45 protein-coding genes and 1 pseudogene are annotated in these 41,022 nt (G+C 43.7%); 27 read left to right on the forward strand and 19 right to left on the reverse strand.

Translation table 11 applies throughout. The features are described from left to right. Positions 1 to 186, reverse strand: a pseudogene (locus RID53_RS09465) (hypothetical protein); the annotation flags it as partial. A gap of 430 nt (positions 187 to 616) precedes the next feature. Further along, entirely contained in the window at positions 617 to 925 is a 309-nt protein-coding gene (locus RID53_RS09470) for an IS630 transposase-related protein (RefSeq protein WP_446387868.1), read from the reverse strand. Between the two features lie 18 nt (positions 926 to 943). On the opposite strand from RID53_RS09470, the gene RID53_RS09475 reads away from it, so the two are divergent. The 6 genes from RID53_RS09475 to RID53_RS09500 all read left to right on the forward strand — a co-directional run bounded on the left by RID53_RS09475 (position 944) and on the right by RID53_RS09500 (position 6,026). Continuing rightward, complete coding sequence (locus tag RID53_RS09475) at positions 944 to 1,387, forward strand: 3'-5' exonuclease (RefSeq protein ID WP_446387869.1); 444 nt, start codon at positions 944 to 946, stop codon at positions 1,385 to 1,387. A gap of 110 nt (positions 1,388 to 1,497) precedes the next feature. Continuing rightward, positions 1,498 to 1,785 carry a type II toxin-antitoxin system Phd/YefM family antitoxin gene (locus tag RID53_RS09480; RefSeq protein ID WP_446387870.1) on the forward strand — a complete coding sequence of 96 codons (288 nt, stop codon included), beginning with the start codon at positions 1,498 to 1,500 and terminating at the stop codon, positions 1,783 to 1,785. Between the two features lie 79 nt (positions 1,786 to 1,864). After that, a complete protein-coding gene (locus RID53_RS09485) occupies positions 1,865 to 2,122 on the forward strand; it encodes a Txe/YoeB family addiction module toxin (RefSeq protein WP_446387910.1) in 258 nt (85 codons plus the stop codon). A 157-nt stretch (positions 2,123 to 2,279) separates the two neighbouring features. After that, entirely contained in the window at positions 2,280 to 4,322 is a 2,043-nt protein-coding gene (locus RID53_RS09490) for a sensor histidine kinase (protein WP_446387871.1), read from the forward strand. 5 nt (positions 4,323 to 4,327) lie between these two features. Beyond that, on the forward strand, positions 4,328 to 5,026 hold the full coding sequence (locus RID53_RS09495; RefSeq protein ID WP_446387872.1) for a hypothetical protein: 699 nt from the start codon (positions 4,328 to 4,330) through the stop codon (positions 5,024 to 5,026). Further along, complete coding sequence (locus RID53_RS09500; RefSeq protein WP_446387873.1) at positions 5,004 to 6,026, forward strand: ComEC/Rec2 family competence protein; 1,023 nt, start codon at positions 5,004 to 5,006, stop codon at positions 6,024 to 6,026. Before RID53_RS09495 ends, RID53_RS09500 begins: the two co-directional genes overlap by 23 nt. Positions 6,027 to 6,104: 78 nt before the next feature. Here the strand turns inward: RID53_RS09500 and RID53_RS09505 are convergent, their stop codons facing one another. Both RID53_RS09505 and RID53_RS09510 read right to left on the reverse strand, forming a co-directional pair. After that, entirely contained in the window at positions 6,105 to 6,443 is a 339-nt protein-coding gene (locus RID53_RS09505; protein WP_446387874.1) for an element excision factor XisI family protein, read from the reverse strand. Beyond that, positions 6,431 to 6,847 (reverse strand): XisH family protein, encoded by a 417-nt coding sequence (locus RID53_RS09510; protein WP_446387875.1) that lies wholly within the window; start codon positions 6,845 to 6,847, stop codon positions 6,431 to 6,433. The genes RID53_RS09505 and RID53_RS09510 overlap by 13 nt, the downstream gene beginning before the upstream one ends. A 229-nt stretch (positions 6,848 to 7,076) precedes the next feature. Between RID53_RS09510 and RID53_RS09515 the strand changes: the two genes are divergently transcribed. The 7 genes from RID53_RS09515 (at position 7,077) to RID53_RS09545 (ending at position 13,173) form a co-directional block, all read left to right on the forward strand. Next, positions 7,077 to 7,247, forward strand: coding sequence for a hypothetical protein (locus tag RID53_RS09515; RefSeq protein ID WP_446353212.1), 171 nt, complete (start codon positions 7,077 to 7,079; stop codon positions 7,245 to 7,247). 72 nt (positions 7,248 to 7,319) lie between these two features. Next, positions 7,320 to 8,723 carry a 3-isopropylmalate dehydratase large subunit gene (leuC, locus tag RID53_RS09520; protein ID WP_446387876.1) on the forward strand — a complete coding sequence of 468 codons (1,404 nt, stop codon included), beginning with the start codon at positions 7,320 to 7,322 and terminating at the stop codon, positions 8,721 to 8,723. A gap of 485 nt (positions 8,724 to 9,208) precedes the next feature. Then, positions 9,209 to 9,586, forward strand: coding sequence for a hypothetical protein (locus RID53_RS09525; protein WP_446387877.1), 378 nt, complete (start codon positions 9,209 to 9,211; stop codon positions 9,584 to 9,586). Positions 9,587 to 9,757: 171 nt separating this feature from the next. Continuing rightward, the gene (locus RID53_RS09530; RefSeq protein WP_446387878.1) at positions 9,758 to 10,894 is read left to right on the forward strand and encodes an AAA family ATPase; all 1,137 of its coding nucleotides are present in this window, start codon (positions 9,758 to 9,760) and stop codon (positions 10,892 to 10,894) included. Next, entirely contained in the window at positions 10,884 to 11,471 is a 588-nt protein-coding gene (locus tag RID53_RS09535) for a hypothetical protein (RefSeq protein WP_446387879.1), read from the forward strand. Before RID53_RS09530 ends, RID53_RS09535 begins: the two co-directional genes overlap by 11 nt. 355 nt (positions 11,472 to 11,826) lie before the next feature. Continuing rightward, positions 11,827 to 12,429 (forward strand): 3-isopropylmalate dehydratase small subunit, encoded by a 603-nt coding sequence (gene leuD, locus RID53_RS09540; RefSeq protein ID WP_446387880.1) that lies wholly within the window; start codon positions 11,827 to 11,829, stop codon positions 12,427 to 12,429. A gap of 75 nt (positions 12,430 to 12,504) precedes the next feature. Next, on the forward strand, positions 12,505 to 13,173 hold the full coding sequence (locus RID53_RS09545) for a hypothetical protein (protein WP_446387881.1): 669 nt from the start codon (positions 12,505 to 12,507) through the stop codon (positions 13,171 to 13,173). A gap of 87 nt (positions 13,174 to 13,260) precedes the next feature. On the opposite strand, the gene RID53_RS09550 is transcribed toward RID53_RS09545, so the two are convergent. The 5 genes from RID53_RS09550 to RID53_RS09570 all read right to left on the reverse strand — a co-directional run bounded on the left by RID53_RS09550 (position 13,261) and on the right by RID53_RS09570 (position 19,577). Further along, a complete protein-coding gene (locus RID53_RS09550) occupies positions 13,261 to 13,614 on the reverse strand; it encodes a hypothetical protein (RefSeq protein WP_446387882.1) in 354 nt (117 codons plus the stop codon). Positions 13,615 to 13,742: 128 nt separating this feature from the next. Next, entirely contained in the window at positions 13,743 to 15,023 is a 1,281-nt protein-coding gene (locus RID53_RS09555) for a S41 family peptidase (protein WP_446387883.1), read from the reverse strand. Between the two features lie 103 nt (positions 15,024 to 15,126). Further along, positions 15,127 to 15,372: a hypothetical protein gene (locus tag RID53_RS09560; RefSeq protein WP_446387884.1), complete on the reverse strand. Its 246-nt coding sequence runs from the start codon at positions 15,370 to 15,372 to the stop codon at positions 15,127 to 15,129. A 364-nt stretch (positions 15,373 to 15,736) separates the two neighbouring features. Next, positions 15,737 to 18,529 (reverse strand): pentapeptide repeat-containing protein, encoded by a 2,793-nt coding sequence (locus RID53_RS09565; protein WP_446387885.1) that lies wholly within the window; start codon positions 18,527 to 18,529, stop codon positions 15,737 to 15,739. Between the two features lie 154 nt (positions 18,530 to 18,683). Next, a complete protein-coding gene (locus RID53_RS09570; RefSeq protein ID WP_446387886.1) occupies positions 18,684 to 19,577 on the reverse strand; it encodes a D-alanyl-D-alanine carboxypeptidase in 894 nt (297 codons plus the stop codon). A gap of 235 nt (positions 19,578 to 19,812) precedes the next feature. Here RID53_RS09570 and RID53_RS09575 point away from each other — a divergent pair, with 235 nt between their 5' ends. From RID53_RS09575 to RID53_RS09590, 4 genes are all read left to right on the forward strand, one after another. Continuing rightward, positions 19,813 to 20,016 carry a hypothetical protein gene (locus RID53_RS09575; protein WP_446387887.1) on the forward strand — a complete coding sequence of 68 codons (204 nt, stop codon included), beginning with the start codon at positions 19,813 to 19,815 and terminating at the stop codon, positions 20,014 to 20,016. Between the two features lie 165 nt (positions 20,017 to 20,181). Beyond that, positions 20,182 to 20,499: a DsrH/TusB family sulfur metabolism protein gene (locus RID53_RS09580; protein ID WP_446387888.1), complete on the forward strand. Its 318-nt coding sequence runs from the start codon at positions 20,182 to 20,184 to the stop codon at positions 20,497 to 20,499. 20 nt (positions 20,500 to 20,519) lie between these two features. Further along, on the forward strand, positions 20,520 to 20,930 hold the full coding sequence (locus RID53_RS09585; protein WP_446387889.1) for a DsrE/DsrF/TusD sulfur relay family protein: 411 nt from the start codon (positions 20,520 to 20,522) through the stop codon (positions 20,928 to 20,930). Positions 20,931 to 20,950: 20 nt separating this feature from the next. Next, entirely contained in the window at positions 20,951 to 21,331 is a 381-nt protein-coding gene (locus RID53_RS09590) for a hypothetical protein (RefSeq protein ID WP_446387890.1), read from the forward strand. A 211-nt stretch (positions 21,332 to 21,542) separates the two neighbouring features. Here RID53_RS09590 and RID53_RS09595 read toward each other — a convergent pair whose 3' ends face one another. The 3 genes from RID53_RS09595 to RID53_RS09605 all read right to left on the reverse strand — a co-directional run bounded on the left by RID53_RS09595 (position 21,543) and on the right by RID53_RS09605 (position 23,295). Beyond that, complete coding sequence (locus RID53_RS09595; RefSeq protein WP_446387891.1) at positions 21,543 to 21,665, reverse strand: hypothetical protein; 123 nt, start codon at positions 21,663 to 21,665, stop codon at positions 21,543 to 21,545. A gap of 76 nt (positions 21,666 to 21,741) precedes the next feature. After that, positions 21,742 to 22,782 carry an ATP-binding protein gene (locus tag RID53_RS09600; protein ID WP_446387892.1) on the reverse strand — a complete coding sequence of 347 codons (1,041 nt, stop codon included), beginning with the start codon at positions 22,780 to 22,782 and terminating at the stop codon, positions 21,742 to 21,744. Positions 22,783 to 22,977: 195 nt separating this feature from the next. Then, complete coding sequence (locus RID53_RS09605; protein WP_044209540.1) at positions 22,978 to 23,295, reverse strand: DUF3155 domain-containing protein; 318 nt, start codon at positions 23,293 to 23,295, stop codon at positions 22,978 to 22,980. Positions 23,296 to 23,421: 126 nt separating this feature from the next. Here RID53_RS09605 and RID53_RS09610 point away from each other — a divergent pair, with 126 nt between their 5' ends. Then, a complete protein-coding gene (locus tag RID53_RS09610; protein WP_446387893.1) occupies positions 23,422 to 23,652 on the forward strand; it encodes a hypothetical protein in 231 nt (76 codons plus the stop codon). Between the two features lie 92 nt (positions 23,653 to 23,744). Beyond that, a complete protein-coding gene (locus RID53_RS09615) occupies positions 23,745 to 25,175 on the forward strand; it encodes a GAF domain-containing sensor histidine kinase (protein ID WP_446387894.1) in 1,431 nt (476 codons plus the stop codon). A 109-nt stretch (positions 25,176 to 25,284) separates the two neighbouring features. On the opposite strand, the gene RID53_RS09620 is transcribed toward RID53_RS09615, so the two are convergent. Further along, the gene (locus tag RID53_RS09620; RefSeq protein ID WP_446387895.1) at positions 25,285 to 26,529 is read right to left on the reverse strand and encodes an S-layer homology domain-containing protein; all 1,245 of its coding nucleotides are present in this window, start codon (positions 26,527 to 26,529) and stop codon (positions 25,285 to 25,287) included. 417 nt (positions 26,530 to 26,946) lie between these two features. Next, positions 26,947 to 27,369, reverse strand: a complete 423-nt coding sequence (locus tag RID53_RS09625) for a tellurite resistance TerB family protein (protein ID WP_446387896.1) — start codon at positions 27,367 to 27,369, stop codon at positions 26,947 to 26,949. 54 nt (positions 27,370 to 27,423) lie between these two features. On the opposite strand from RID53_RS09625, the gene RID53_RS09630 reads away from it, so the two are divergent. Next, positions 27,424 to 27,639, forward strand: coding sequence for a hypothetical protein (locus RID53_RS09630; RefSeq protein ID WP_446387897.1), 216 nt, complete (start codon positions 27,424 to 27,426; stop codon positions 27,637 to 27,639). A gap of 81 nt (positions 27,640 to 27,720) precedes the next feature. Here RID53_RS09630 and RID53_RS09635 read toward each other — a convergent pair whose 3' ends face one another. Both RID53_RS09635 and RID53_RS09640 read right to left on the reverse strand, forming a co-directional pair. Further along, positions 27,721 to 29,067, reverse strand: coding sequence for a 16S rRNA (cytosine(967)-C(5))-methyltransferase (locus RID53_RS09635; protein ID WP_446387898.1), 1,347 nt, complete (start codon positions 29,065 to 29,067; stop codon positions 27,721 to 27,723). A gap of 70 nt (positions 29,068 to 29,137) precedes the next feature. Continuing rightward, complete coding sequence (locus RID53_RS09640; protein ID WP_446387899.1) at positions 29,138 to 30,430, reverse strand: protein kinase domain-containing protein; 1,293 nt, start codon at positions 30,428 to 30,430, stop codon at positions 29,138 to 29,140. Between the two features lie 195 nt (positions 30,431 to 30,625). On the opposite strand from RID53_RS09640, the gene RID53_RS09645 reads away from it, so the two are divergent. Then, positions 30,626 to 31,888: an RNA-guided endonuclease InsQ/TnpB family protein gene (locus RID53_RS09645; RefSeq protein WP_446387900.1), complete on the forward strand. Its 1,263-nt coding sequence runs from the start codon at positions 30,626 to 30,628 to the stop codon at positions 31,886 to 31,888. A gap of 88 nt (positions 31,889 to 31,976) precedes the next feature. Here the strand turns inward: RID53_RS09645 and RID53_RS09650 are convergent, their stop codons facing one another. Together RID53_RS09650 and RID53_RS09655 are read right to left on the reverse strand one after the other, a co-directional pair. After that, on the reverse strand, positions 31,977 to 32,840 hold the full coding sequence (locus RID53_RS09650) for a DUF4388 domain-containing protein (protein ID WP_446387901.1): 864 nt from the start codon (positions 32,838 to 32,840) through the stop codon (positions 31,977 to 31,979). A gap of 155 nt (positions 32,841 to 32,995) precedes the next feature. Continuing rightward, positions 32,996 to 33,355, reverse strand: coding sequence for a response regulator transcription factor (locus RID53_RS09655; RefSeq protein WP_446387902.1), 360 nt, complete (start codon positions 33,353 to 33,355; stop codon positions 32,996 to 32,998). A 726-nt stretch (positions 33,356 to 34,081) separates the two neighbouring features. Here RID53_RS09655 and RID53_RS09660 point away from each other — a divergent pair. The 5 genes from RID53_RS09660 (at position 34,082) to RID53_RS09680 (ending at position 39,166) form a co-directional block, all read left to right on the forward strand. Continuing rightward, positions 34,082 to 35,455: an AAA-like domain-containing protein gene (locus tag RID53_RS09660; protein ID WP_446387903.1), complete on the forward strand. Its 1,374-nt coding sequence runs from the start codon at positions 34,082 to 34,084 to the stop codon at positions 35,453 to 35,455. A 155-nt stretch (positions 35,456 to 35,610) separates the two neighbouring features. After that, positions 35,611 to 36,330, forward strand: a complete 720-nt coding sequence (locus RID53_RS09665) for a PEP-CTERM sorting domain-containing protein (protein WP_446387904.1) — start codon at positions 35,611 to 35,613, stop codon at positions 36,328 to 36,330. Between the two features lie 409 nt (positions 36,331 to 36,739). Further along, positions 36,740 to 37,381: a PEP-CTERM sorting domain-containing protein gene (locus RID53_RS09670; RefSeq protein WP_446387905.1), complete on the forward strand. Its 642-nt coding sequence runs from the start codon at positions 36,740 to 36,742 to the stop codon at positions 37,379 to 37,381. A 323-nt stretch (positions 37,382 to 37,704) separates the two neighbouring features. Further along, entirely contained in the window at positions 37,705 to 38,388 is a 684-nt protein-coding gene (locus RID53_RS09675; protein ID WP_446387906.1) for a PEP-CTERM sorting domain-containing protein, read from the forward strand. A 58-nt stretch (positions 38,389 to 38,446) separates the two neighbouring features. Further along, positions 38,447 to 39,166 carry a PEP-CTERM sorting domain-containing protein gene (locus tag RID53_RS09680; RefSeq protein WP_446387907.1) on the forward strand — a complete coding sequence of 240 codons (720 nt, stop codon included), beginning with the start codon at positions 38,447 to 38,449 and terminating at the stop codon, positions 39,164 to 39,166. Positions 39,167 to 39,175: 9 nt separating this feature from the next. On the opposite strand, the gene RID53_RS09685 is transcribed toward RID53_RS09680, so the two are convergent. Next, positions 39,176 to 39,301: a hypothetical protein gene (locus RID53_RS09685; RefSeq protein WP_446387908.1), complete on the reverse strand. Its 126-nt coding sequence runs from the start codon at positions 39,299 to 39,301 to the stop codon at positions 39,176 to 39,178. A gap of 549 nt (positions 39,302 to 39,850) precedes the next feature. Between RID53_RS09685 and RID53_RS09690 the strand changes: the two genes are divergently transcribed. Then, positions 39,851 to 40,843 (forward strand): GGDEF domain-containing protein, encoded by a 993-nt coding sequence (locus RID53_RS09690; protein ID WP_446387909.1) that lies wholly within the window; start codon positions 39,851 to 39,853, stop codon positions 40,841 to 40,843. Positions 40,844 to 41,022 lie beyond the last annotated feature (179 nt).

Raw genomic sequence — 41,022 nt, forward strand, 5'->3', positions numbered from 1 at the left:
TCTATATTGATGAGATTGATGTATTTTATCAGTTGATTTGTGGCAATAAGGACAGGTGGCTTTATTGGATTTATTCGCTAATTCAATTAAGATTTCATTTTCGGTTATAAACCAATAGTTAGTGGCTTTAAAACCCTCAAACTTGATAAGTTTTGTAACGAAAAATAAAAGGGAGTTAGATGGCATAGTATTAATCTTTGATTTTTGCTGTTCATTTTCAGAATACTTTATATCATAAAAGCTGACCTCAAATCAATGTACAGCAGGAACTCAAAGCAACTTTGAGTGTAAAAATATTTCAATTATTTGTTTTTCTTTACAGGTAATTTATCATAATTACTCTAGAAGAGCCAAAATTACCGTCACATAAAGCGCCGATAATACTTAGTCTATCTTGGCGTTTCCCGGGTCGCATACTATATAATCTTTCCCCTTTTTGGCTCCATCATTATGGATAGCTTTCATTATTGTTGATTCCGCTTTCATCTATGTATATTACCTGTTTTAGTCTATATTTGGCTAGTTTTTGTTTAAACTCGCATCTGGCGTCTTCACATCTCTCCTGATAGCCATAAGTTTTTTTTTACGAGTGTAGCCAATTTTCTTGAATCCTCTACTAATTGTATGATGGCTGACATTCCCCCACAGTTGAGCTAATTCTTTTTGAGTTTTGTCCGGGTTGGCTTTTCTCTAATTCTTTAAACTTATTCCAGTCTTTTATCACACATTTTTGAGCGGGTGGTTGGCTTTTTAAGGGAGCGGTAGAACCCGTTTTATCCCGCTGTTCTTTCCATCTATAAAGAGTTGGGCGACTAATCTTAAATGCCCGACTCACTTGACTGACTGACACACCATTCCCTATCAGCTCCAATGCACGTATTCGTATTTTTTGACTATAAGCGATCGCCATGGCTAGTAGATCCACTCTCTTGGTTGTACATTCTTGATTATAACTTGTAACTACACCAGCGCGAAGCGCTATACCATCAAGCTTATTTACCCCGAATATCAGCAAGGGAACAGATACGAAGAGTTACGTGAAAAAATTATTGATCAACTGCTTCGGAGTTGCGAAATAGTTCAAGGCAGGGACTGGGATGCAGTGCTAGGCGATTTTGAAGGTTATGACTCAGTGCCAATTATGACTATCCATAAAAGTAAGGGCTTAGAGCATCATACTGTAATTTTTGTTGGGCTGGACGACGATGCATGGTGGAGTTTTCCGAATCAACCTGAAGAATCTCGTTGTGCTTTCTTCGTAGCGTTATCGCGTGCAAAGCAACGTATTATTTTCACTTACTGTAAGCAACGTAGTCAAGGGAGGAATAAAATCTCTTCTCTCTATGATATTCTGAATAAGGCTGGAGTGAAAAATGAGCAAATTTAACCTGAATGGCACTAACTTAAATGATTTCAGTGGGAGAGTCACGCTAAGATCACATCAGAGACAGTTTAACTGTACCTAACTTATTAAACCAATAGACCAACTATAAGACAATGCAAAGCCAGATAACCTACACCCAAGCGTGTAGTAATTTTGACAAAATTTATGAAGAGGCTATTGCCAGCCGCGAAGCCGTCATTGTTACTCGTGATGGTTCTGAGAGTGTCGCGATTATTCCGATCAACGAACTGAACCGCATCATAGAAACAGCTTATTTATTTCAGTCACCAGAGAATGCAGCGCGTCTGCTTGCGGCGATACAACGTGCCAAGGCGCGGACTTTTCCGCCTCGCAGTATAGACGATTTACGTCAGGAGTTTGGACTTGGCGAAGAAGCGTAAAACGTCTCAATCGGAGTATCCAGAATCTGAACCTCCCCAGTCTGAACCCGCTCAGGAAGAGAGATTAGAACGTGATCTTGTGTTCGACTCCCAATTTCTGGAAGATCTGGCTTACTGGGTACAGACAAATAGAAAAATTGCACTCCGGCTTTTATCGTTAGTAGAACAGATAAGCCGTTATCCCTTTACAGGAACAGGAAAACCTGAACGATTGAAGTATCAGGATGCTAATATCTGGTCGCGCCGTTTAACTCAAGCTGATCGCATCGTTTATATGGTGAGTGATGACCGCATTGATTTTCTCCAAGCTCGATACCACTATAGCGATCGCGGATAATTGAGATAAGAGAACTCTCGCCAGCGATGACACCTTGTTATAGAGCGTTTTCTTTCCTCGATATGAATACATAGGAGAACTAAGGCTGCTAGACAAATTTCATGATTTACAATACGAGGTACAGAGCGATTGGTTTTCAAATCACAGCGATACGATCATGCATTTTAAGTTTTCACCCAATATCCTGAATAGATTAGGTGAAGAACTGATTCCTAATCCTGACCAAGGAATTATCGAATTGGTGAAGAATTCTTATGATGCTGATGCGACCCAATGTACAGTAGAGCTTATCAATACTGACACCACAGGTGGTTCCATCCTGATTTCAGATAACGGTATTGGTATGGATCTCGCGGCTATTAGTGAGGGATGGTTTGTATTAGGTCGGTCAAAAAAAGCTGCCCGCGAACCTACTGCTCTGGGACGTTTACCTGTTGGTGATAAAGGATTAGGTCGGTTAGCTGCGTTGAGACAAGGGTCGAAAGTACACTTAAAAACCCGACCTAAAAATGAACCTGAAGTTGAGTATTCTCTGACTATTAATTGGCAAGATTTTGAGCAAGCATCTGTTGTGGAAGACATTTCCTTCAATGTCCAAAAAGATATGACTAACTCGCCACAAGGAACTGAAATTTTCATTCAGGATTTAAGTATAAAGTTTGGTCGGCGAGAGGTAAAAAGATTAGCAAGAGAACTTTTATTCTTGGCAGATCCATTTGATAGTCGTGTCTCTTTCCGCCCTAGGCTGATTGCTCCAGAATTTGCTGATCTTGAAAAACAAGTCAATGAGTCTTATTTGAAGGATGCTGAATATCATTTGAAGTCGTCAGTTAATGGAAATGGAGTTGTAGAAGCCTCCGTATTAGACTGGAAAGAAAACTTGCTATTTCAGGCAAAGGATAGTGATATTTCTCAAGAAAACTACAAAACAGTACCCGCAAAATTTGAGTTATGGGTATTTTTACTAAATCCTCAAAATTTCTCTGCAAAAACAGCTTCTTTCGGACAGGTTAGAGAATGGCTATCAGAAGTTGGTAATGTTCATTTATACCACAGGGGTTTGCGGGTGAAACCCTATGGCGACCAAGGAGATGATTGGCTGAAATTAAATTATGCACGAGCAAGAAACCCAGAAGTACGTCCCTCGACCAGTACTGTTATTGGTCGGATAATTGTCAATGATCCTGATGATCGGTTGATCCAAAAGACCGATAGACTAGGTTTTATAGAAAATGAAGCTTTTATTGAGCTAAAGCGCTTTGCCATTGATGTATTGAACTGGATGGCAAAAGAGAGGCTTAAACAAACTGAAAATAAACGACAAATAGTCAAACAAGAATCGAGTCGGGATGTCATTTCTGCTAAAAGAAATATTGAAAGTGTTATTGAAAAAGCGGTGCCACAGCAATCCCGTGACACAGTACGCAAGGTAATTCAACGGTACGAAGAGGTAAAAGAGCGTGAAACAAAAGCACTACGGGAAGATCTTCAACTCTATCGAAGTCTGGCGACAGCCGGAACAACAGCAGCCGTTTTTGCTCATGAGTCTGGTAAACCTGTCACGTTAATCGAGAAAGTCGCTAAACGAATAGAAAAAAAAGGTCAAGAACTACCAGGAGAGATATATTTCAAATCTTTTGCAAAACCAGTAGAGATCCTTCATAAAGTCAGCAAGTCGTTACTGAGTTTTTCCAGGTTTCCTTTGCATTTATTAAAGCGAGAAAAGCGTAAAACGGGTCGTGTTGAGGTTAGCCTTGTCATTGATGATATACTTGAACTATTTTCTCCTTTTCTTAAAGACAGCAAAATAGAGGTAGTAAAAAGTAGTATTAATAATCAGTATTTTATTCTCGGAAGTACGGCTCTCTTAGAAGCGATTATTACGAATATTTTGACTAATACCATTAATGCTTTTAATGTAGAAGGTTCACGTACAGAAGGACGCCAGGTAAGGATCGTTACTGAAATTATCGAAAGTTACGTGCAGATCAAAATTTTAGATAATGGTTTAGGAATTAGAGATATAAACTTAAATGACATTTGGTTACCGGGTCAAACAACTAAACCAGGTGGGACAGGATTGGGACTAACTATAGTTAAAGATTCAGTGACTGACTTGGGAGGAAAAGTGCAGGCAATTGCTCAGGGAGAATTAGGTGGAGCAGAATTTATCATAGAACTACCACTTGTTGGAGGTTAGCTGTTATGACAGTTATTCAATCTAATCAGAAAATAGCGATAGTTGATGATGAAGCAGAATTAGCAGAAGCAACTGGCTGGGAAGTAGAGGACGCTGGGTATGAACCTTTTTTAGTCGTCACGGGTCATTTTACAAACGTCAATGATTTAGCCTCAGTTATTTTAGAAAATACTCAAGGTGCTATTTGTGATAATCGCTTGACTAATTCTGGACTGGCTAATTTTTCGGGTGCTGAATTAGTTGCCACCTTGTATGATCTGAAATTTCCATCATTACTGATATCTCAGTTTGTGGAAATTGACACTTCTTTTTCCATTAGAAAATGGAGACAAAAAATTCCTGTCTTGTTAAGTCGAGACAAAGCAAATGCGTCAAGTATCAGCAAAGGAATTGAAGCTTGTCAACAAGAACTTGCTGGTCATCTGCCAATTACCAGAAAACCTTCTAGAACATTAGTAAGAATTGCCAACGTTGACCAAGCATCTAATGAACCTGTGGTTGATGCCTTTGTTATTGGTTGGAATCCCCATAAAGCCGTCCGTTTTCCAGCTTCACTGATTCCTGATGCTATTCGAGCTGATGCCCTAAGAAAAGGTGTCCGTCTATTTGCTCACGTTAATATTGGAGCGGATAATGCCGATGATTTATACTTCGATAAATTTGAGTTAGCACCTGAGCCAGATGACGATGATGGACTTGCCTGAACTTATTATTGTAGATGTTGGTCACGGTAATTGTTCTGTTCTCCGAGATACAGAAGGTGTGGTTGTTATTGACTGTCCCTATGGCAATACATTAAGAGAAATTATTGAGTATAGATCGATTCAATTCATTTCCCATATTTTAATTTCTCATGCAGATGCAGACCATATTGCAGGTATTGTTAATCTGCTATTAGATGAGAATCTCAAGATACATAATATTCACTTAAATCCTGATGCCATTAAAAAGAGTGAAATTTGGCAGGATCTACGAATTGCTTTAAAAGATGCCAGAAAACGTTTTGGAACGGTAGTTTCAACGGAATTAACTACAACCAAGTCAGGAACGTTAAATATTGGTCAAGTAGATATACAAATTCTGGCTCCAACACCTGAATTGATCCTCGGTGGTGCTGGGGGAAGAGATTTACAAGGGAGGCGATTGACTTCCAACTCCATATCTGTTGTGATTGGCATAGTCCATAATTCTCACCGAGTCGCCATATTAGCGGCAGATATTGACAAAATAGGATTGGAAAATCTGCTACAGGACGAACCTGATATCAGCGCGGATATACTTGTCTTTCCTCATCATGGCGGAAAACCGGGTGGCGCAGATGGTAAAGCATTTGCTCAAGAGTTATGTGATTTTACAAAGCCTAAGTTGATAATCTTTTCAATTGATCGCAATCGTTTCAATAATCCTCGTGAAGAAATCATAGAGGGGATAAGCGTATCGGTTCCAGAGGCTCATATTTTGTGTACTCAGCTATCCAAACAATGTGCTGAAAATCTGCCCAGTTCTGAACCTATCCATTTAAGTCGTCTTCCGGCTAAAGGATGGTTTAAAAACAGTTGTTGTGGAGGAACTGTCTCAGTTAATATAAAGGGTGGGGAAACAACTTATACTAAAATTGATTTGCACAAAGCATTTATTGACGATCAAGTGCCTACCCCAATATGTCGGAAGTTTCAGCCAAGATCTTTGTCCGATTCTAGGTAGGGCTTGCTGCAACAATTAGAACCCCTTAAAAATAAAGGTTTAGACGAAGATTATGGCAGCTTATGGGGGAACGTCAGGTTAACCTGAGGCAAAATCTGTATATTTTCGTACATTAGGTGCGTGATAAGCCAAGACAATCTCTTGCTTCGGCACTCCTTTTTCAACTAACTGATCGGCGATCGCGTCTTCTGTGCCATCATGTTGCACCCAAATTTTGCCATCAATGATATCAACATGGATGGCACAACCGTAGATTCGAGTGTTGTTATTTTTCCAGCCTAAATTGACAAGCTGATAGTGATCGCATTCTCGATCGAAAACAGTTTGACTTTTGATCGGATCATTGGGAGAACGCAACTTCGCCCTTGCCCTCAGCAAATCCTGAATTAGTTGACGATACCAATCTAATTTATCCATTGAGCGATCGCCTCCTTGTCAATATCATAAATGATTAAAGGGATTTGGTTGCGCTGAATCACAGTTTGAATGAATGGATACTTGAAAAGCCGTTTATAAATCTCTAATGGAACGGCTAAATATAATCGTCTATCAGCCTCTTCTTCTTCCAAGGCAATACGATAGTTAATAAATTGCCCAATGGCAATGTGGAATTCTGAGATTGTCGAAGTTGCCAGGAACGTTTTAATTTCAACAGCAATTTTTTCGCCATCTTTGGTTGCCGCAATTAACCGCTCTGCACCTAAATCTATATAGAAATCCACAAACCCTAAATCGATGCGATAGGGGTCATGAGTGATTGTCCAGCCCTCATGCTCAAGGGCAGTTCTAACAAGCTGATGAAAGGCATCTTTTGCCGGCATTGTAAACCTTAGTCAGTTAGTAGTGACGTGGCACACCTTATTTGATGAATTACAATTATATCCAGAAACCGTAGGGGCGCAGGTTGTGCGCGTTCAATGGTCACATCTATCCCACAATTTTAGCTGTGTCAGGTCAGTAGAATTTGTTCGGCAAAGCCACAATTCACTATCTTAGCCCTCGCTGGTGCGTTACGCTGTCGTTGATGGGGCGTAGACTGACCTAAGAGGAATGGCACTGACTGGTATGCTGGTGGGCAATGCCCACCCTACGGTAGCTCAAGGGTTTTGGTGTTCCCAAAATGCTTATTTCAGTGCTATTCGACCTAAGAGCGATCGCACATCCTCCAGGAACCATGCGATCGCTCTTTTAATGGTCAGATTCATGCTACAGTCGCGATAAAATAGAAGGCTCCAGCATCTATCCCCATAGATGACTGGTGATTATCTTTAATCCTATAACGACCTTTTGCAGATGAGCGAGAGAACACTATTCGATAAAGTTTGGGACTACCACACCGTCGGTACTTTGCCTTCGGGTCAAACTCAACTCTTTATTGGTTTACACTTAATCCACGAAGTCACCAGTCCCCAAGCCTTTGGGATGCTGGGGGAAAGGGGATTGCAGGTGCTGTATCCCGATCGCACGGTGGCGACTGTGGATCATATCGTTCCCACCGAAAATCAGGCGCGTCCTTTTGCGGATGTTTTAGCCGAAGAGATGATGCAGGTGTTGGAGCAAAGTTGTAAGGATTATGGGATTCGCTTCTATAATATTGGATCGGGGAATCAGGGGATTGTCCATGTGATTGCTCCAGAACAGGGATTAACTCAACCCGGAATGACGATCGCCTGCGGGGATTCCCATACTTCGACTCATGGTGCGTTTGGTGCGATCGCGTTTGGGATTGGTACCTCTCAAGTCCGGGATGTCCTCGCCTCGCAAACCCTCGCCCTGTCTAAACTTAAGGTTCGCAAAATTGAAGTTAACGGGAAACTTCCTCCCGGTGTTTACGCCAAGGATGTGATTCTGCACATCATCCGTACTCTAGGCGTCAAAGGTGGCGTTGGCTACGCTTATGAGTATGCTGGCACAACCTTTGAGCAGATGACGATGGAAGAACGGATGACGGTGTGTAATATGTCCATTGAAGGCGGCGCCCGATGTGGTTATATTAATCCCGATCCGGTGACGTATGAGTATCTCAAAGGGCGAGATTTTGCGCCGAAAGGGGAAGACTGGGATAAAGCGGTGGAATGGTGGAACAGTATGCGTTCCGATGCCGATGCCGTTTATGATGATATCGTCACCTTTGATGCGGCTGAGATTGCGCCAACGGTGACGTGGGGAATTACACCGGGACAGGGAATTGCCGTAAATGAAGCGATTCCCATACCCGATAGCTTACCCGAATCAGAACGTGCGATCGCCGAAGAAGCCTATCGGTATATGCAGCTTATCCCTGGTGCGCCGATTCAGGGGACAAAAGTGGATGTTTGTTTTATCGGAAGCTGCACCAATGGACGATTAACGGATTTACGAGAAGCTGCTCAATTTGCCAAAGGAAAGCGAGTTGCACAAGGGGTGAAGGCGTTTGTTGTTCCGGGTTCAGAACGAGTCAAAAAAGACGCCGAAGCCGAAGGATTGGATAAAATCTTTGTGGAAGCGGGGTTTGAGTGGCGCGAACCGGGCTGTTCGATGTGTTTGGCGATGAATCCGGATAAGTTACAAGGGGATCAGATTAGTGCATCCTCCTCAAACCGTAATTTTAAAGGGCGTCAGGGTTCAGCTACGGGACGCACGCTGTTAATGAGTCCAGCGATGGTGGTAGCGGCGGCGGTTAACGGGAAGGTTTCTGACGTTAGACAATTATTGTGAGTAGCCATAAAGCCAGCCAGCCAGCCAGCCAAGAACTAAAGTTCTGGCTAAAAGCTAAAACCCGTTAAAACGGGTTCAAAGATTTATGGCGTGACCTAGCTAAAATGGTGGAATAGGTTGTAGGTTGGGTTGAGGAACGAAACCCAACAAAAGATAAGGCTAAAGTTCTCTTACTACAAGCCGAATCTAATTCATCAAATAAGGTGGGTCATGCCACTAGTAAGCTTTAGGTTCCGGAAATTTCTTTCCTGGCTTCTACGTTGGTGCTCTTCGGCTTAAGTCAATTTTATGTAGGGTGGGCAAGTATTATAACGCGGGAAACGCTTATATTAGAGTTAGTGAATCTTGCCCACCGAGCGAGTCATTTGGGGTGTATTACCAATTTTGCCAGATCTCAGTTAAAACGGGTTGAAATTAAAGTATAGTGAACCGTTTGAGCCGGAAATTGCGTTCCAGGCTGATGTTACAGCAACGGAGGGAATACTATGAATATCAGAGCGATCGCGCTTGCTACCATTCTCGGTCTATCTGCGCCTACAATTACCGAGTTTATCATTAAAACACCTGTCGTCGCCCAAGCGAGGGTTCCTCTGGGGACTTTCCAAGGGGGTGAATGGTCGCTCACCATTAACTATAGCAACAACGCCCTGACGTATTACGGGACTAATCAACGAACTGGCGATAACCTAATCCTCAGAGGTGCAAAAGTGCGGGGAAATCCTCAACGCCGCCTTTATATCTGGCAAAACGGGGATTATCAGTATCAAGTCGCATGGCGTCCCAATGATCCAAGAATTATTCGTCTCCAGGTATTCAATCCCGCAGGACAAGAAATTCTTAATCGCCTTCTCTATGAGAATTAGGGATGAACGGCAGTAGCTGATAATATTAGGTAGGTTGGGTTAAGGCATACACCCCAACCTAATTCATCGGTTGATTATATATTATCAAATGGTAAATAAATTTAACCGATTACATAGGATTTATGACTCTCAACTGTATGGTAAAATCACGACTAAACTAGGATATGTTTTATGTTGACTAGAATTTACATTGATAACTTTAGATGTCTTGTCAACTTTGAGGTAAAACTTGAGAACAATATCAGTCTGCTTTTAGGCGGTAACGGATCGGGTAAAACCACTGTATTTAATGTAATTGAAAAACTCCAAAAATTCATAATCGGCAATATAAAGGTTTCAGACCTTTTTCCAAGTTCAGATTTAACCCGATGGGAGACTCGTTCAATTCAGAAATTTGAACTGGAAATTAAGGGAAATGGCGGCATCTATAACTACTCCCTAGAAATTGAACATCAAGGAGATTATTTTCCCTCAAGAATGCGTCATGAGTCTTTAAGCTTTGATGGACAACCACTCTCAACGTTTAGTATTCAGATCGAGCAAGGTAAGCCTGTCGGTCAAGCAACTATCTATAATGATGATCCAACTCGACAAGGCGCATTTCTTCCATTTGTTGATTGGTCACGTTCTGTAGTAGGTTTTGTGTATGAAAGGCAGGAAAATAAAAAACTGACTTGGTTTAAAAAACGGATATCTAATTTTTTTATTGTACACATCAATCCCTTGTCTATGGGTGAAGAGAGTCGTCAGGAAGATACCCATCCAGCATGGGACATGTCAAATTATGCAGCTTGGTATAGTTATCTGTCTGGCGAGCAAGGTAAGATTTTTAATCTGACCATAAAACTAAGAGAAATTATTGATGGATTCGATGCGTTTAGAAATAAGCCCATTGGAGATGCAAAAATCTTATCATTATCTTTCCCATCGTTAAGTGAAGAACCTTACAAGCTGAGCGAAATATCTGACGGTCAACGAGTTCTGATTGCCCTCTATACCTTAATATATTGTGCGCCGGATGAAGATTATACCTTGTGTATTGATGAACCGGAAAATTATCTCGCCTTACCGGAAATACAGCCTTGGCTGAATACACTTTTTGATCAATGTTCAGGTGCAGATAGTCACGGACAAGCCATTTTAATCTCCCATCACCCTGCACTCATTAACTATTTGGCTAGTAGTTCTGGTTATTGGTTTGAGAGAGCCAATGAAGGAATTATACGTCTACAGTCCATTACCGACCAACAAGATACAGGATTATCACTGGCTAAACTAATCGAACTGGGATGGATTTATGACGAGTAAAGACCATAAACCAGAAGTCGTTATTTTATGCGAAGATATTGCTCACGAACGATTCATCAGACAGTATCTTATCTGTTGTGGATTCGAGGAGCGCAAAATCAAAAATTTTCCTAATCTCAAAGGAAGGAAAGTCAACAATAATAATGACTTCGTTATCAAGCATTATGCACCTCTGGTTAAAAGCTACAGACGCAAAAATTTTCAAAATCGTGCCATAGTCGTGATGATTGATGCCGATACGAATAGCATAAATGACATATTACGCTCTTTGCATATAGCATTAGACGAGCCGGAAGGCAAGTTAAATCGAGACCCAAGATTACCTAACGAGAAAATTGCCATTTTTGTACCAGCCAGAAATATTGAAACCTGGTTTTATTATATTAGTATTGAACGCAATTGCGATGAAACGACAGATTATAAGAATTCTCCCGCAATTAGAAAATGGGATAGCATCGATTTAGCTAAAGCCTCGGCAACAAAATTATCAAGGGAAATCTGTCCTCAAGGACTTGATAGTAATGCCCTGTCTTCCTTACATCATGCCTGTGATGAGTTGAGAAGACTTCTCGATTAGTAACCTGACACAAGTCTATGGGGAATTCTTATTGAATCAACGATAAACGAATAGATGTCTGTCTAAACAGTTATCCTTTCTTTCTACCTTACCATCTTACTTCTTTCCTTCTGCAATCTGCCATCTTGACTATATCTGAGCCAACAAATTTTGCATATAATACCAAATCTGGGTTAGCTAACCCCGTTATAACCCAGTCCGCGCAGGCGGACTCCCCTTCGGGAAGGCTTCGCCTATGTTTGTGTAGCAGCGATTTCAATCGCCTCCTCTTGGTGGATTTGGTATAACCTATCAACCAAACTCACCCTTAGCCAAAATAGAGATATATTTTTTATAGAAAAAAAGGAGTGAATCCATGAGTCAAGTGAAAACCGTCTCAGGACGAAGTGTTCCCGTTGTGGGTAATGATATTGATACTGACAGAATTATCCCCGCTCGCTATTTGCGCTGTGTTACCTTTGAAGGATTAGGAGACAAAGCTTTTGCCGATGACCGCGCCCAGGCGAAAGGACAACATCCGTTTGACCGTCCCCAGTATCAAGGGGCAAACATTTTAGTGGTTAACGGCAACTTCGGCTGTGGTTCTTCGCGGGAACATGCGCCCCAAGCCCTGCAAAAATGGGGGATACAAGCCATTGTCGGTGAAAGTTTTGCGGAAATCTTCTTTGGTAACTGTTTGGCAATGGGGGTTCCCTGTGTTACGGCTGAACCGGAAACGGTGAAGCAGTTACAGAGAATCCTGGAAGAGAATCCGCAAGCGCCGATAGCGGTAGATTTAGAAGCCATGGACGTTCGCTGTGGTGACTTCCAAGCCTCTGTGTCAATGCCTGAAGGAGTACGGCAAACTTTGATTACAGGAACGTGGGATAGTTGCGGACAATTGGTGAAGCAAGTTGACCAAGTTCGGGAGACAGCGGCGAAGTTGCCTTATCTGAAGTGGGAAACCGCGACAGTATAGGATAGGCAACGTCTCATCTGGATTAAGATAGTAGGGTGGGTATTACCCACCCCAAAACTCATAAAATTTGAATATATGAAATTGGATCAACTATTTCTTAATGAGGCATTTTCTAACTATGTAGTTTTTCTTGCTGGAATATTTATTGGTATAGTAGGATGGGCAATTGTTAATTATTTATCTCGCAAAAAGCCTCAAATAATAGGAGTTAATAAAGTTACTGAATCATCACTTTTAGAAATAGATCGGCAAATTGAAAAGGATATAAAGGTAGAATATAGAGGTAAATCTATCAATTCTTTATATCAAACTTCCTTTCATATTTTTAATAGAGGGGATGTCACAATTGATAATATTAATTTACAGATATATATCGAAGATACAAATTTAAGTAATAATGTTATTTATTATTGGGTGGCTGATCAATGTGATAAACAATTAAAAAATGCTTCTTCTTTGTTAAAAGATGGAATAGAAATAAAAATAGATTTTCTCAACCCATTGAAGCTTTATAAAGAAAAAATTATAGTCAATATTTATTCTTCACAACCTTTAAAAACTAAAGATGCTAGAGGAAGAGGAAAAGGATGGGGAGTTGAATATTTTGATCAAATTAAATACAGAGAAGAACTTGATGCAAACCTATATTTATCAAGCTCAGGAAGTTGGGTAAATCTGATCAAAGGAATTTCAGGGTTCTTATTTATAGTTATCGAAGGTCAGGGGAAAACTTCAAGGAAATAAACTTGCTTATGGCATAGTCTATTTCCTAGATTGTTGGGTGGGATTGTTGGGTGGGATTGTTGGGTGGGTATTACCCACGCCACCTCTTTAAGCCGCTTTTTTGAGCGAATTATTAAGCAGCACATTACCGCTAACATCAACACTCAAGTCTTTTCCTGGCACGTATCCTTTCTGCACCCACTGTTTATAAAGGGTAAATGAAGTAATTCTATGAATTTCCTGCATTATATCCGCAGGAATCAGGTTTTCAACCGCCCAAATAATGGAGTCTGGTTCAAACCACATCACACGTTCAATACTGACAACTAACACCGCCGCAATATATTCAAGAGTCAGTTTGGTCGTTAAATCGGCAATTAGGGCTGACCCAATTTGGCTGTTGCGAGTCATGATTGCTCTCGCCATCCGGTCAGTTTCTCGGTCGAATTCCAAAGAGTTCATGCTGGGCTTTTGCGTTTTCTGCCTAGGATTTACGGGTCTGGAGTCTCCACCAGAACGTTATTGTTTCGCTAAGTATACCCAAAGGTAGATGTCAGTTGGTATAAATTGTGTCTAAAAATAACATAATTTCACTCTTGAACGGCTTCTAGCGCCACCTCTAGCGCCCGTTCTTTTTGCGGATCAGCGCCTTGGGCGTATTCTGGGGAGAAGGGAACCAGGATATCGGGTGTTACGCCTTTTCCTTCTAGTCGTTCGTCTCCATTCACGTAGACATCAGCGACGGCGACATAAAGCAAGCTACCATCGGACATGAGAAATGGACGCCCCGCCACCACAGCGCCAGGGGTTGGCGTACCGACAACGGGTCCGATTTTGAATTGCTGGAAACCATACGCCAGAATTTCTTTAGCGCTGCGGCTTCCTTCATTTACCAGCATGACGACGGGTTTATTCCAGCCTGCGTAGTGAGTATATTTTGTACCATCCCGGAAAATCGTGGTTAAGCTTAAGTTTGGAGCGGTGTAGATGTTCAGGGCGGTGAGTGGTGAACCTCCCCATCCATCTCTTAAGTCTACGACTAGAGTGTCTGCTTGTTTGAGACGACCATAGATGAGTTCTTCCTCAAGCTGTTCTTGATAGTCATCACTGGCGTAAGACCAGATATGAATATAGCCGATTTTTTTACCTTGTTGTTCAATTATCTCCGTGCTGGCGTCCATAGCGTCGAGATACATGGTGGTTGTATCCAGCAATTTAGGGGTGACGGTGATTTCTTGCTGACTGTTGGGATTTGGCGATCGCTGAATTACCATTTTGACAGGAGTACCAGCTTGATCGGCAAAGGATTCAATGGGTTGGAAGGGGCGATTATCTACACTCAGAATGCGATCGCCTACTTTTAATCCGGCTTCAGTGGCTGGACTTCCTTCGAGAATGGCGCTGATAAAGGTTTGGTTGTCGATCGTTTTGGTGACGATACCAATGCCAGTATATTCTAGTTTGCCAGTGGGAAAAAAGGGTTTGAGTTGTTGGCGTAAGTCGCGGTTTCTGGGTGCAAAGATTCCTAAGACTTGGTAGTAGGCGGGTTGGTTGGGGATGTAGAGGTGGGTGTGAGAGGTGTTGAGTTGGGATAGCATTTGATTGATTAGGGTGGCGGCGGCTTCCCTGGATTGGGTTTGGCGGATTTGGGGTTCATAGTCGTCTTTGATGGTTTGCCAGTTAACGCCGTTAAAGTTGGGATCGTAAAAGTTATCGTTGACGGTTTGCCAGACTTGGTTAAAGAGTTCAGTTTGGGGGTTGGTTGGTGTGGAATGGAGGGGGAAGTTGAGCCAGCTAAGTAGGATTAGACAGAGGCTAATTAGGGTGGCGATAATTAGGCGGTGATTTCGAGGAATGGGAAATAGTTTCATAGTGGAAGAGTGGGAGATATAAGCCTAGAACTAAAGTTCTGGCTTAAAGCTTAAACCCGTTAAAACGGGTTCACAGATTTATCCAGTAAGTTCGATCCTTACTTTAGCTTGAAGATGATAACTTTATTGGCTGGCGTCCAAGTTGGCGTAAATATTGGGGTGAGAAGTTCTCGCGATCGCGCTTTGTTTCTAGGGTTGTTTTGGCTAAGGTGGAATTGTGGTGATCAGGCGTGATTTCGGGTTTAGGGTTGAGAGGTGGAAAGGTTGGCTTTTTTAACGCAGAGGAACGCAGAGGGAAAGCGCAGAGGAACGCAGAGGGGTTGGCGGTGAGGAAAGTTTCTGATATCAATGTAGGGGCGGGTTTTATGGTTATCGTCTTTTTTTACCCGGATGTTAGTAAACCCGCCCTTTTACAAGGTGTTATTGAGTCAAAGTAGTAGTTGGGCGGAGTGGTTACAGTATCAAATTGGTGAGTTGTTCAGGGCTAAGATTTATCGCTGTCTTCAGTTTGCACTTTAAGTGAAGCTTTTTATATCCGGCTCTCTTAGACTGGTTATGGCAAATTAGCAATTTAAATGAGCTTAAACCCTTAAATAGCAAAGGATATAACAAAATAAAAAGCCTGTTTTATTAAAATTGCTTTTTTGCATCTCCATGATTCTTGCTTAGCAAGGATTATAGAGATTATTTTGTAGTAATTTATCATAGCTAGTCTAGAAGAGCCTTATATCCTTACCCTCAAGAATTGTTCCTTGAAGATTGGCTTGTTCAAGATTTGCCCCGCCAAGATTAGCCCCTTCAAGATTTGCCTCCACAAGATTAGCCCCTTCAAGATTCGCTATTTCAAAATCCGCTTCCCTAAGATTGGCTCCCCTCAGATCCGCCATTTCGAGACTCGCACCAAAAAGATTTGTCCCCCTAAGATTGGCTCCTTTAAGATTGGCTAACCTAAGTTGTGTCCCGAAACACTGTGCCTCCACAAGATTTGCCCCGCCAAGATTTGCCCCATTAAGATTTGCATCCACAAGATCTGCCTCCACAAGATTTGCCTTCACAAGATTTGCCTCCACAAGATTTGCCTCCACAAGATCTGCCCCACTAAGATTTGTCCCCCTGAAATTTGCCCTGTAAAAATTGCGAAATGAGAGAAAACATTTTTTCAAATTCAGAAAACTTAAACATTCTGAGGTAAGTATGTTTTTCTTTCCTATCTTATTCACTTGCAACCTTGATATCCATGTTCCAAACGCTTCAGGAGAATGCCAATTAATCTCTGAAATTTCCTTAGTCACCCTCGCACAAGCATTTAAGACAGCCAATAACGCTTCCTCTGCATTTCGCGCCTGTCGCATTTCTTCCTGAAAATTCGGTCGAGGATTTAAACCCTCCATCGGCATTCCCTGACGCAGCATAAACTCAATCAAGCGACATAATGTTTTCTGCCAATCGCGAACCTCTGATAAATCCTGTAAACGCATTTCATCACAGACGAATTGGAACAGGTATTCATCCATGGCTGATAAACCGCAGAGAGTCGCCCAAGTTATTAATGCCTCTCGTTCATCACAACCTTTGCGAAAATTACGCTTACGTTCTTCTAAATCTTCATGGATAAGCCGAACTCCCTCAATAATACGTTTTCCTGTCAGATATTCCCCAAAGCTTTTATGGGTAAACTCAAAGGTTTTCTCGCTATTCCGGATCTCTCCACTTTCGCGAAAGTAAAAAGCAGTCAGCAAACGAGTGATACTGGCTCTTGAGTCTTCTTGTAAGGTGGCTTGAAAGCGATCTAAAATTTGCCTGAGTCCACTATTATCGCAATGATCCTCAATTTCTTTGACACTGGTTGTCCTACCATCTCCATGCCAGCAAGCCAAGGCAATTTCCTCTAAAATACCGATAAATTCTTCTTTTGTTATCTCTTCAATCGCACGATGTTGTCTATTCGTGCCTTCATACCCTCGCTCGTAAACAGCATCCAGCAAATCAGCATAGATTTCATTCAGATTCGTATCTTTTGAGAATCGCAGCTTATCCCGTTCAAAGCTTAATGCTACTAAATAATTTAATAATGGTTGTGCTGTAATTTCAACCAAATTATCCTTGTCTAATTCTGGCGGTAAACCATCATAATGCTTGCCTTTTGCCTGACCATAAGATTGCCACCAAACCTGGCGTTGATCTTCCTCAAGCAAATTTTGATCATCAATATATTTTTGGCGATCGCTTTCTTTCTCGGTCACAAAATAGGGCAGAATATAGAGAAGTTGATGCGGTTTGCGAAACTTGCTGCGGTTCGCCTGTACCACAACTTCTCGTCCCGTAATCAAAACCTGTACGCGAAGATGCTGATAATTAAATCGGTCAACTTCGCGCCGGACTTCTTCGACAAACTCTTTAGCCGTTTGTTCGGCAATTTTACCCTGCATCGATAGCTCATCTAAGCCATCAAAGATAATCAGTAATCGCGATTCTCCATTTTCTCTGTCCAAGGGATTGTGAGACAAGAATCCTTCAATCTGGACAAACTCCCCTACCGCTTTTACTAAATCATCTGCTAATTTAAATAAGTGGAGGGGAATAAACAGAATTGGAATTTCTCCCTTTTCCGCTTGTTGTGCGGCAAAGATTTTAGCAAAGGATGACTTACCACTTCCGGGTTGTCCACTGATTAAGCGAATCGCATCATCTGCTTCAGCATTCTGTAACCAGGTTTCTAGTTCACTATTGAGATCTACGATAACTCGCTCATAGTCTTTACTCTCACTAATCCCTCGTTCTAATTTTCGCTCTGATTGTCCCGCCACCTCTTGCTCATAGTACGCCCGTAATGGCACATAAACTTGTTTGAGGCTAAATGCTTCCCAAAATATCGGTTCATCTACCCGCTTTTGCAGCCGTGCGCGATACCGTAGCCATCCCTGTTCTCGTCTCGTGGCTTGAGTGAAGGGTGTATCCAGAACTTCTTTTAAGGCAATATAAACTTGGGAATGCTTAACCCATTGGTCATTTAAGGCAAAAACAAAGTAAGCGGGGAGGCGACTACTGATCATTTCCGCTTCAACTTTTTTCTCGACATACGCCTCTAACCACTGAGCAAACCCCGTCTTCGCTTCTTGGACAATCGGCAAGTTTTGGGGATGCTGGAAAAAGTCGAGGTCAAGGATTAACTCGTTACTGGTTAACGATGTATTGAGGTGGTTGTACAATTCTGTAAGATTATCGGGTTTCTGGATTAGGAGTTCCCTATTTTCGTGTAACAAGTCTTGCATCGCTTGTATCAGGGAACGCACAATCAGCAATCCCGCAATTTCTCCCGGTTTTGCTTCTAATCCCAGGTTTTCGAGAACCTCAACGCCACTTTCCGCCAAGTCATCCCATTTCAGAAACGCGCCGTTAATGGCGGCTTTACCCAGTGAGGCGAATAAACCCTTGGGATTGGCTTTTATCTGTTTTTTCCAGACTGAAACAGGCTTTTCGACTTTAATTCCCGGTTCCCCTGCCATAAAATTAATGGATGAAAGATTGTGCTGTTTCTAGCCTAACTAACTTTTGCAGTAGGAAACCCCCTTTTTGCCTTGGCGACTAGAAGTCGCAGCTACACAAACAAAGTCCGCCTACGCGGACTAGACTATTTCGTCCGACTACTGACAGCAACGATTACTGACAAGGCGTTAACTGAGCCAAACGCAAAGTAATTTCATCAATCGCCCCCACTAATACCTGTCCCGATTGAGACGGTTGATTCACCATAATGCTAAACAGAATCGTCCCATAATAGGGATGTTCCAAATACCCAGACAGACTTCTCACTCCCCGTAATGTCCCCGTTTTCGCCCGAATTCTGCCTTGAGTTTCAGGTAACCGTAAGCGATTTCTCAGGGTTCCATTTACCCCGGCAACGGGTAAGGAACGATAAAATAAATCATTCCCCTTGGCATACATCATCGCTTTTAATGTCGCGATTAATGCTTGCGGTGTGGCTACATTCTGCCGGGATAAACCTGAGCCATCAACCTGTCGAAAACCATTGGGGTCAACGCCTAAGGATGCTAACGTCTGCTTCACAGCAGAAGGTCCACCAATGTAACGCAGGAGGCTATCTGCATAGCTGTTACTGCTTCTCTGGTTGGTGACTGTCACCCATTCATCTAACGACTTTGATTGAATTAAGGCTCGCGAATCCAGCCGTTGTAAAGCGGCGGCTGTGGTAAAAAGTTTGTTATTGGAGGCTGGGATGAGAAATTGATTGGCGTTGTGGCTGTAGGAAATCGCCGGATTCGATACCGATTCCACTACAATCCCCCATTTGCCCCCCGCTAAATTGGGACGATTAATGATTGAGTCGATATACAGTCCCAAAAAATTGGGACAAACGCCACTTGTTCGACGTTCTGGAGGCGGAACAAAAATTTCAATCGAATCGGCGCTTTTGGTTAAATTAGCCGCCGTTGTCGCCCTGGCGATGCTGGGAGTCATGACATTACCCATCGCCATCATACCGACGGTGAGCATGGCTAGGGATTGCTTCTGCCAAGGATTCATTGGTTTCATCGTCTGCAAGTCTTTACAATCTGGGCATCGTGAGAGAGAGCATGAGCAAAGCGCGATCGCTAATTGAGCAAGATAACATGATGCGGCTCATTGCGGCACGATAAGTCTGCTCTGTAGGTGAGAATGCACGGACGTAGCATACTACATCTCTATACAATTCCATCAATTGCCAGGAATTATCCCTGAACACTGAACACCTTAGATCAACAGGGACAGGGATTATGTTCCCGTCATTTTGCTTTATGTCGTGGTTTTACTGGCTCAAACCGTTGTCCTCAGGACAGTTTGCCGTTTTTCCAGGAAACGTTCTTTTTCCGCCAATCTCCCCATCCCCCATCACCTTAAGTTCGACACCCATGGTTGTGCCGATAACCCTACCTTATCCGGTTCCCTGTCTGATGACGCCGAACGGTTTCTACACAAAAATCAACATTCTTGAAAGTAGCCGATTAAAAATTAAACATTATTTAAAGAATAACAATTGACAAACCCGCGAAAATGTGAACTAAAAATAATCTTGTCAATAAATTAAACCTGTATTATAGTTAGGAGTCCTGGCATTATTAGTGCTTGATTTGACTAATCGGTTGGAGCGCCAAGCAGAATGGCAAAGTATTTCTTAATCGAATCAAGGAGTTCCTTTGATTCAACCCAAGTAAGTCAGAATTATCAGTTGGCATCAGATTTAGCCAATGCTGGCAATGAAACCACCTTGTTTCTGGTGGAAAATGGCGTATTAGCCGCTCGTGCGGCGGCAGCGAATAGTTTAGCAAATCTCAAGGCGGTCAATGTATTGGCAGATGATTTTTCCCTGAGAGAACGTGGTATCTCAGAGACAGAACTGGGCGATGGCGTGCAAGTGGCTAGCATTGCGGCTGTGGTTGATGCCATGGCAGAAGGACAAAAAACAATTTGGCTGTAACCTAAGATAAGCGAACAAAAATGAGTACCAAAACCTTAACCTTTTCGATTATGGATGGTCCTTTTGAACAAGCAAGGACAACCACGGCGTTTCGGATGATTCATGAGGCAATTGAGCGTGGGTATAATGTGAATGTTTTTGCTTACGAAGGGGCAGTTTCTTTAGCCTTTGCTCATCAAAAACCCCATGCCAATGCGGTTCATGGGAGAAGTGTGGAGGAAGAAGATCATCCCTTAACTAAAGATTGGATTGCTGCATTACAGGAAAAAGCCAAAGCTAAGGGGTGTCAATTAGATTGGATTAATTGCGGGCTTTGTGTAGACGAGCGAGGGGTAAATGAAGCGATTGATGGTTGTCGTCGTGGTAAACCTAGTGATTTATGGAAATGGGCGAGTGAGTCGGATGGAACGTTAATTATTGCGACGAAATAGGAAGGATTGGAGATACTAAGATGAAAGCGCTACAAATCATTGAATCTGCTTATCGCTGTACGATTGAAGAACAAGATGATCCCTGTGTTTGGATTTCCCAAGCGATGAAAGGTGCTGGGGCTGATTTGGATATTCTGCTGAGAGGGAATGCGGTGAATTATGCCGTGAGTGGACAAGATGCATCTGGACTTGTGTTTGGAGATAAGTCACAAACCCAACCACCTAAACTGGATCAAGATTTGCAGGGGGCCATAGAGAAGGGAATTACGGTTTATATTGTGGCAGATGATGTCAAATCTCGTGGGATTCCTGAAGGGAAAATGATTAACGGTGTGACTCAAATTGCTCGTCAGGATTTGCCAGGGTTATTTGGTAATTATGATCAAATTTGGCATTGGTAAAAGTTAGCGGTTATGTAGAGACATTCCAGCGAAACGTCTTGATACCTTCGTTAGTAGAGGCAGGTTTAGCCCATGTAGGAGGAGGGTTTAGGGACTCTGTAGGGGCGGGTTTAGGGACTCAAGTCAGCTATTCACCGATAACAAAAAAACAAAACCCGCTCTAAGTCATAATTATCAGCGCCTAACCTGACTATAAAACAGTCAGAATATCTCATCGTCCAGCATAAGTCACCCTCTCGCTCGTCAAATCCAAATCTGGCAACGTCGGTGAGACAATCCGCTCATTATCCTGAAAAACCTGTTCCTCATAAAGCCCTTCAACCCACTCCAGCACCGTAACTTTTTCGGGGATGTGATCGTCATAATTACCAAGCCTCTGCCAAAGACATACCTGTTCTATCAGTCAGCAACTAAAACAATAAACTCAATAGCAGCAAAACGACTAAAATAACTCCAATTAAAATAGCCGTCCCCACCATCAAATTACCAATCTCATCCACAGTCCCCCGAATCCCTCTCACCATCCGCCCTAAATTTAAGGGAAACCGAACCAATACCTGCAACGGAAGCGGTAATTGGTGCAATTCAAAACTATATCCAGGAGTACGCCTTGCTTCCACTTCAAACCTCCCCTTAACCCAGTTTATATCTCGCCCCTGCTGACGCGCTTCCCAAAGTAAACTTCCGGCTAACTGCAATAAAAAGGGATGCGTACCCCCCAATTGTTTTGCCAATTTCTGATCTGGGGGACTCAACGCCGCTTGTCCCTCTTTACCCTGACTATCGGATAAACGCACTAATTTCCACGCCTCCTCCTCCCGCAATTCCCCCAACGCCAACACCTGACTCAAATTAAAAAACGGCGAGGTGAGACGATACCGATGCTGATAAAATTCCAATTTCCGGGGAGACGCTACCACTACCATTAACGCACCACTATCAACAAGCGATCGCAGGTTATCAAAGAATCCATCATCAAATTCCCGATAATGACGGATTAGTACTTCAAAGTCATCCAAACAGAGTACCGCTAACACGCCTTGTCGTTTCCAATGTCCCATGGCGCTACTAAATGCCAAGCGGTTAAACTGTGGAACTCTCAGCGCCTCCATTAACCTCGGTTGACGCTGCACTTGGGGATGATTCCACAACAGTCGCCCAACCTTATGATAAAATCCCTCGTCCCCATGACAGTCGGGATTCTGAAGCGAAAGATAAATGCTAATAAACCGATCCGGTTGAGAAACGTATTCCTGATACGTTTGACAGAAGTGATAAAGCAGCCAGGATTTGCCAATGCGTCTGCGCCCAACCACATTTAAGCTACCGGGTAGGGTACCTGTCATCTGAGTAGTCATCTGTTGCAACTCCTCGTGGCGTCCCACAAAAAATCGGGAATCCGCGATCGCTGCACCGACTATAAATGGACAAGACGGTTGCACTGAACTCATGAATCAGAGGAAAATGACTCGACAAGCATACTCAACAGTTATCATTTTCTTCTACTTTGCAACCTTTCTCCTTCCCTTCTGCCTTTTGCCTTAATAAAAAATTAGGCAATTCATCTCACCCCCCTAGCAGGAATGAAATGAATTGCCTCTTGACAAGTGTCAAAGCACTGGTCAATTCGTAAGATTTGGCTGTAGTCAGCGGCTTTGAACCGCAACTACCGCCTTTTCGACAGGAGCATCAAGCACCCGCAGACTGGGAAACAGAAAATGATTTTCCTCAACATATTGAGCGCCAAATAAACCTTTTTCTGCCCAGAAATAACGGTCTGTCGTATGCTCATTTCGCTTAACTAGTAGCAAAGCGGGCGGAATAATCCCGGCTGATTGAATATATTTACGTGCTGCTGTAACCGGTTTATCTTCACCGCTTTCTAGATTATACTGAGGCACATGTTCTAGGATCTTGCGCCCCTCTTGGCGGCGGCGACTCTTGCGTTTACGTCTTCTTGCCAACCTCTTTACCTCCTCTTTTTGCCGACAGTTGTAATGTTAGTTACAAAAGCCGTCGTAAGTATATCTGCTTGAATCTGAAATATCAATATCTTTTTATTCTTTGATAGATCTACCTAAAATGCCTCAATGCTAAGTTTGAAAGAGGCTTTGAGCGATGACCCTTTAAAAATCACTACTAAAAAAATTAATTTTTCGTTAAAAAAGTTCACAAAAAGCCGCCGGAGAGGGCTGGGAGGCTGGGAAGATGAGGGAGATGAGGGAGATGGGGGAGATGAGGGAGATGGGGAAGATGGGGGAGATGGGGGAGATAATAAAGAACAAAGGACAAATGACTGTCATCCTACACCTTTTGGGTAATAGTCAGTCGTGTCAATTGTTCGACATTATAGAAAAGGAACCTCTATTGGGTTCTGTCGTAAAAGCCCTCTGGTGGTGATCACGCAATTCTCATGTTCATTCCTGCTAGTTCAGAATTTGTCGCCTTGTGTCAATCACAGGTTGGAATACTCACTCAAAGTCTAGGCGCGGCGTTGAGTGCGGTATATTTAACAACGGATAAGCTTGACGAGGCAGCGCAACCTAAGCTGATTCCGGTAGTGGTCTATCCAGAAGCGGCGATATGGGAAGAGGAGGATACGGAGTTAACATTGCCCGATCGCATGAGTTCAGTAGATACGATTCCCCGCCTTGCTGAAGCTGTACCTCGCCTTTTGCCTCAACCTGCTGACGATCACCATCTCCCCGATTCCACCTCACTCTCTCAGGACAACTATCCCTTATCTCAAGGACGGCAAATGGTTTTGCCTCTAATCCACGAAGAAGTAGTTATGGGATTATTAGTCACAAGTCGCGATGATCGACCGTGGAATGAAAAAGAACAGACAGCGATTGAACGCATCGCTGGAACATTGACACTTGCTTACTTAATGGATCGGCGTCGGGCTTGGTTTGAGCAGGAATGGACTCAGCAACGCCGCCTCCAAGCACAGCAACGGGATCGGCTTGATGATATCCTGCATCAATTTCGCAATCCTTTAACTGCGTTGCGAACTTTTGGCAAACTGCTACTCAATCGACTGCAACCCGATGATAAAAATCATAACGTTGCCGCTAGTATTGTGCGAGAGAGCGATCGCTTGAAGGAACTGTTACAAGATTTTGATGAGTGCTTAGATGAGAATGCACAAACCAGTGAACCTTTAACCTTACCTGCATCAGCCAGCGCCGCAACCTGTCCCCTCTCCGAATCAGACGAGAATGGTAAAATTGTAGCTCCAGTTAACTCAGAATCAGACACAGACGCATCCGCCATTCCTTTACTTCCGGGTAAACCCCTAATTGTCGAGTCATTCACCATCACCGAAGTATTAGAACCCCTGCTCATTTCCGCCCAAGCGATCGCAGGAGAACGGGATTTAGAATTACGTTACTCGATTCCCCAAGACTTACCCCCTGTGCGGGCAAACGCTAGGGCGTTACGAGAGGTCTTAAATAATTTAATTGACAATGCCTTAAAATACACACCCGCTGGGGGGCAAATTGATGTGGAAGCAGGTGTGGGTCAACCTAAAGATGAGGCGAGGACAATGGTAGGAATTGCGATTACTGACACTGGAGTTGGAATTCCGCCCCAAGACATCGAGCATTTATTTGAGCGGCGTTATCGTGGGATTCAAGCCAACACAGGGATTCCAGGGAGTGGTTTAGGGTTAGCGATCGCCAAAACACTGATTGAACAAATGCAGGGTCAAATCGAGGTCTTTAGTCCGGCGCAGTCCCCGTGGATTCAATCTCAGTCAGACCCAGCGATTCAGAGATCGGGGGAGGAGTCAATGAAGGGAACAACGTTTGTGGTTTGGTTACCAACTAATGAATCATGAATTTGAATTAATGAGTCAAAAAAACACTGAATGACCCCAGCGAGAGTCTATCTCACCAAGATCCCCGACTTCTCCAAGAAGTCGGGGATCTGTGTACCCTCTGTGTACCCTAGTTGGTGCTGATGACTAAATTCTCATCAAGTGTGATATCTAAATCGGTATCCGGTTCAATCACAATCAAATCCACACTGTTGCGACCGAGGAAGCGTTGGATTAAGCTCAATGCTACACCAGAGCCTGTACCAATCAACAATTCTTCCGTCGCGATCGCCCGATCTCCGGTTACCGCTGAAATCGCCGCCGCCGCCGCTGTACCGAGTGCAGCATTCTTGACCAGATTCCCGACACTACTACCTTGAGTAACTGTTTCAGTTGTGGTGATTACTTCAGACGCCGCATCAATCGTCATTTGCTGACCATTCATCACCAGTTTCTCGGCGATAAATTGAGCGCCACCATCTGTAGAACGCAACTCACCCACAACCTCACTACCCGCCGGAATCAATACTTTACCATCAGAGGTTGTGATATTCGCATCGACGGTTAATGTTAAGGGTAATTGTTCGTCTTCTTCAGCGATCAGAATTTTCTCTCGGATATATTTAACGGGAATAGTTGTACCCGCAGGAATCGTGAAATTTTGAGCAACAGGCGTCGGATCAGCAATGTACTGCGAACTGACAACTTGTGCTTCTCCTTCACTCACCAAAGCTTGGTAAATAAATGCCGCAACTTCAGCACGACTAGCATTCCGCTGGGGATTTAATGATTTAACGTTAGGATAATTCACCACCAAGCGTTCTTCTGTAGCAGCAGCTATTGGTGTCCGCGCCCAACTGGAAATGCGAGAGGCATCATTGTAGTAATTTAAAACACTGGTTGAACTGGCTGAATAATCCAAACCATTTGCCAATGAAACTAAGACTTGTTCACGGGGAATATTTTGTTCGGGTCTAAAAACATTACCCGGATAACCCGTTAAAAATCCCGTTTTATAAGCATCTTGAATGGCAGAATACGCCCAGTATCTTGAGGGGACATCAACAAAGTTCGTTGAACCCCGTTGATCGGCTTTATTAAAAGCCTGATTTGCCTTACGCATCATAGCCGCAAACTGGGCGCGAGTTACAGGAGCATCCGGTCGGAATGTACCATCCGGAAAACCAGCAATAATATCCCGTTGGGCTAATTCGGTAATAAAGTCTTCCGCCCAGTAGGTAGAAGAAACATCTGAGAAATTTGTGCTTTGGGCAAGGGCTGATGTGCCTGTGGCGAAGGGCGCGATCGCACCAGCCGTTAATCCAAAGGCTAAAAATGCAGCGGTTCCAGATTGCCAGGGATGAAAGTTAGACATTAAAGGCGTTCTCCAACACGAATCGTTTTGTTTGTTAATTTACTAGACCGTTTAGAATTCCAGATGTTCCTAAAATTTTCCTACCCATTCATTAGATAAAGTTTAGCAAGAAAATGTTTTGCTCGTCACTGCTTTATGGGAACATTTTCAGTGTGAATGACGATCCGTCCGGACAATTAGTTGCCAAAAAATAAAAAATCCTCTACTGACTTTTAGAGTAAAGGATAAAAGCTGAATAAGCTGGGAAAGCCGACCTTTAGGGGCGGTTTTTACCCATAAGGTTTTAGCCCTGTCGGTAAAATTTGACTAAACCTATCCGGATAACATTTTGTGACACATCGATAACTGGACTAAGCCTGCCCTTGGGGGAGAAAAAATGGACTGAGAACTCAAATGACCAACCCCAATCCCACATCACTAAGATTGCTGGTCAATCCAGCGGTGGTAGAGTTTTTGAATGGCTTTAAGCACACTATTATGAGTGGACTTGGGGGAAGCCTGGGCGGGATCGAGAAGCTGTAAGCGAGTGAGCAGTTTAGCCTCTTCTGTGTCCACATCGCCATCGCTGTAAATCAAAGCACTAATCGCTTCAATCAAGCCCTGATAATCCTCTTGGCTGGGATGATCACCCAAATACTCTTGCACCCATCTATAACACTGGTCACTGGATACCGATTTGAGTTCGTTCAACAAGGGTCGAATTTCTGGGTCTTCAGCCACATTGGATTGCTGGGCGACTTGGCGCAGATACTGCCGTTCCTCTGGCTGAATTCGACCATCGATCCAAGCTGCACCAATCAGAATCTTTACGAGCTGTTTGACGTGAGAGTCTGTAACCATGACATTTTTCTACAAAGAACTTCTGCTCTATCTATATCAGAACTGTCCCCAAAAATGCGCTTAGACGTTCTAATCTTTACCAATGAGCAGGCTTGGTTAAGGGAAGATGGGGGAGATGGGGAAGATGAGGGAGATGGGGAAGATGGGGGAGATGGGCAAGATGGGGGAGATGAGGAAGATGGGGGAGATGGGCAAGATGGGCAAGATGGGGAAGATGGGCAAGATTGTGTAGGGGCGGGTTTTACCACTAACGTTTCGTTTTCACCCTGATATAACTAAACCCGCCCCGACCTGACCGTTCAATTATCACAAATGACAAATGACCAATGACCAATGACCAATGACAAATGACTAATTCCCCAAATACTTCAATCTCACCATAAAAAAGCCATCCATCTGATGCTGATGGGGTAAGACTTTCAGCCAGCCTTGAGGCGTAGAAAAAGTGGTGAGTGTCGGCGGGGGTGCATCGATACGCCAGTGGGGATGACGTTCTAGAAAGGCTTGAATCACGGCTTCATTTTCCTGGGGATGCAAAGTACAGGTGGCGTAAACTAAGACGCCTCCGGGTTTTACCCAGGTGGCTGTCTGAGTTAATAGTTCACTTTGCAGTACAGAAAGTTCCTGAACTCTGGCTGGAGTACAACGCCACCGGATATCGGGGCGACGGTGCAGCGTACCTAAGCCAGAACAGGGGGCGTCAAGTAAAACAGCATCGGCTTTTTGGGTAAATTGGGGAAAGTCGCGGCTATCGCCTGGGCAGATTTGAATGGATTGTAATTGTAACCGTTGGGTATTAGCTTTGACTTTTTTTAGGCGAGATGCGGCTTTGTCACATGCCCAGATTGTACCGCGATCGCGCATGAGTTCGGCAAGATGCGTGGTTTTACCGCCCGGTGCAGCACAAGCGTCAATGATGACATCATGGGGTTGAGGATTAAGTAAATGACTCACCAGTTGAGCGCTACTATCTTGAATTGTCCACCATCCCTCGTTAAATCCAGGAAGCGTTTGTATTGAACCTGTACTTCCTTGGAAGCGTAAGGCTTGGGGGAGGTGGGGAAGGCGCTGAACCTGAATACCTGCGGCTTGCATTGCTGTCTCCACCGTATCGATGGAAGCGTTCAAGGGATTGATCCGCAGGTCAAGGGTTGGCGGTTGGTTGAACCATTGACAAAGGGCTTCTGTTTCCTCGATGCCGAATTGATTTAACCACAGTTCGATCATCCAGTCGGGAAAACTATAGAGAATACCCAGGCGCTGAATCGGGTGGGAGGGTAATTGTAAGGGATCGTTTAGTTGGGGATTGGTGTTTAGACGGGTATACTGTCGCAGTACCCCATTAACTACCCCAGCCAGTCCTTTTAATTGATTAGCTTTAGCTAGTTCCACGCTGGTATTAACGGCGGCTGATGGGGGAATCCGTTGTAGATAGCGCAATTGGTATAAGCCCAGATGCAGAATGAAGCGCAAGTCTGGGGGCTGCTGGTGGGCTTTTTTCTTCCCCAATTGATCAATTAAGGCATCCAGGGTGCGAGTATGTCTGGTAGTACCATAGACTAAATCGGTTAACAGAGCGCGATCGGCACGGTTGAGAGTAGCGTTCTGAAGCACTCGATCCAACGCAATATCTGTAAACGCACCTAACTTGTGAATATCTCGTAGGGCGAGGAATGCAAGTTGGCGAGAGTTTGTCATGGATAACTCAAAAAACCTTTACATAAACAAAAGACAATCAGAGGCGCTAACTTGCATTGTTCCCACCGACTTACAAATCTTGGCGTGACAACAAAGACACGACAGACTCCTGCTGGCGCAAGGCAAAACGATCAGCAACTATCAGCGCGGGCAATTCGCCAATGGGTGCGTCTGGGCTGAACTGGAGACGATTATAGGATACCCAATTGCCTTTTACTCGCCATCCCACGCGATCGCCAAAACTACACCAGGCTTGCCAATGACTTTTCTGCTTATCTAGAATACTCTGCCAGATTTGCTTTTGGACGGTTAAACCGAAGCGATCGCGACTGTATTCTCTCCACATCTTATCAATCCGATGTAATTCCTGAACCGGAAACGTCTCAATATCCGCCACCCTCAACCAGCCGTCTCGTTTTGATACTTTCAGCACGAGTTTAGCCGTTTCTTGATCCGCCGCTTGCCACTGTTGAGCCGCCAGTAGAGTCCGCAATCGCTGATAATCGTCAGGAGAAAGTCCCGATAGTACTGTACTACTGCCCAACATTACCAACCATTCTGCCACGGATTGGGGACGGGCTTCCGGTTGGAGTGCCATCCCTTTCAGGATAGCTTGATTGACGCGATCGCTAATTTTAGGATTAAGCTGTTGAGGGGCTTCTAATTCTAAACGGTATGCTCGCATCGGTGCAGGTAAGGGAATTTCACCCGTTAGCAAAGCATACAATGTCGCGGCTAAAGCATAAACATCAGTATAAGCACCTCGTTTGGATCGCCAATCATATTGTTCAATTGGCGCAAATCCTTCAGATAACGACTGGGTATGGGTTTGGGTAATATTGGGGGTGAATTCACGGGCAATGCCAAAATCAATCAGAACGGCTTCATATCCAGCAATTCCGGGTACAGTTTCCACAGGACGCCGCATAATATTGAGAGGTTTGATATCTCGGTGCAGTAAGCCTTGATTGTGAATCAGCGTCAGTGCATTGCCAATCTGCTGGATGTAGCCTAACGCTTCGGATTCGGACAAAACACCGTGATGCCAAACTCGATGGGCTAATGTTTCCCCCTCTATATATTCCATGACGATGCACCACTGTTCATCCTCTTTAATCACTTCATCGACGCGCACGATATGAGGATGGCGGAATTTGGCTAAACGTAAGGCTTCATTGATGAAATCCTGCTGATATTTGGTGGCGTCGTATTGGCGTTGCAGGTAGTCGTTGAGGGTTTTAATCACCAAGGGATTTCCCTGTTTGTCTTTGACGAGGTAGGTTATGCCAAAGCCACCTTGTCCGAGGATTTTTGCGATCGCGTATTTGCCCTGTTGTAATTTCTGTCCGGGTTGCCACATCATCGTCTACAATTCCAAGACCTTGATTGAGATCTATGTTAGTACATTTGTTCTATATTGGGAAGAGGTGGTGCGATCGCATTTGAACGTAATTGCGGCATTCCCCGACTTCAACGACAGTGGGTCGGGGAAGGATAGCAGACAAACTAGGAATTAAATATTCCGTAGTTTGTCAAATTTTTATGGTAAAATATAGGCATGAAAACACGTAGAGTGACCTATAGAATTTACCCAAACAAGGCTCAATGTGACCAGCTTCATTGGGCGAGAAAAATGCACTGCGAGCTCTATAACGCGGCAATTGCTAACCGAAGGACGCAGTACAAGCGCTTTGGTCATTCCGTTAATTATCTTGAGCAGCAAAACTGTTTGCCTGAGTTTAAGAAAGTTTGGATTGAGTATGCCGAATTAGGTTCTCATACGTTACAAGCTACATTAAAGCGGGTTGATTTTGCCTATAAGCGATTTTTCCAAGGATTAGGTAAGTATCCTAAGTTTAAAGCGAAGCGGCGGTATAGTGGCTGGACCTATCCAGACAAAGCAGGTTGGAAGGCTTTATCTAACGGTAAAAACGGTTACTTGGAACTAAGAGACCTTGGTTTAAAGATTCAAATGCGGGGGCAAGCTAGGACCTGGGGAACGCCAACAACCTGCACAATCTTTTTCAGAAATGGTAAGTGGTATGCGTCAATCACTGTGCAGTGCAACCCAATCCGTCAAACAGGTACGGGTTCAATCGGAATCGACCTTGGCTGTAAAGACGCGGTAACGCTTTCAACTGGCGAGAAAATTGCTAAACCCGATTTTATTAAAGAGGGACACAAAAAAGTTAAGGTAGCCTCAAAGCGGTTAAGACGCAAAAGACCACCTAATAGGAACAAAAAAGTTAAGGGGTCGAGACGATGGAAAAAAGAACAAAAGCGGATTTCTGAGCTTCAGGGTAAGATATCCCGACAACGAGAAGACTGGCTGCACAAAACAACCAGCGAGATAGTTAGCGGTAATAGCCTAATCGGTGGTGAGCAGTTAAACGTCAAGGGTATGACTCGGAAGGCAAACAAGGGTAAGCGTAAGAAACAGAAAGCCGGATTAAATCGGTCTATTCTCGACGTTGGGTTTGGCATAGTCGGTGATTTATTAAGCTACAAATCGGCTGAGGCAGGTGGGTTTTATGTTGAGTCACCAACTAGGACGCTCAAGCCAACTCAACGATGTGCTAAATGTTGGGAATTAACGCCTAAGACTTTGAGCGATAGAGTCCATATTTGCTCTAATCCCGACTGTAAGCACGTCGAAGATAGAGATGTTAATGCTGCTCAAGTTAATGAGATTTGGGCAAGGGGTTTGGAACGAACCTCTTTAGACGCAGAGCTACCTAGCTCTACTGATTGTGGAAGCATGAAGCAACTAGGAGTGAGGAAGCGTCAGAAACAGCGACTTCAACGAAGTAAGTCGCTGTAGTTCATATAAACATTTTCTTAGATCGCCAAAACTCTTAATATACCGTAGGGTGGGTTTCGGCTTCGCTCAACCCACCAACCTTAAGTCACTAAGACGCTTTAGGAACTAAAAATCCTAGTAAATGTTGCAGAAACGAATAACTAACGACTTCCCGATAGGAGTCTTGGTGTAACCCTGATGATTGAGACTCGATGGCTGGGGTATAGTCATCTTCTACCGCTAGAGACATCTCTTCCGCTAAACCGATCGCAATTAAGCGAAAAGCAATCTGCTGTACCGTTTTCAGGGGAAGTTGTAGGTATTGGGCGATGGATTTGAGAGACACCATGCAATCCGTATATGTCCAAACTTGCCACTCTAGGTCATTTAACGGAAACTCAGACTGATCTGTCCCTAAACTGGCTAAACCCATATCTGGATCAGGTAAGTGATCCGCCAAAGCATCCCAACTTGGTAAATTTCTCAGTCCCATCAATGTGGCGAGTGTCGCTGATATACTCAAACCTGTCATTTCTATTGTCGGTAGCGGTACATTATGATCAAACCTAAAATGACCTGCTTTAAGTTGAAATGCATTGCATAAGGGCTGGAGAACTTGAACTTGGAATAGCCACTTGAGTTGTTGGTTGGTTAAAATACCCTGTTTTTTCAGATAAGAACCCAAAGGTTGATGCTTAGGACATAATCTCGTCAATTTAGCAAAGAGACTGGATGGACAGATATCCTTGAGCCAGCGCTGTTGGGCAATTAAGGAGACTAAACCTTGATGATCTAACAAATTTGCCATTCCCACAAGCTGTCCCCGATACACCCAGATATAATACGCTTGATTCGAGGACGTATGATCCGTACCTTCAGGATGCAGAGTGAGTAAACCGCTTTGATGTCCAGTTTCCAGTAAGCAAAAAACTTGCGGTAGAGAAAAATCAGCAAGAGAACCTGTGATGCACATGATAATTGAAAGAGTTTTTAAGGGTTGACGTTAAATTTTTTAAAGGAGGGAGGTAAGCGAAAGCCCTGATCTATACAGAAGTTTTGATTTTTTTCAGAGGTTATTCGGGACAAGTTTTACAGAATGCCAGCCACTCCTCCCTGAAAACATTTGACTTAGCAACAGAGACAGTGGGATTGAATCCGTTCTAATAACTTTTGGAAACTAAAGGGTTTGAAAAAATAAGCATTAGCTTTGGCTTCATTCGTCAAGATTATTGGCAAATCTCGTTCTAAACCTGTCATTAGGAATATAGGCAGACGATAGCCATGATAACGCAATTTTTTACACAGACTTATCCCATCTAGTTTGGGAAGCTCGATATCAGAAAGTACCAAGTCATAGTCAGTGATTACTGCCCTGTCCCAAGCCGCTGCACCGTTTGTGACTACATCGACGGTATAGCCTTCAAATGTGAGACATTCCAATAACACTTCGGCAAAGTCTAAATTATCTTCAACGACAAGGATTTTCATGATATATAAATCCGTTTTCTAAACAAGGATAATGCTTCCGGGAACTCTCCCCGACAAATTGAGCTTTTCAGACCAGTGTTTATCGGTTAAGTTTTTCAGAGAAAATCCCTAGGGTTCCGGTTAAATCCATTGAAGTTTTAGACGCCCGTTTGTCACGGCGATCGCTCCAGCTACGACGCCTTAACAATCACTCAAATCCAAAGCGATTTTTCGTTAATAGCTTTAGCCAAGAATGCGGATCAATACCAGCGACCTCTCTTCCAGCCTATCCCCGTTACACTGAGGAATAAATTTTATGGTGTTTCACAACCTACCATCTATACTTTTTATGATGCCAAATTTAATCTCTATCAACAATATATAAATTTGATATGAATTTTGTGTGGCTGAACGGCGAAGCTTTATCTAATCTTTAATTGCTGTCCCAAAAATTTACAGACTCTTTAAATAAGAGGGTTGACAAACTCAATTGGATGTTGAATTCTTATTAAGATAATCAGATTTCCAGATTTGTCAATATATAAAGTTGATATTTTAGTCAGAGACAGGTCACTATTTATTCGCGTCTATTTTGGTTTACTGCACAAAATTATGTAATTGTCAATATATTAAACTGATAAGTTGAGGGAGTCATCTTTGTCTAAATTTTATGAACTTATATGAATTGACAAGGCGTGACATGTTCTAAACGGTAATGGCGCTACAGGCTGAGAAGGCATAGATAGGATGATTAAACAGGGGCATCGTCCAATTGACCAGATATTGGAATGTATTGATACGTTCCTGGTTGCCAAGACTGGTCATTCGCTGAGTTATATTCAAAAAGCGATTCTATGGGCATCATGGCAGGATGAACCTAAAACCTATGACCAGATTGCTCAGGAGAATGGTTATTCTGCCAACTATATTAAGCAAGGTGTCGCGCCGAAGTTATGGCACTTACTCTCAAACGCCTGTGGGGAAAAAGTTAATAAGACGAATTTTCGCTCGGTACTCGAACGAAGACTGTTCAGTGACAAGGGTTTGACAACGGCTAACTTCCTAAAACCTAGGCAGTTTGTTGCCTTAGAAGTACCAGAGGGACAAGTTCCGTTGAATTCTATCTATTATATTGAGCGATCGCCTATAGAATCAGACGGCTGTCAGCAAATCCGCCAACCCGCCACTATCCTGCGTTTGCAGGGTTCTCAGCAGATGGGGAAAACCTCGTTAATGGCAAGAATTCTGGCTGATGCACAGAAGCAGAACTATCAGACGGTACGATTGAGTTTGAATCAGGCAGAGAGTTCAGTGTTTAGTGCGATCGCAACATTTCTGCGCTGGCTTTGTGTCAATGTGACACGACAACTTAGATTAGAACTGAAACTAGATGAGTATTGGGATGAAGCAATGGGCAGTTTGGTTAGCTGCACGCTTTATTTCCAGGAGTATTTGCTTGCACAAAGCGATCGCCCGTTGGTTATTGCCATTGATGAAGTGAATCAAGTTTTCGAGTATCCTGCGATCGCGGCAGACTTTTTGGCATTATTACACTCCTGGCAAGAGGATACCAAAGATATCCCCATCTTTTCAAACCTGCGCTTGGTGCTAGTTCATTCCTCTGAGGGTTATTGTTGGTTTCATACCTATCAATCGCTGTTAACTGTGGGGTTAGGGATTCAGTTATCCCCGTTTACTCGCGAACAAGTCTACGAGTTGGCAAAGCGTTATGGACTCTATTTATCATCCCAGGAACTGGATCAGCTTATCCGGTTAGTGGGAGGGTTTCCCTATTTGGTGCGTTTGATGTTCTATGAAATGGTCAAACATCAGGTAAGTTTCAAATCGGTAGCAGAAACTGTAGCGACGGATACAGGAATCTATGGGAATCACTTGCATCGCCTTTTATGGAGGCTGCGTCAGTATCCAGATTTAGCGGTGGCGTATCAGCAGGTGATTAAGGCAAATGGTGCTGTAGAACTTGATCCAATCCAGATGGTGAAGCTGCACAGTTTCGGGTTAGTGCGTTGGGTTGGCGATCGCGTGGTGGTAAGCTGTCAGTTGTATGAAGAGTATTTCCGCGATCGTGTCTGTAGATATCACTTCATCGAAACTTTATAGAAAGTTATTGATAGCTTTACATTCAGGTCTTGCCAACAGCAGGAGTATTCAGTTAGCTTATTTGTGAGGAGAGGAAAATATCGTAATCCCTAAAATAATTGACTCTTCTTAAATTCTACAATTACTTATTTGTTCGCCAAACCGAAGGAGTTCCAATGAATAAAACAATCCTTGCTTCCCTAGCCATGCTTCCTGTCGTTACAGCTAGTGTTTTTAGCACAGCTAGTGAAGCAAAAGCAGCGGCTTTGGTCGGAGAGTTCAGTATTTCTCCGGGAATAAACCTAACGGATACTGCACCTTTCGTACAAGTCACCAATGCTACTCTGTTTTCCGATCAGATAAAATTCACACCTGATCCAGGAGCGCTTCTTTTATCGAATCAATCTGGAACCTTCTCTGCCTTCGACGCCGGAACAATCAAGTCAATTCCTTCTCCGCTTATCCCTAGCAATGGAGCAACCAAAGATAACCCATTGGTCAAAAACTTTTTAGATTTGGGCAATTTACCCTTTGGCGATGCCAGTATAACCGATGAAGAAGATACATTTTCTCTGTTGAGCATCGGCGACTTTACAATCGAGGAAATGTTTGACCATGACAATCAATTCACGGGTACATCTATATCCATAGGACTTTCCGGATTCTTCACCAGTGCAGAGGGGCAAATGTCTAAAGGTGCAGGCACTATAACCTTCCAAAGTACCCTGAGAGAGTCAGGTGTTCAAGCGGCGCTTGCCTCCTCTGAAGGTTTAGATGCTAGTTTCTCTGGTGTGTTCATGAGTGCTTCTGTACCTGAACCCACAACCTTGGCTGGTTTAGGCTTAGTCGCGGGTTCTCTGATGCTGTCTCGCTCTCGCAAAAAGAAACAGGCGTAATATATGCTACACCAGAGGGGGCGATATACCGTGTCCCTCTGGTATCCGGCAAAAGAGAGCGCTTCTCAACGTGCGCTTATTGATCTTTAATTGATCTTGACAAAGTTGTGTTATATTAAGTAAAGCGTCTACACACAAAGCGTGCAGTCACTGGTGTAATATTAAAAATCTCTAACCTCCAGGAAGCATCAATTCCAAGAAATCCCCCAATAGCAGGATGTCTTGCTCCTCTGGACGAAAGTTCATGAAAACTTTACAGAAAGTTCATCATAGCTTTATGGATACTCCTAGACATGTCGAGTAGTATGAAGTTAGCTTAAGGAAAGAAAAGTAATCTGAATGTCAGAGTCTCACAGGCTCAAGACTCCTTAAGTACCACGCAATCGATCTGTCATTAGGAGTATATTTCATGAAAAAAGCAATTTTAGGTTCACTCGCTGTACTGCCCCTAGCGGCTGCTGGTGTGTTGGCTAACGCTGGCGCGGCAAGTGCTGCTGCGTTAACTGGTCAATTTAATTTCAGTAGCGTCTTCACTACTGCTGAAATTTCTATGGATGAAGTAGATTTCTCTGATCCAGGTGACATTGCTCTTACCCTTCAAACAGAAAGCTTTACAGCTTTTGATGCTGCTATCATCAGCGACATAGACTTGGATGATGCTACCGCAAACAATCCCTTTTTAGACTTGGAAGCTAGCTTTCCTGGTAGTCCTGGAGATGGCTTGAATGTATTCAATCTAACAAGTGTTGGTGACTACACATTTAGCCAAAGTGGTGAGAATGTAGCCATTGATCTATCTGTTTTCGGACAGTTTATCAGTGCCGACGGTATGTTATCTGACGGTGCAGGTAACCTAACTTTCCAAGTTAATGACGCTGACGCTGATGATATCGAAGACTTAGTTCTCAATCAAGATGGCATGGTGAATGCTTCATTCTCTGGTGCTGCATTTACTACCGCTTCTGTTCCTGAACCTGCCACGATGCTTGGTTTGGGAGTAGTCGCTGGTTCCTTAGCTCTGACCCGCGCTGGCAAAAAGAACAAGGCTTAAGACAATAAGCTAGAGCCTTTGGCTCAAACACAAAAACATTGGGGACAACAAAAGCAAGACCCCCAATTTTTTGTATATAAAGCTACTGTCAAACCTTGAGACGAATGATGCGATCGCCCCTTTGGAGAAAATGAAGGTGCGATCGCTTTATCGTTAATCACAGTCAGCGTTAGAGGGCAGTTTATCAAAACTTCACATAACTGAGTGGTCACTTCACCGATACTTCACCGAAATGGGGATGACACGCCAGTTAGAGTACAGTACCTTTAAAGAAAGGAAAAGCAGGGAATCTAGGGTAGACAGTCTAATCAAGGAGTTCAAACATGATACAGAAATGGGCAGTAGCTACAGCAGTAACAGCAGTAACGGTTCTGGGAGCGCTAGCAGCTCCAGCCAGTGCCATAAGCCTAGCGGATCTAGAGAATGATGGTGGGACATTAGAGACTACCGACAAGATATTCAGTGACTTCACTTGCTTAATTAGTTCCGATCCGACAACAAATACCCCAACCAGTTGTGAAGATGTCGAAGTCTCTTTACTTGCCAATGGACTGAAATTTGAAAGTGACTTTTTCGCAGCAGAAGGCGCAAGCTCATTTATCGATGTCTTAATCCAGTACACAGTAATGGCTAAGCCAGGAACGTCACCCTTCAACAGTATTGGATTAGCATTCGATGGTGAAGTCACCAATCCTGATGGATTTGCATCCATTACAGAAACTGTCGTTGATGCTAATGATGTAAATAAATTCCTTGGCTCTCTCACCGTGACAGCACCAGATGATTTATCTGATCCTGGTTTTGAATTGAATCAAGATGTTCCTCTGAGTGAATCAGTCACAAAAGCCCTCGTTACCAAAGATATCTTTCTAACTGATGGAGCAAGGATTTCTATGATTACTCAGACTTACCAAGTTCCTGAACCCGGTACAATAGCAGGTCTAGTAGGATTAGGCTCCTTGGGCATTGGGTCGATTCTGAAACGGCAACGTCAAAAAGATTCATAGTTAGCTGTGTTAGTTACATCTAAACTCTATTCATGCACGTAGTAATTTAGGAGGATTAATGATTCACAAACGTAGGTTAGCACTCGCATTTACCGCAGCAACTGTTGCAACCACACTTGCAGCCCCAGCCCAGGCACTAGTGTTTAATCTGGGAGACTTAATCAGCAATAATCAAAGCATTACTGTTGGTGATAAAGAATTCGGCAATTTCGAGTGTATTATCAGCCAGACAGGAACGACAACGCCGAATAGCTGTAACAGCATCAATGTCCAAACCAAAGATGATGATCCGTTTGGGTTACTGTTTCAGACTGGCTTTTCAGCTCGTTCAACATCCACCAATCCATCATCAAGCCTAGATGTCTTCCTCGCCTACGATATCACTGTTCTCGACCCAAACAAGCGGTTGGACAGTGCGCTGCTCAAATTTGATGGTTCAGGTTCCCCGCCGAGCGCATTGGCTAACGACGATGTGCTAGCGAAGGTTACTCAAACCATCAAGGCGATGGATAACACAACGGTTGGTACAGCCGAAGTTTTTGCTCCGCCAGCCAACAATAAAACTGATCAAGTCTCTTTAGACCAAAAGCTTGCTAAAGCCAGGGTAGAGAACCAAATTAACATCGAAGCTAAAAATGGTGCTAGAGGGTTCATTTCCGTGGTGGAAAATCGGTACGAGCAAACCGAGGTTCCTGAACCCGGTACAATTGGCGGCTTACTCGCCGTGGGTTCCCTGGGTATCGGTTCAATCTTGAAGCAGTTTAAACAAAAGAAGTAATCCCCTAACTTAGTGTGTTCCCAACAAAGGTTCCTCAGCATGTGCTTCACTGACTGAGGTTTTGCCATCTTTATCCCCATCTGAATCGTTGATTTGGGTGGGGTTATAATTATGTCCGGTTGAATAAGCTGTCATGCATTTAAATTGGGTATTAGTAGCGAGCAAGATGCAAAGCCTGCGGCATGGCTTCGCTAAACGCACTACAAGGATTGCGCCATCATTGATATTAAGGTTTAAATGCCGAACAGCTTACTTACACTATTGGTGGAGACAAGACACCAAGGCAGGAGGCAGTAGTTCGGCAGGACTTCGGCGTGAGCGCTCAGTCGAACGCTCACCAACCAGGCAGAAGGCACGATAAGTTAACTGATGGTGGGGGTTTGGGGGAGGAACCATAAGTCCCACACCATAGCATAAGCTTGGTGTTGGGTAGTTCACTGTAGAAGTCAGGGGAAATGAGTTATACTCGAACTCCTTATCGCATCCAATGCAGGGTAGCAACCCTCAAACGGATCAGCGTAAGTTTCTGCCTACAGCACATATACTACTGTTCTTAGCCCGAAAAACAGTCTACTCTAGATAGAGAGGGGAAATCCCCTGCCAAAGCTTCAACTTCTGGTAGAAAACGTTTTGACATCAGGTGCACAGGGTCAATGTCTCAGCTCTTCAGAGCTACATCCCAAAATGGACGCTTCTGTATTAATCGTGGGAAATCCGCAATTCCTTAAGACGTTCCTTGACCAGATTCGCACGATCACGTCTGGCAAGGTGGAGTCGTCTGCCAATCCAGAAGATGCTCTGAGTAAGGTTCAAGCTAAACAATACGCAATTTTAATCGTGCAGGCAACCCAAAATGGGAGTTTGGAACTGTGTAAGCAGGTTAAAGAACAGCTACAGTTAAGCTGGATCTATTGCATTTTAATTAATGACCCGTCTTATTCCTTGAGTGAAAGCAAAGCCGCTGATCCGCGTCGGGAACAAATTATTTGTGCTGAAGCCCTAGAAGGCGGTGCCGATGCCTACTTACCCTTGACTTGCACCCCAACGGGAGATCCAGGAAGTGCGTTGGCAGAATATCGGCTTCTGAAAGCCCATATCCTAGCCGGATGGCGCAGTGTACAGTTCTACCAAAAACTGCTGCAAACCAATGATGTTCTCTCCACCTTGGCTCTGGCTGATCCCTTAACCGAACTGAATAATCGTCGGGCGATGGAATGGGAGTTACCACGGCAAATCCAAAATGCCCGCACCTACATCACGGATCTGAGTGTGATTATGATGGATGTGGATCATTTCAAATCCGTGAATGATACCTATGGACATCAAGTTGGCGATCGCGTTTTGCAGTTGCTCTCAACTAGACTCCAGCATAATCTGCGCCTACAGGATACGTTGTTTCGGTATGGCGGCGAAGAGTTTTTAGTGGTTCTTAATCAAACGAATGGGGAGGAAGCTAAAATTGTCGCCAAACGCCTGCGATATCAGATCAACGAGCAACCGTTTAATGTAGATGGTACGATCGCGATCGAGATTACGATTAGCGTTGGCATTGCTTCTCTCAAGGCTTCAGATGACCACAAAGGTGAAAGCCTCGTCAAACGGGCGGATCATAATCTCTTGCGTGCCAAAGCTAAAGGAACGAACCAGGTGCTTTACAGTGATGACACACTTTATTAAAGTGTTGAGTTTTGACCCTTCGCTTTGCTCAAAGGTACGGTTTTGACATTCTGCGCTCTGAAGAGACGCAGATTCTCGCATCAGATTCGGCAGAGAAACCTTTGTCCGAATTCCGAATGGGCATTATCAAGATGCCTCTACTTGCTCAAACCTGCTATTTTTCAATACAGGCATTGCAG

This window comes from Coleofasciculus sp. B1-GNL1-01, from assembly GCF_040220235.1.
Taxonomy (GTDB): domain Bacteria; phylum Cyanobacteriota; class Cyanobacteriia; order Cyanobacteriales; family Coleofasciculaceae; genus Coleofasciculus.

Bases quoted from the DNA above. Each gene is read 5' to 3' on its own strand.
- RID53_RS09480 (WP_446387870.1), top strand. From the start codon at position 1,498: ATGCAAAGCCAGATAACCTACACCCAAGCGTGTAGTAATTTTGACAAA.
- RID53_RS09490 (WP_446387871.1), top strand. From the start codon at position 2,280: ATGCATTTTAAGTTTTCACCCAATATCCTGAATAGATTAGGTGAAGAA.
- RID53_RS09495 (WP_446387872.1), top strand. From the start codon at position 4,328: ATGACAGTTATTCAATCTAATCAGAAAATAGCGATAGTTGATGATGAA.
- RID53_RS09500 (WP_446387873.1), top strand. From the start codon at position 5,004: ATGACGATGATGGACTTGCCTGAACTTATTATTGTAGATGTTGGTCAC.
- RID53_RS09505 (WP_446387874.1), bottom strand. From the start codon at position 6,443: ATGGATAAATTAGATTGGTATCGTCAACTAATTCAGGATTTGCTGAGG.
- RID53_RS09510 (WP_446387875.1), bottom strand. From the start codon at position 6,847: ATGCCGGCAAAAGATGCCTTTCATCAGCTTGTTAGAACTGCCCTTGAG.
- RID53_RS09515 (WP_446353212.1), top strand. From the start codon at position 7,077: ATGGCACTGACTGGTATGCTGGTGGGCAATGCCCACCCTACGGTAGCT.
- leuC (WP_446387876.1), top strand. From the start codon at position 7,320: ATGAGCGAGAGAACACTATTCGATAAAGTTTGGGACTACCACACCGTC.
- RID53_RS09525 (WP_446387877.1), top strand. From the start codon at position 9,209: ATGAATATCAGAGCGATCGCGCTTGCTACCATTCTCGGTCTATCTGCG.
- RID53_RS09530 (WP_446387878.1), top strand. From the start codon at position 9,758: ATGTTGACTAGAATTTACATTGATAACTTTAGATGTCTTGTCAACTTT.
- RID53_RS09535 (WP_446387879.1), top strand. From the start codon at position 10,884: ATGACGAGTAAAGACCATAAACCAGAAGTCGTTATTTTATGCGAAGAT.
- leuD (WP_446387880.1), top strand. From the start codon at position 11,827: ATGAGTCAAGTGAAAACCGTCTCAGGACGAAGTGTTCCCGTTGTGGGT.
- RID53_RS09545 (WP_446387881.1), top strand. From the start codon at position 12,505: ATGAAATTGGATCAACTATTTCTTAATGAGGCATTTTCTAACTATGTA.
- RID53_RS09550 (WP_446387882.1), bottom strand. From the start codon at position 13,614: ATGAACTCTTTGGAATTCGACCGAGAAACTGACCGGATGGCGAGAGCA.
- RID53_RS09555 (WP_446387883.1), bottom strand. From the start codon at position 15,023: ATGAAACTATTTCCCATTCCTCGAAATCACCGCCTAATTATCGCCACC.
- RID53_RS09565 (WP_446387885.1), bottom strand. From the start codon at position 18,529: ATGGCAGGGGAACCGGGAATTAAAGTCGAAAAGCCTGTTTCAGTCTGG.
- RID53_RS09570 (WP_446387886.1), bottom strand. From the start codon at position 19,577: ATGAAACCAATGAATCCTTGGCAGAAGCAATCCCTAGCCATGCTCACC.
- RID53_RS09580 (WP_446387888.1), top strand. From the start codon at position 20,182: ATGGCAAAGTATTTCTTAATCGAATCAAGGAGTTCCTTTGATTCAACC.
- RID53_RS09585 (WP_446387889.1), top strand. From the start codon at position 20,520: ATGAGTACCAAAACCTTAACCTTTTCGATTATGGATGGTCCTTTTGAA.
- RID53_RS09590 (WP_446387890.1), top strand. From the start codon at position 20,951: ATGAAAGCGCTACAAATCATTGAATCTGCTTATCGCTGTACGATTGAA.
- RID53_RS09600 (WP_446387892.1), bottom strand. From the start codon at position 22,782: ATGAGTTCAGTGCAACCGTCTTGTCCATTTATAGTCGGTGCAGCGATC.
- RID53_RS09610 (WP_446387893.1), top strand. From the start codon at position 23,422: ATGCTAAGTTTGAAAGAGGCTTTGAGCGATGACCCTTTAAAAATCACT.
- RID53_RS09615 (WP_446387894.1), top strand. From the start codon at position 23,745: ATGTTCATTCCTGCTAGTTCAGAATTTGTCGCCTTGTGTCAATCACAG.
- RID53_RS09620 (WP_446387895.1), bottom strand. From the start codon at position 26,529: ATGTCTAACTTTCATCCCTGGCAATCTGGAACCGCTGCATTTTTAGCC.
- RID53_RS09625 (WP_446387896.1), bottom strand. From the start codon at position 27,369: ATGGTTACAGACTCTCACGTCAAACAGCTCGTAAAGATTCTGATTGGT.
- RID53_RS09630 (WP_446387897.1), top strand. From the start codon at position 27,424: ATGCGCTTAGACGTTCTAATCTTTACCAATGAGCAGGCTTGGTTAAGG.
- RID53_RS09635 (WP_446387898.1), bottom strand. From the start codon at position 29,067: ATGACAAACTCTCGCCAACTTGCATTCCTCGCCCTACGAGATATTCAC.
- RID53_RS09640 (WP_446387899.1), bottom strand. From the start codon at position 30,430: ATGATGTGGCAACCCGGACAGAAATTACAACAGGGCAAATACGCGATC.
- RID53_RS09645 (WP_446387900.1), top strand. From the start codon at position 30,626: ATGAAAACACGTAGAGTGACCTATAGAATTTACCCAAACAAGGCTCAA.
- RID53_RS09650 (WP_446387901.1), bottom strand. From the start codon at position 32,840: ATGTGCATCACAGGTTCTCTTGCTGATTTTTCTCTACCGCAAGTTTTT.
- RID53_RS09655 (WP_446387902.1), bottom strand. From the start codon at position 33,355: ATGAAAATCCTTGTCGTTGAAGATAATTTAGACTTTGCCGAAGTGTTA.
- RID53_RS09660 (WP_446387903.1), top strand. From the start codon at position 34,082: ATGATTAAACAGGGGCATCGTCCAATTGACCAGATATTGGAATGTATT.
- RID53_RS09665 (WP_446387904.1), top strand. From the start codon at position 35,611: ATGAATAAAACAATCCTTGCTTCCCTAGCCATGCTTCCTGTCGTTACA.
- RID53_RS09670 (WP_446387905.1), top strand. From the start codon at position 36,740: ATGAAAAAAGCAATTTTAGGTTCACTCGCTGTACTGCCCCTAGCGGCT.
- RID53_RS09675 (WP_446387906.1), top strand. From the start codon at position 37,705: ATGATACAGAAATGGGCAGTAGCTACAGCAGTAACAGCAGTAACGGTT.
- RID53_RS09680 (WP_446387907.1), top strand. From the start codon at position 38,447: ATGATTCACAAACGTAGGTTAGCACTCGCATTTACCGCAGCAACTGTT.
- RID53_RS09685 (WP_446387908.1), bottom strand. From the start codon at position 39,301: ATGACAGCTTATTCAACCGGACATAATTATAACCCCACCCAAATCAAC.
- RID53_RS09690 (WP_446387909.1), top strand. From the start codon at position 39,851: ATGGACGCTTCTGTATTAATCGTGGGAAATCCGCAATTCCTTAAGACG.